Genomic DNA, 57,259 nt, shown 5'->3' with positions numbered 1-57,259 from the left:
ACAAACTCGACCCCGGAAAGTCCCGCCAGTAGACTGTGCTCCCCCTTGCCGATAATCCAGGTAATACGCGCACGGGGCCACTGGCGTTGCAATGCGCGTACCGTTGGCACGAGATTGCACACATCTCCCAGAGCGGAGAGGCGCAAAATGGCAATGTGGTTGGGTTCAGCAGGCAACGAGGGCTTCATGCGCTTAACGGCACTCCGGCAAAAAAATAGTCTGATGTTACATGATGCAGACAGTTTAAGTGACGCACCGGGATCACACAAAATCCAGCCGCGTCTATTTACGGCCGATTACTGGCGCCAGCAAGCCTTGGTGGTAGGCGAAGCGCCTGGCCGGGGAAGCAGCCTTTTTCTACAGGCAACGCCTAGCCAACAGTGGGTACTGCGCCCCTACCGGCGCGGCGGCATGGTAGCCAAGCTCAGTGAAAAGCGTTACCTATGGACAGGTGCCGAGCGTACCCGTGCGTTTCAGGAGCTAAGATTAACCGCGTCGCTTTTTGAGCAGGGCCTGCCAGTGCCCGCACCGATCGCCTGCTGCGTAACGCGCCACGCTCTTACTTACGAGGCGGCGCTGATAACGGTGAGAATCCCAGGGGCCCAAGCATTTGCCGCCCTACTCGCTGACGATAAAGCCGATAACGCACTGCTTACGCGAGTAGGCGCAATGATTAAGCGCTTTCACGCTGCAGGGCTTGATCATGTCGATCTTAACGCACGCAACATACTGGTTGACCCAGGCAACACACCCTGGCTAATTGATCTGGACCGCTGCCGCCTGCGCCCGCCGGGCAAGTGGCAAGCCGCTAACCTGGCACGCCTTTCCCGCTCGGTGGCTAAATTCAGCCACCCGTCCCAAGTAGCTGACGTGATGGCCTGCATTCATGAAGGCTATGTTAATAGTTAATAAAAACGGTGCTAATAAAAACGACGTTCATACAAACGATGTTCCTAAAAACAATGCTCATAAAAACTAGGCAGAAGCACTGTAAGCCTCAATTAAGCGCTTCACATGCTGTTTGTTGCTGAAGTGCTGCTCGACGCGCTGCCGGGCGGCTTTGCCCATACTTTGACGCGTGGCGTCATTACGCACCATGGCATCCATCGCAGCGCACCATGCGCTAATGTCGTGAGGACCTACTAAGACGCCTGAGGCGCTATCGACCAACTCTGGCAGCGAGCCGGTATTTGACCCAATAATCGGCATGCCACATGCCATTGACTCAATAATCGTCAGGCCAAAGGCTTCGTTTTCTGAGGGAATACACACTAGATCGAGCACCGGCAGTATGTCGGTTAAATCGTTACGGTGACCCAGGAACGTAATCTTGTCTTCCAGCGCGGCATCCACAATCAGCGCCTGTAAACCCTGATAAAAGCTTTCCACACCGCCTGAATCGTAATCGGTGCCACCGATAGAGAGCGCATAGAAATTCAGCTCAGGATCAAGCTCAAGCAGCGCTTTCACCCAGATATCCTGGCCCTTCCCCGGCGTTACGCGCCCAGGCAACCCAATCACGACCGCGTCACGAGGAATGCCCAGCGCATCGCGCTTGATGCGAATGGCGTCCAGGTCATACCAAGGCCGGTACTTATTGGTATCGACACCATGGGGCAGGCAGATAACCTGTTCACGGGCGACGGGCAGATTGCTGACATTACGCTGGTAAGTCGCCTGGCTAATGGATAAAACACGATCCACTTTGCCGTAAGCAAACCGGTGATAAGGGTTCTTCTTGGGCCGCTGCCCACCGACATGATCGGTATAAAGCACTCTCAAGCCAGGCATCAAACACTTTAATAACGAGCTTAATCTTAAGTCACTCGACTTATGGCAATGAACAACGCGGACGCCTTCCTGTATTAGCCAACGACGAAGGCTGATGACACGCGCCAGCGCGCTTGCATTACTTTTAAAGGCTTTATATGGCACGTTATTCTGCTGCATATACGCTTCCACCTTAGTGTTTTCAAGGCAGATGCCGATGACCTCCCAGCCCTCGTCTTTCAGGTCACCCATTACGCGATCGACATATAGCTCCATCCCGCCTTTGCCGTCGGACATACATAGTTGCAGCACTTTATTTGCCATCACCTCACCTACCCAGCTACGCACCGTTAAACAATGAATACAATCTCTTGTAGTATACAGGCTGCAATTAACGGGGCTTAAACCATGGCGAAGAAATTGCTCGTTGTTCGCAACGACAAAATCGGTGACTTTATGCTGGCATGGCCGGCGCTGGCATGCTTAAAAAGTGCATCGCCTACCCCGCATATCACGGTATTGGTGCCCGCTTACACTGCGCCATTGGCCAGCGCGTGCCCGTGGGTCGACGAGGTCATTATTGACCCTGGCCGCCAGGCTGACGCTGCGGCTCAAAAAGCCTTGCTTGCCGAGGTCAAAGCCGCCCAATTTGATGCTCTGCTAACGCTTTTCTCAACCCCGCGTATTGGCCTGTTGGGCTGGCGAGCGGGAATACCGCTGCGCGTCGCACCGGCGACCAAGTGGGCACAGCTGTTTTATAACGCTCGAATACGCCAGCGCCGCTCTCAATCGGCAAAGCCTGAGTACCAGTACAACGTGGATCTGGCCTGCGAGCTGTTGGCAAGGCTTTCGCTTAAGCTTACAGCACTCCCTTCGCCGCCCTTCTGGCCGCTAAGCGATACGCAGCGCCAACGGCAAGTGTTGCTCGAGACTACGCGGGAAACTAACCCAGAAGCTGACAGCCCCATCGTTGTCGTGCATCCGGGTAGCGGTGGCTCGGCGGTTAATCTCTCACTTGATCAGTACGCGGCGCTTATTGCGCTCATCAATCAGACGACCGACAACGTTAGCTGGCTAATCAGCGCAGGGCCTAGTGAAGACGCCCATGCCGAGGCGCTGGTCGATCAGCTAGCTCAGACAGGCATTACTGCCAGACGCCTGCCCGCTAGCCAAAATGTGGCTGATTTTGCTCTTCAGCTTGCCGGCGCCGATATGTTGATCGCGGGCTCAACCGGCCCGCTGCATATTGCTGGCTGCCTGAATATTGCCACTGCAGGATTTTACCCCGCCAAACGCTCGGCCACGCCGCTGCGCTGGCAAACCTGCAATAGCGCCGAAAAACGCCTGGCGTTCAGCCCACCGGCCGTGGCCAACCAGCAGGATATGGCGGCGATTGATATAGCAACCGCCGCCCAAGAGATATCAGCGCTTCTCAGGCGCGGACGTGCGGGTGCGAATCCATAGGTCGGCATATTTATTAAACGTTGAGTGCGCTGAGAGTAGCGCCAGTAAAAAGCCCTGCTTACCGTCTTTAAAGCCGGCCTTTAGCAGATACATTTTGATAAAGCAGGCAAGCCCATGGATGAAGCCGCTACCCAGCGTCGCGGTTTTGCCCTGCGCGGCACGCTGCTCTGACCACGCTTGGGCATAGTGGGCAGATTTTTCTAAGTAGTGGCGCAAATCACGATAGGTGTAGTGAAGCAGATCCCCCGTAAGTCGCTGAACGCTCAGGTCCCCCGGCACCACGAGTTTTTCATGCACAAGCGCTGCGTTATAGGAAGCCTGTGCTTTGGGGTAGAGGCGCAGCACCCGGTCCGGGTACCAGCCGGAATGGCGGATAAAGCGTCCAAAGCACCATGAGAGGCGGCAAGCACTGTAAACGGCGGGCGGCTGTTGAACCGCCTTGAGAATGCTGTCGCGCAGTTGTGGCGTCACACGCTCATCGGCATCGACCATCAATATCCACTCATGGCGGGCCAACGCCTCTGCCCGTTGACGCTGTATGCCAAACCCCTGCCAGTCGGTGTTAACGCTGACGTTATCCGTATACTCACGCGCAATCGCGCAGGTTTCATCCTGGCTGCCCGCGTCCAGCACGACAATCTCATCGGCCCAGGTCAGCGTATCCAGACACTCACGTAAATGATGTGCTTCATTTTTAACAATTAAAACGGCAGAAATTGGCACAGATCACCTTCGCCAGTCAGGGTTAGTAAGCGCGTAGAGCCGCGCATTTTGCCAGGGTGCCTCAATATAAATGCTAGCACGCCCATAACAATATGAATTGCGCATTACGATAACAACATTTGGTAAGCTTAGAGGCTTACTTTGGGATATCGAAGGGATACGGCATGCCCACCTTGACATCATTTAAGCTTACCCCTTGGCTGCCATTGGCTATGATTGGCCTCAGCCTGGGTTATGCCGCAACCGTATTAACCCGCCTACCTTGGTGGACACTGCTTCTGATCGCGGCGGTCTGGATTGGCATTGGCCTCAAGCTTGCCTGGGGCAAGCCGCTAAATGCCCGTTATCGCAGAATATGGCCGTGGTCATTGGTACCGCTCAGCTTGATGGGCGTGTATGTCTATTTAGCCGACAGCTTTGGCAGTGTTGATTTAGGCGCGGTGTTCTTCCATTTGCAGGCTGGCATCGCCGAACACGGTGGCGCTGGCAAAATGATCTCCGCCATTATGTATATTGTCGTTATGGCGGGTGTCTTATGGTCGGTGGCCTGGCTTGCACGCCACGACCAGCGTTGGCGCCTTGCCGAGCGGTACTTTGCTATTGTTTTGTTGGCCGCCAACCCGCTGCTATATGGCTTGGGTCAACGCAGCGTGGCGATTGTGGCAGATGACGGTGAGTGGCTTAATCGACGCTATATGCCGCCGCCCACGGACGAACAGCAGCATAAGCCGAACCTGCTAATTATGTACCTGGAAAGCCTTGAGCGTACTTACGGCAACGATATTTTTGATGACGCCTATGCGGATCTAAACACTCTGGGTGAACAAGGGCTGGTATTTGAAGGCATCCGCCAGATGGAAAACACCGGTTGGACCATGGCAGGCATGATTGCCAGCCAGTGTGGCGTGCCGCTAATGCCCGCAGGGCTTTTACACGATACCCAGTTTGAACCGCTCACGCACGTGGTACCCGGCGTTGACTGCCTAGGCGATATTTTAGCCGCCCACGGCTACCGGCTGAGCTATTTAGGCGGTGCTAGCACTCAGTTCGCAGGTAAAGGGCTTTTCTATCGCGGCCATCAGTTTAATACCGTCAAAGGTAAAGAGGAGTTCGCGCCTGACCTTGAAGATCCTGAGTATATAAATAGCTGGGGTATTTATGACGATACCCTTTACGATTTCACCGCTGATGAAATACGCCGTTTGGATGAAGAGGATAGTGGGCCCTGGGCAGTGGTTAATCTTAACCTTGCCGGCCATGCGCCAAGCGGCTTCCCGTCCCAAACATGCCTTGACCGGCAGGGCGAGTTTGACGGCCAGAATATCCTTTATTCGGTAGAGTGCTCGGCTTATGAGGCGCGGGTATTCATTGAAGAGCTACAGCAGGAAGGTTTATTGGATAATACGCTGGTCGTCGTTCTTAGCGACCACCTCACCATGCGGGTTTCCGTCTGGGATCAACTGACGGCACTCGATCGTGACAATACGCTGATTATGCTGGGCGATCATATCGAGCCTCAGCGCATTCGCCGTGACGCCACCATGCTGGATGTTTTCCCCACTATATTGGAGAAAATGGGCTTTGAGCTTAACGAACACCGGGCCGGGCTTGGGGCCTCACTAATTAGTGAAAAGCCGACGCTGGTTGAAGTGCACGGTATTGAAATACTCAACGAGCGTCTGCGCCAGGAAACGGCCCTGCAGCACCGCTTATGGGAAGGGCTGGCCCCTCAGCGCCGCGAGGAAGAGCCGCAACCGACAGTGCAGGTCACCGAAACGCCAGCCGATCAGGCCGGCGAGATCGAAATTATTTATTAATGATGCCGTTTTTGCGCTGCTGGTCAGCGTGCATTGCCTGATACACCTGCTCCACCGTCAGTTGGTTCAAGCAGTTGGTATGCCCCAAGGGGCAGGTGCGCTCAAAACACGGTGAGCAATAAAGCCCCAGATAATGAATCACCGCGTTATCGGTAAGCGGTGGCGTATAGGCCGGTGACGAGGAGCCGTAAAGCGCATGAATGCGCACGCCTACCGCCGCCGCCACATGCATCAGCCCTGAATCATTGGTCACCACCTGCGAGCAGTCAGCCAGCAGATCGACGGCGTCGGCCAGCTGGGTTTTGCCACACAGGTTATGTGCGTGGGAGAGCCCGGCAACGATCGTCTCACCGGCATCATGATCTTTCGGCCCACCCAGCACCCGCACTTCAAAACCGTCGCCAATAAGCCGCTTGGCCAGGTCGTGAAAATAGGCCAACGGCCACTGTTTGGCAGGGCCGTACTCGGCCCCCGGCATCATGCCAATGGCCGGGCGCGACGACAATGTATGCGCCAAGCGCAGATTAACCAGGTTATCCCGGTCAATGTTCAAGTGCGGTCTGGGAATAGCGAAGTCGCCGTTGAGCGTTTCTTCAAGGGGTAAGCCCAGCGATACAAACCGCTTCACGGTCTGATCCAACACCTGCTTATCGAGCTTGCGGCGCTCCTTTAAAAGCCCATAGCGGTGCTCGCCTAGAAACCCCACCCGCTCTGGAATCCGCGCCATAAACGGCACCAGCGCGGCCTTCCAGGAACGCGGCAGCACAATGGCGCAATCAAAACGCCCGCGCAACTGATTCGCCAATTCGCGCCGGTTGGCCAGGCCGAACTCGCCATGGCCCACGCTCAACGGCAAGACTTTATCGACCTCGGGCATGCGCTCTAAAATGGGCTGCGACCACGCTGGCGCAACAACGCCTAGCATGGCCCCAGGATGGCGTGCCTTAAGCGTCATAAACAGGCTTTGCGCCATGACCATATCGCCCACCCACGAGGGGCCGACCACCAGCAGACGCTTGGCGGAATTAGCCATTCAGCCACTCCAGGTAGGCTTTAACACCCTGGGCGACGGTTTTGAACTCCACATCGCAGCCTGAATCACGCAGATGGCTAATATCAGCGCGGGTATAGCTCTGGTAGCGGCCTTTCAGCTCTTCAGGGAAGTCGACGTAATCAATCTGGCCCTTGCCATAAAAGTCGATGACCGCTTCACCAATTGCTTTAAACGGCTCTGCCCGGCCGGTACCCAGGTTAAAAATACCCGATGCCTGGGGGTTATCCAGAAACCATAAGTTTACGTCTACCACATCGCCCACGTAGACGAAATCACGGCTCTGCATACCCGCATCAAAGCCGCCGTAAGCGCCAAACAGCTTCAGATTCTCGCCGTTACCGATTTGCAGGTGGTTGTGGTAGGCAACGCTTGCCATCTTACCCTTGTGCTGTTCACGCGGCCCGTACACGTTGAAATAACGAAATCCAACAACTTGTGTCGTCAGCTCGTTCCACCGCGAACGCACATGCTGATCAAACAGCAGTTTGGAGTAACCGTACACGTTGAGCGGTTTTTCATGCTCGGGGGCTTCTTTAAATATTTCGCTCCCGCCATAGGTGGCCGCCGACGACGCGTATAGAAAAGGGATGCCGAACTTCTCGCAGTAGTTGAGCAGCACCTTGGAATACTCGAAGTTGTTTTCCATCATGTAGTGGCCATCCCACTCTGTGGTATCAGAGCAGGCGCCTTCATGGAAAATTGCATCAATCCTAGGTAGGTCGGTTAACTCACCGCGTAATGCCGTCTTAACCCTGGCAAGAAAGTCGTCTTTATCCAAATAGTCGGCTAGCGTACAGTCGGCCAGATTGACAAATTTAGTGCCGTCACGCAGGTCATCCACCACCATGACATCGTCACGGCCCCGCGCATTCAGTGCTTTGACAATGTTGGCACCGATAAAACCGGCTCCGCCTGTTACAACGATCATCTCGCTCTCCTTACCTAAAGCGGTTGTGTTGGCTTACGTGCCTATTAGCATACGTGCCTATAACCCATCTGCTTGGGATTGTATACTTGACGGCTTATGAATTCATGGCCAACGGTGCTTTCTGCGATGAGTGTCTCGACAAACCAATCGACGCCTGATGTGTCGACCTTCCAAGGCTTGATCCTTGCTCTGCAACAGTACTGGGCAGAACAGGGCTGCGTCATCCTCCAACCCCTCGATATGGAAGTTGGCGCGGGTACGTTCCACCCTGCCACATTCCTGCGAGCCATTGGTCCGGAATCCTGGAATGCGGCTTATGTTCAGCCTTCCCGCCGCCCGACTGACGGCCGTTACGGGGAAAACCCCAACCGCCTGCAGCACTACTACCAGTTTCAGGTGGTAATGAAACCCTCGCCGAGCAACCTGCAGGACCTGTACCTTGGCTCGCTCAAGCGTTTAGGCCTGGACCCGCTGATCCACGATGTGCGGTTTGTGGAAGATAACTGGGAGTCCCCTACTTTGGGCGCCTGGGGTCTTGGTTGGGAAGTATGGCTCAACGGCATGGAAGTTACCCAGTTCACCTACTTCCAACAGGCGGGCGGCATCGAGTGCTACCCCGTGACCGGCGAGCTCACCTATGGCCTTGAGCGCATTGCCATGTACCTGCAAAACGTCGACAGCGTCTACGACCTTGTTTGGGCCATTGCCCCAGACGGCAGCCAAGTGACTTACGGCGATGTGTATCTGCAAAACGAGCGTGAGCAGTCCGCCTACAACTTTGAACACGCTGACGTTGACCATCTTTTTGCCGCCTTCGATCATCAGGAAGGTGAGTGCAGCAAACTGCTGGATGCCCGCCTACCGCTGCCTGCCTATGAGCAGGTATTGAAAGCCTCGCATACGTTTAACCTGCTGGACGCCCGCCACGCGATTTCCGTGACCGAACGCCAGCGTTTTATCTTACGCGTGCGCACCATGGCGCGAGACGTCGCCGCTGCTTACTTTGAGTCGCGCAAAGCCGAAGGCTTCCCCATGGCCCCGGAGGCCCTTCGCCGCGAACTACTCGCCGACCAGGGAGACATATAAATGGCTGTTGATACGCTTTTATTAGAACTAGGTGCCGAAGAATTACCGCCAACGGCGTTGGATGCGCTCTCCGATGCGTTTGCCGCAGGGATTGAAAAAGGCCTTCAGGAAGCTGAAATTCCTTTTCAGAGCGTTAAAGCCTATGCAACCCCCCGCCGTCTGGCAGTACAGGTCAGCGAGCTTGCCGACAAGCAGCCCGACCGTGAAGTAGAGCGCCGTGGCCCGGCACTGGCTGCCGCCGTTAAAGACGGCGTACCTACCAAAGCCGCCGAAGGTTTCGCGCGCTCATGTGGCGTTAGCGTGGACGAACTGATCCATCTGGAAACCGACAAGGGCACCTGGCTTGGCTTCCGTGAACAGCAGCAAGGCGAAAGCATTCAGACGCTTTTACCCGAAATTCTGCGTAAAGCCATTCAGGGCCTGCCGGTGCCCAAAAACATGCGTTGGGGTGCGTCTCGTATTGAGTTCTCCCGCCCGGTGCATTGGCTGGTTGCCCTGTATGGCAGCGACGTCATCGCCGCCGAAGCGTTAGGCCTTCAGGCGAGCTGCACGACTTACGGTCACCGCTTCCATGCCCCGAACGCGATTCAGCTCAAGCATGCCGATGAGTACCTTGCCACGCTAGAGAATGCCTATGTACTGGCAGATCGTGAGCAGCGTCGTGAGCGTATTCGCGAACAGGTGCTGTCCGAAGCCGAAGTGCAGGAAGCCAATGCGGTAATCGACGAAGCCCTTCTGATTGAAGTCAGCGGCTTGGTGGAGTGGCCGGTAGCGCTTACCGGTAGCTTTGATGAGCGCTTTTTGGACGTGCCGGCGGAGTGTCTGATCTCCTCCATGAAGGCCAACCAGAAGTACTTCCACCTGCTGGATGATCAGGGCAAGCTCAAGCCGCTGTTTATCACTATCTCCAACATTGATAGTGCCGACCCGCAGCAGGTGATTTCGGGTAACGAGAAAGTCATTCGCCCACGCTTGGCCGACGCCGCCTTCTTCTACGATACCGATCGCAAACAGAGCCTTGCCTCGCGTATTCCACAGCTTGAAAGCGTAGTGTTTCAGCAGCAGTTAGGCACTCTGGCCGACAAGGCGCGCCGCACCACCGCGATTGCTACCTTTATCGCACAAAAGATTAATGGCGATGTGGCTAACGCTCAGCGTGCTGTGGCGCTTGCCAAGTGTGACCTGGTCACTGAGATGGTGCTCGAATTTCCTGAGCTGCAGGGCATTATGGGTCGCTACTACGCCGAGCAGGACGGTGAGCCTGCCGAAGTCGCTCAAGCCATTGAAGAGCAATACCTGCCGCGCTTTGCCACCGACGCCATCCCGCAAAGCCTTACCGGGCAGACGCTGGCGCTGGCGGACCGCCTAGATACGCTGGTGGGCATCTTCGGTATTGGCCAGCGCCCAACCGGTGCCAAAGACCCCTTCGCACTGCGTCGCGCCGCCATTGGCGTACTCAACATTCTGATTAAAGGCGAACTGGCTCTTGATCTGCGTGAGCTGCTAGACGCGGCTGTTCAGCAGCACCAGGGCCTGCCCAAGGCTGAAGGCCTGGCCGATGACGTGCTGACCTACATGCTTGACCGCTTCCGCGCCTGGGGACAGGAAGAAGGCATTAGCGCAGAGATGTATCTGGCCGTACGTGCGCGCCCGGTTACCAACCCGCTCGACTTCGCCCGCCGCCTGCGTGCCGTGAAAGCCTTCGCTCAGCGTGATGAGGCCGCTGCATTAGCCGCCGCCAATAAGCGCGTGTCTAATATTTTGAGTAAACAGGAACACAACGGCAGCTTAGAGGTTGATGCAAGACTTTTGCAGGAAGACGCCGAGCAGGTGCTGTTTAAAGCCGTTACCAGCCGTCAGGAGCAGGTAGCACCACTGTTTGGTACAGGCGATTACCATCAGGCGCTGGACGTTCTAGCAACCCTACGTGAGCCTGTAGATGCCTTCTTTGATCAGGTAATGGTCATGGCAGACGATGAGGCCGTGCGCAACAATCGTTTAGCACTCCTGGCTAGCCTTCAAGCGCTCTTCCTGGCCGTTGCTGATATCTCCTTGCTCCCTCAATAATCTCCTTCCCTTCTACCTTTTGCCGGTGGCTTTAAGCCGCCGGTAAAAGGCATTTCTTATTTACCTCTCTATTTATCTTGTCAGCGTTTATAGCTGTGGCATTGATTTCGCTGTAAGCACACCTGCATCAGCGTGAAACTAGCAAGATGGCTCATAGACAGTCACCGCTGAGTTGGCTGACTGTATTTTCGAAAAATCCATCGTATTGCCTCACTTTGTTTCACGTGAAACATCGTGAAAAATAATCGATTTTTGGTAAAATAAAATACTTAATATATTAAAGTCGTCTTTTTGCTTAGTAGATAAGCCTAGTAAGGCTGGAGCCTAAGCTCCTTGGAGATGCCCTGTGTACGATCTCTTTTTATTGGACTCGCTTCCCCAGCAGCAAGCGAACATGGCGTCCCATACGCTTAACGGCCAAAAAGTATGGCTAAAACGTGCCGCCAAGCGTAATTCGAAGCTTGCTTATGCGCCGCTAAAGCTGTTGGCTGCCTGGTGTAATATTGACGTGTTAAAACCAGTGCCTAATTTAGGTGGCGAGCAAAGCATTCTGGTGGAGTCGGCGCGGATCAAAACGTTAAGTAGCGCAGGTATTGCGGTTCCCACGATACTGGCAGAGCACCCTCGCGCCCTTCTGTTGGCGGATGCTGGGTCTTCAGATCAGCCTGCCATAACACTGCTCGATAAGCTTAAAAAAGCACGCAGTGTCGATGAAGTCGACAGTACACTTACGCAAAGCATTCAGGCGTTGAACGCCGTGCATGCGCGTGGCTGTTATCTTAGCGAAGCATTTGCCCGCAATATTTTGGTTACCCAGGATAAGACGGTTTTTATCGACTTTGAGACTGACCCCGGGAAGGTACATAGTCCAGTCAACTGTATGGTGCGTGATTGGTTTTGCTTTATTTTTTCTCTGTATGGCAAACTACACAAATCGCCAATGCAGGTTGAACGCTTGTCGCCTGCATTAATTGATGGGTTACATAACGCCCGCCAGTAAGTCCAAGACCAGTTTAAAAACACGCTGTCTAGACTTCTTCGTCTGCAAAAAATCCCCTTTAAGTACCTGGGTAGCGATGGGCGTAAAATTAGCGCTACTTTGCAGGCGCTGGCGGTGCTTAATCAGCGTCTCTAGTTGGAAACATAATGCCTACTTCCCCTCAGCAGCTGGTTATTCTTGATCGCGATGGCGTCATCAATCAGGATTCAGATGCGTATATTAAGTCGCTTGAAGAGTGGTTGCCCTACCCTTCAGCGATCAGCGCTATCGGCAAACTGTCCCAAGCTGGATTTACTGTGGCGGTGGCAACCAATCAATCCGGTATTGCCCGAGGCTACTATGATGAAAGCGTGCTCTCGGCAATGCATGCTCGGTTGAATCAGCTCGTCGAAGCCGCCGGTGGACACATTGCGCATATTGCTTACTGCCCACACGGGCCCGAGGATGACTGCCAATGCCGCAAACCCCTGCCCGGCTTACTGCATGATATTCAGCGCGAACTTGATCTTCAAAGCTTGGCGGGTAGCTGGATGGTGGGTGATAGCCTGCGTGATTTACAGGCGGGCAAGGCATGCGGCTGTCGGCCGGTATTGGTAAAAACGGGTAAGGGTGAGAAAACGTTAGCCAAGGCGATTGGCCTGGAAGGCGCACGAATTCATGCTGATCTTGCAGAGTTTGTCGATTGGCTTTTAGTTAACCATTCTCCGCTGCAGAAGTAATCATTTTATCAACAGCCTAGTTATCAGCAGCTTACTTATCCCCAACCTGTTTTTATAAAGCTTCTATTTATACTATAAAAATTTTTTCATAAAAAAATGCCGCAGGTTTAAAACCGGCGGCATTTTCATTTTTAGCTATATTTTCAGTACTGCGCTAACTTTTTCGTACTGTCATACAATCCGCAGATAAAGGCCTGCAAGTTAAAAGCATGTTTCACGTGAAACATTTAAACCGAGGCCCACATCCTATTTCCAGCACCGTGACTTATACGTCAAGGTTAGCAACCAGCGCGTTAGTCTCGATAAAGTCACGGCGTGGCTCTACGTCATCGCCCATCAATGTATTAAACATCTTATCGGCCGCGACAGCATCTTCAATCGTAACGCGTAGCATGCGGCGGCTATCTGGATCCATGGTGGTTTCCCACAGCTGGTCGGGGTTCATTTCCCCTAGCCCTTTGTAGCGCTGTACTGACAAGCCACGCTGGCCTTCCTGCATTAGCCATTCAAGCACTTCGGAGAAATGCGCAACCGGCTTCTGGCGCTCGCCACGCGAAATAAACGCGCCCTCTTCAAGCAACCCGTCAAGCGTGTCGCCCAGCGCTGAAATCGCCCGATAATCGGCGCTCTCAAAGAAATCTAGGCCCCAGTCGTACTCGGTCGTTACGCCGTGGGCAACCAATGATACAGTGGGTAGCAGTAAGCCGCGCTCTTCATCCTGTTTCAGGTAGAAGGTATAGCGCGGGCCACCTTCATAGGCCACCATGTCATCCATGGTTTTCTGCAGCTCGGCAATCCAGTTTTCCATCGTCACGCGGTCTTTCAGGCTTGTTTCACCCTGTAAGCCGGTGGCATGGATAATCTGTTTTAGCACTTCGATCGGATATACCCGCGCCAAGCGATCAATCCGCTTCATAACATTGCGGTATTGATTAACCAGTGTTTCCAGCTGCGACCCGGCGATTCCCGGTGCCTCGGCATTGACGTATAAACCTGCGCCATCCAATGCTGTGGTGGTCAGGTAATCAATCATGGCCTGCTCATCTTTCAAGTAAAGCTCTTGCTTACCCCGCTTGATCTTGTAAAGCGGCGGCTGAGCAATAAAGATGTGGCCACGCTCAATCAGCTCCGGCATCTGACGGAAGAAGAACGTCAGCAGCAGTGTACGGATGTGCGAACCATCCACATCCGCATCGGTCATGATGATGACAGAGTGGTAACGCAGTTTGTCTGGGTTAAATTCTTCTCGACCGATGCCACAGCCTAAGGCTGTGATTAGCGTGCCTACCTCTGCAGATGAAAGCATCTTGTCAAAGCGTGCTTTCTCGACGTTAAGAATTTTACCTTTCAGCGGCAAAATGGCCTGCGTACGCCGATCGCGGCCTTGCTTGGCACTGCCGCCGGCCGAGTCACCCTCCACCAGGTAAAGCTCAGATTGACTGGGATCTTTTTCCTGGCAATCGGCAAGCTTACCCGGCAGCCCTGCGATATCCAACGCGCCTTTACGCCGCGTCATATCCCGCGCTTTACGCGCTGCTTCACGCGCACGCGCCGCATCCAGCATTTTATTAACGATGGCTTTGGCTTCGCTGGGCTTCTCGATCAGGTACTCAGAAAACAGGCGACCCATTTCCTGCTCAACCGCCGTTTTCACTTCACTGGAGACCAGCTTGTCTTTGGTCTGCGAAGAGAATTTCGGATCCGGCACTTTAACCGAAATAATTGCCGTCAGGCCTTCACGTGCATCGTCGCCTGCAGTATTAACCTTGGCTTTTTTGAGCAGGCCTTCCGCTTCGATGTAGTTATTCATCGTACGCGTCAGTGCCGCCCGGAAGCCGGCCAAGTGAGTACCGCCATCCCGCTGAGGAATATTATTGGTATAGCAGAAAATGCTTTCGGTGAAGACGTCGCTCCACTGCATGGCCACTTCTACTTCTACGCCATCTTCTCGCGAGGCGTTGAAATGGAAAACAGGATTCAGCACCGTCTTGTTAGAATTCAGGTGATCAACAAATGCTTTCAAGCCGCCTTCATAATGAAACAGCTCTTCTTTTCCGCTGCGGTCATCCAGCAAGCGGATAGCGACGCCGGAATTCAAAAACGACAGCTCGCGCAGACGTTTAGCCAGAATATCGTAATGGAATTCGATATTGGCAAAGGTGTTAGGCGAAGGACGGAAATGAACACGTGAGCCGGTTTTTTCCGTTTTACCTACGACGCTAAGCGGTGCCTGAGGCACGCCGTGGTGATAAATCTGCTCAAATACTTCGCCCTGGCGCCAAATCGTCAGGCGCAGCTCTTCAGACAGCGCGTTAACGACGGAAACACCTACGCCGTGAAGGCCGCCGGATACTTTATATGAGTTATCATCAAATTTGCCGCCAGCGTGTAGCACGGTCATGATAACTTCAGCGGCAGAAACCCCCTCGCCTTCATGCAGTTCGGTGGGTATACCGCGTCCATTATCACTAACGGTTACCGACTCATCGGCATGAATGACCACGCGAATCTCACTACAGTGGCCTGCCAACGCTTCGTCGATGGAGTTATCCACCAACTCGAAGACCATATGGTGCAATCCGGTGCCGTCATCGGTATCGCCGATGTACATACCTGGACGTTTGCGTACTGCATCCAGCCCTTTGAGCACCTTGATGCTTGATGAATCGTAAGCCTGCTCGCTCATTGACCACTCCGTCGTGAAGTCTGTCTCGTTCCGTGTCGTTTACCCGCCCTGCAACTGGCTAAGCCCCTGTTCATTATGTTTCACGTGAAACATGCTAACCGGGGTTTCTAATTGCCACATATTCTGCAATGCGGCGGGGTCAACGCTGGTAATAAAAGCCTGACACTGCATCTCTTCAAGCAACTGACAGAAACGCTGTCGATGCTGTTCATCCAGCTCCGCTGGCAAATCATCAATTAAATAGATGCAGTGCCGCTGTGCTGTTCTTTCCAGAAACCGCCCTTGGGCAAGCTTGAGTGCGCTTACCACCAGCTTTTGCTGGCCTCTGGAAAGTACTTCTACAGCGGGCTGTTTGTTAAGCCTGATACGTAAATCGGCGCGCTGAGGGCCCTGCTGGGTAAACCCCATCTGCTGGTCGGTTAACCGATTATCCTGAAGCACTTCAGCAAGCGTTTTTTGCTTATCCCATCCACGAGCGTAATTAAGCTTTAAGCCAGGTAACGGAAGCAGTACATTAAGCGTCTCTTCAAAGACTGGAAGAAACTCGCTAAACCACTCAAATCGTAACCTATCAACTACCTCGCCCCATAGCACCAGTTCCTGTTCCCAAGCCGTCATTTCCTGAGGATCTATTCTACCACGCCTGAGTAGCGCGTTCCGATGTTTCACTGCTCGACGCGTGCGCTTCCACGCTTCAAGAAAGTGTTGTTTCACGTGAAACACTCCCCAGTCGAAAAACTCCCTGCGTCCGACGGGCGACCCTTCCAGCAGCCTGAAGGCATCAGGGTTAATTAACTGAAGCGGCATGGCCTCCACTAACTCAGCTAAACGCACCCCTTTATCGCCCCTTAGGCGCAGCTCAAGCTCTCTCTGAGCCCTTAACCGACGAACCCCTACCGAAACCTCAGGCTCACCTTGAAGGCGCCCGTAGAGCGTCATATGCGGCTGATCCGCCTGAATGGCATTTTTTAACTGCCGGGTACGAAAAGACCGTCCCATACCTAGAATATGAATGCCTTCCAATAGGCTGGTTTTACCACTGCCGTTTGGACCGCTAATGATATTAATTCTGGATGAGGGACGCATCTCAAGCGGGATCAAATTCCGCAGGCCCTGGAAGTTAAGCTGTATCAGGCTCATTCAAGCTCGCTGGTTAAAGTCCCACAACAATGAGTAGCCAGGCAAAAAAGTGAAAACGGCGCTGCTGCTGTCAGAAGCGCCGCTCTCCCTGCATAGGCTACTTTACACACCTTACTCGGCATTAAGGCAGCCTGGCGGTTATTTACAGCCGCATGGGCATAACGACGTAAAGCGCGTCGCCACCACCCGGCTCTTCAAGCAATGCACTGCTATTAGGATCCGCCAGCGTCACCTGGACTCTGTCTACGCTCAATACAGACAGTACATCCACTAGATAGCCTACGTTGAAGCCAACTTCCATTGCCGTGCCGTTATATTCAACCGCCACGTTCTCTTCGGCTTCTTCCTGCTCAGGGTTATTGGCCATTACCTTGAGATTGTTCTCCTCAAGATACAGACGCACACCGCGATACTTTTCATTGGAGAGAATCGCGGTACGCGACAACACCTGACGCAGCTCGGCTCGCTCGGCGATCAGTACTTTATCACCATTGCGCGGTACAACTCGTTCGTAATCGGGGAACTTGCCGTCGATCAGTTTCGAGGTGAACGTAAAGTCACCGGTATGGGCACGCACATGGGTTGAGCCCAGCGTTAAGCTGACCGGCTCGTCACTGTCATCAAGTAGGCGCGAAAGCTCAAGAATACCCTTGCGCGGTACAATCAGTTTTTGCGACTGGCTAACGGCAACCTCAACCGGGCGTGAGCACATCGCCAGGCGGTGGCCATCGGTTGCAACCGTACGTAATAGATTACTCTGAATCTCAATCAGCATACCGTTGAGGTAGTAGCGAACATCCTGCTGAGCCATGGCAAACGATGTGGCTTCGATAAGATGTTTTAACGTGCCCCGCGGAACGCTCAGCTCTTGGCTACCGTCAGCATCTTCAATATTGGGGAATTCGGCGACCGGCAGTGTCGAGAGTGTAAAACGTGAACGACCGCTGCGCAGTACCGCACGGCCATCCTCTACCGCCAGATGAATCTCTGATTGATCAGGCAGCGATTTACAAATATCCATCAGCTTGCGAGCTGGCACTGTGGCAGCGCCAGGCTGGTCTACCTGGCTTGCTACCGTACGCCCGATAAGCTCGACTTCTAAATCCGTACCGGTCAAGGAGACCTGGTCGCCTTCGACCTGAATCAATACGTTAGAGAGTACAGGCAGCGTTTGACGACGTTCTACCACGCCTGCCACCAGCGTCAGCGGACGCAGCAATGCCTCTCGGGAAATGGAAAATTTCATCAACACTCCGGTTTATATCCTGAAAACCTGCAGACGACAGGCTGATTAGCTGGTTAATAGGCGCAGCAGATTTTTATAATCCTCGCGAATATCCGCGCTTTCCTCTTGCAAGGATTTCACCTTGCGGCAGGCGTGAAGCACCGTTGTATGATCACGGCCTCCAAACGCATCGCCAATTTCCGGCAGACTATGATTGGTAAGCTCTTTGGCTAACGCCATGGCTACCTGCCGGGGGCGAGCCACCGAACGCGAGCGTCGCTTGGATAATAAATCCGCCACCTTAATCTTGTAGTACTCGGCTACCGTGCGCTGGATGTTATCCACACCCACCTGCTTATCCTGAAGCGCGAGCAAATCTTTTAACGACTCACGAATAAAGTCCTGGGTAATCGGTTTACCCATAAAGTGTGAGTCAGCAATGACTTTTTTCAGCGCGCCTTCCAGCTCACGAACGTTAGAGCGGATTTTTTGAGCAATAAAGAAAGCGGCATCATGGGGTAAATCGACCTTAGCCTGGTCGGCTTTTTTCATCAAGATAGCGACTCGGGTCTCAAGTTCAGGCGGCTCAATTGCCACCGTTAAGCCCCAGCCAAACCGGGATTTCAAGCGCTCTTCCACGCCGCTTATCTCTTTGGGATAGCGGTCAGAGGTAAGAATCATTTGCTGGCCACCTTCTAATAGTGCATTAAAGGTGTGGAAAAACTCTTCTTGAGAGCGCTCTTTGCCAGCGAAAAACTGAATATCGTCAATTAACAGCGCATCAACGCTGCGGTAAAACCGCTTGAAGTCGTTAATCGCATTAAGCTGAAGCGCTTTAACCATGTCCGCGACAAAACGCTCTGAATGCAGGTAAACCACTCGGGCATTATCCCGACGGCCGGCTAATGCGTTACCTACAGCATGCATCAAGTGCGTTTTACCTAAGCCTACCCCGCCGTATAGAAATAGTGGGTTATAGGCACCGCCCGGATTTTCCGACACTTGTCGGGAGGCGGCTCGGGCCAGCTGGTTCGACTTACCTTCAACAAAGGTATCAAAAGTAAAATTAGGATTAAGTCCACTGCCGTGCTTAAGGCTTCCCTCCACCTGAACCTGGCGCTCGTTGTTGCGCCGACGCGGCGCTTCTTCGCGTTCGCGCATCTGGTCGATTTCACGCTCATCGGCAATATCTCCGCGCGGCGGCGTATGTACAGCAGGCGCCGACGAACGGTCAGTGGCCGCTGAAACAGGGTTGCCCAAATCGCGAGGTTGAGGAGCCGGGGCCGCTGGGCGGCGGCTACCCACCGTAAGGCTTACCTTAGGCGGTTTAGAGGGCGCAAGCTCACGAATCAGCTCGCTGATCCGCTTAGCATACTTGTCACTCACCCAATCGCGCACAAAGCGATTAGGCGCCAGTAAGCGCAGCTCGTTGGACTCTCCTTCTTCTGCCTGGAGTGGACGTATCCAGGTATTGAATTGCTGTGAATTCAATTCGTCCTGCAGGTAGTCCAGGCACTGCTGCCAAAGCGCGAGTGACACTCATCTCACCATCGGTTGAAAACGGCCGACCATTGTAGCGCCCAAAGGCGCGGTTATCCACACGGGTTTAGCCTTCAATTTCGCCTGTGGACAACTTTCTTTAAGGTCTCGGGACAACCCCCCTAACGGCGTGGGGATAGATTGGATTTTCCGGTTTTCCAAAGGGTTTAATCACACCAAGCCAACAGCTTATTTGCCGGTTATACGATACTTATGCACATTGTTTTTATGATTTTAAAATAATGATAAATAGAAAGATTAATCACTTATCCACAAATTGTATCCCCACTATTAATAACAATGGGTTTTAAAATACTTAACTAGTAATAGTAGTTGCCAAGGTAATGGGTGAAGATAACCCACAGAGCAAATGCCCATTGCCTTTTTGTCGCTTTTTGTGCAAGGAAAAATTGCACCCGGCGCGGGAAGTCTCTACAATTTCCGGTCTTGATTTGAAACTCCCCGGCTAGTTTCCTCACTGGACCGGGTCTTTTGGATTCACATCCGTCCTAAACCACGTGGGAATAACGAGTTATGAAACGCACTTTTCAACCCAGCGTTCTCAAGCGCAAGCGCGCGCATGGCTTCCGTGCTCGTATGGCAACCAAAAACGGCCGTGCCGTACTCGCACGCCGCCGCGCCAAAGGCCGCAAGCGTCTGAGCGCCTGATCTCGGATTGCGTGTGCCGCATCAAGGCTATCCCCGGTGTTTACGTCTGCTAAATGCCGGGGATTTTAGTCACGTGTTTGAACAGGCCGACCTCAAAGTTCATGGCAAAGGTATGATGGCGTTAGCGCGCATGAGTACCCGGGGACATCCCCGCGTCGGACTGGTGGTCAGCAAAAAAAATGTAAAACGTGCTGTCGATCGCAACCGCTTTAAGCGTCTTGTTCGAGAATCCGCCCGCCTTCGCCAGGATCACCTACCCTCAATGGATATCGTGATACTTGCTAAGCGCGGCGTACAGGACATCGATAACGAAACGCTTTTTCGCCAGTTACATGGCATGTGGAAACGGCTTCAGCGTGACGCCCAAACGGTATCAGTAGCACCACCGTCTGATGGCGTAACACGTGACTCTTGACGACGCATCTCGCCGCTCGACCTTGGCCTGCCGCTTGGCAGGCTTTCGTGTGTCATGGGTCGAGTAAATGATACTGCGCCATTAGCATGTTCATCACCCAGCGGGCAGAACCCTCATGGACGTAAAAAGACTTCTATTACTGATTCCACTGGCAGTACTTGCCTATCTACTGGTCATTCAGTGGAATCAGGATTATGGGCCGACAGATTACGACTCGACGCCTGAGATTACACAAAGCACGAGCAATGCGCCCTTAAGCAATAGCGAAGACGAAAACGGTTTAGCCGTTCCATCTACGTCGGCGCCCAATACGGCGATTGACGAAGGCATGCCTGGCGACGCGGAAAGCGAAACGTCCAGCCGTGACCTGATCGCAGTGGCCACCGACGTACTCGACGTGCGTATTGATCCGCATGGCGGCGATATCGTGTACGCCGCACTGCCGCAACACAAGATGACGTTGGATACTGAGCGCAACTACGTGTTGCTTTCAGACAATGCAACGCGCAGCTACGTTGCGCGCTCAGGCTTGCAGCTGGACGGTCAGGCAAGCCGTATTGCCTTTACCCCGGAAAGCAGCGCCTATCGCATGAGCGATGACGAAGACCAGCTGAATGTCGATCTACGCGCTGAGATTAATGGCGTTGAGATCACCAAGCGGCTTACCTTCGAACGCGGAAATTATGCGGTTAACGTCAATTACTATGTTGCCAATAATACCGATGCGCCGGTTAGCGCTCGCTTTATCGGCCAACTGGCACGTGATAACAGCCCGGACCCGTCAAGCGGCGTTGCCTTGGGCATGAAGTCCTATATTGGTGCAGCCTACTCCACGCCTGATGCGCGGTATGAAAAGGTTGATTTCGAAGATATTCGAAACCGCAACTTTGAGAACCGTGAAGCACAAGGCGGCTGGATCGCGATTATTCAGCACTACTTCGTGTCCGCCTGGGCGCCGGCACAAGATCAGCAAAACCTTTACTACGTTACGACCGATTCAAGCGATCGCAATGTAGTTGCCTTTGCAGGCCCGACCAGCAATGTCGCGGCTAATAGCGAAGCAACACTCGGCGCAACGCTGTATATGGGTCCTAAGGTTCAGGATTATCTTGAGCAAGTGGCACCTAATCTGCGCTTAACCGTCGACTACGGCTGGCTGTGGTTTATTGCCAACCCGCTGTTCTGGCTGCTGGACAAGATCCACGACATCGTGGGCAACTGGGGCTGGTCGATTGTTCTGCTGACGGTTGTGGTTAAGCTGGTGCTCTTCCCGCTGTCTGCCAAGGCTTACAAGTCCATGGCACGCATGCGTAAGCTGGGCCCGGAAATGCAGCGTCTTAAAGAGATGTATGGCGATGATCGCCAGAAAATGTCTCAAGAGATGATGAAGTTCTACCAAAAGGAGAAGATCAATCCTTTAGGTGGCTGTTTACCCATCGTGATCCAGATGCCGGTATTTATCGCGCTTTACTGGATGTTGCTGGAATCCGTTGAGCTGCGTCACGCGCCGTTTATCTTCTGGATTCAGGATCTGTCGATTAAGGATCCGTACTTCATTCTGCCGATCTTGATGGGTGCGTCTATGTTTGTTCAGCAGATGCTGAACCCGACACCGCCGGATCCGATGCAGGCGAAGATCATGAAGATGCTGCCGATTATCTTCACCTTCTTCTTCCTGTGGTTCCCGGCTGGCCTGGTAATTTACTGGGTAGTCAACAACATCATTTCGGTCGCGCAGCAGTACTTCATAACGCGCAGCATCGAGAAAGACCCAAGCGTGGGTAAAGGGATGCGAACCAAGTAATCCCCCAACGCTTTGCTAACAGACCCCCGCCCTAGTGCGGGGGTCTGGCGTTTTAAAGACGACAAATTCACAATGTAGGCATCTATTAAAGAGGCGCGCCATGGTTGAACGACTTTACACCCAGGATACGATTACTGCGCTGGCCACTCCGCCTGGCCGCGGTGGTGTAGGCATTATCCGCGTCTCCGGGCCTGCCTGCCGGGATATCGCCAAGGCCATACTCGGTGATTGCCCCACGCCCCGAAACGCTTACTTCGGCCCATTTAAAGGCCCTGAAAGCGTTATTGACGAAGGCATCGCGCTACTGTTTAACGGCCCGCACTCGTTTACCGGTGAAGACGTGCTGGAGCTGCAGGGGCACGGTGGCCCGATCATCATGGACATGCTGCTCGAACGCTGTGTGGCCTTGGGTGCGCGGTTAGCCCGGCCCGGCGAATTTTCCGAGCGCGCTTTTCTAAACGATAAGCTCGACCTCGCCCAGGCCGAAGCCATCGCCGATCTAATTGACGCGACGTCACGCTCGGCCGCAGAGAATGCTGTGCGCTCGCTGCAAGGGGAGTTCTCAAAGCGGGTTGGCGATCTAGTCGGGCAGCTTATCGAGCTGCGTGTCTATGTAGAAGCCGCCATCGACTTCCCTGAAGAAGAGATCGACTTCCTGGCTGACGGACATGTCGCCAAGCGTCTGGAAGGCGTCCAGCAAGGGCTCAGCGATGTACGCAAGGCAGCCGGGCAAGGCGCGCTCTTGCGCGAAGGAATGAGCGTGGTGATTGCCGGGCGCCCTAATGCTGGCAAATCCAGCCTGCTTAACGCGTTGACTGAGCAAGACACCGCCATTGTTACCGATATTGCCGGCACCACGCGGGATGTTCTACGCGAATATATTCATATCGATGGTATGCCGCTGCACATCATTGATACCGCCGGGTTGCGCGATACACCGGATGCCGTCGAAAAAATCGGCGTTGCCCGCGCCTGGACCGAAATTGAAAAAGCCGACCGCGTACTGCTACTGGTCGATGCGTCCACTACCGCAGCAACGGACCCCATGGTCATCTGGCCGGAGTTTGTGGCAAGGCTGCCTGATCAGAGCCGTCTGACCCTGGTGCGTAACAAAATCGATACCAGTGCCGAACCAGCAGGCATTGATTTATCCACAGCCACACCGACGTTACGCCTATCGGCCAAAACCGGTGCCGGTGTGGATAACTTAAAAACCCACCTTAAGGACGTAATGGGCTTTGCCGCCACCACCGAAGGACGTTTCTCCGCACGCCGACGCCACCTGGACGCCCTCGACCGGGCAATGGCAGCGCTCGACACAGGGCGTGCTCAGCTAGACGGCTATGGGGCAGGCGAACTGCTTGCCGAAGACCTGCGCGACGCGCAGCAGGCACTCGGTGAAATTACCGGCGACTTTAGCGCTGATGATTTGCTGGGCGAGATTTTCGGCAGCTTCTGTATCGGCAAGTAAAAACAAAAGCGCCCATCAGGTCGTCCTGATGGGCGCAAAGCGCTATCACCGGTCGGCTCAAGCCGATCCGGTGGCGCCACTCGGATAGGCAGCGCCCTGAGTTTTAAGCCTTGCCATCCAGCACAGCACCAACGCCAACACCCCACATACAGCGATGGTGGCCGGCAGCTGAGAAGGGCTGACGGTGGTCAGGCTGACCGCAAAGCCGACCACGGCGAAGAGCAGGTACTGAAGTACGCCCATCAGCGCCGAAGCCACGCCGGCGGGGGAATCCGCCGCATTCATGATCAACGCCATCACGTTACCGAACACCATGCCGAGCGAGGCGATCGCGAGCCCCAGAATGAGGCCGTAGGTCAGAAGCGTCGGCGCGCCGAGGACGTTGACGCACCAGAGCGCCGCGCCGGCCAGGGTGTAAATCGCCGTACCCGCCATCATGACGCGAAACGTCGACCACTCGCGCTTGATGAGCGCGTTGCTAACCGCCCCGCCGACCACCAGACCCACGGAGTTGGCGGCGAAGAGCTGGCTGTACTGGGTCGAATTCAGTCCGAAGTGCTCCATGAACACGAACGACGAGCCGCTGATATAAGAGAAAAACGCCCCAAGCACCAACCCGCTTGCCACGCTGTAGAGCATGAACACCGGCTGTACAAAAAGCCGCGCGTAGCCTTTCACGATGCTCGCCCCGCTGAGTGCCACGCGCTGCTCAGTTGCCAGCGTATCCGGCACGCTGACGAGCCCCCACACCAGCGTGATCAGGGCCAGCGCCGCCATGACCCAGAAGATCATGTGCCACTCGGCATAGAGCAGCACCAGTCCGCCCAGTACCGGGGCCACGATCGGGGCCACCATCATCACCTGCATGAGAATGGAGAGCTTCTGCGCCGATTCTTTGAGCTCGTAGACGTCGTCGATGATCGCGCGCGGCGCCACCAGCCCCGCCGATGCGCCGAGCGCCTGCAGAAAGCGGGCGGCCATCAGCATCTCGAAGGAGTGGGCCAGGGCAGCGAGAATCGAGCCCCCGATAAACACCACAAGCCCGGCCAAAAGCGGCCAGCGGCGGCCAAAGCGGTCCAGCAGCGGTCCGTAGATGGCCTGCCCGACTGCCAGTCCGATTAGAAAGACCGCCAGGGTCTGCTGAATATGGCCGGCAGACACCCCGAGATCCTCGGCAATGTTCGGCATGCCCGGCAGGTACATGTCGATGGCCATGGCGTCCAGCGCGGTGATCAGCGCCAGTAAAATGAGAAGCCCGGTCCCGATGGACTGGATGCGATGTGTCGCTTGCTGGGTCATGACGTTTTATCCGTATCGAGATGGTGGATCAGTGAGTCTTCGAACACGCTCAAAAGCGCCGCCAAGCGGCTTTCGGCGAGCTCGGCAGTGGTGTAGATCAATTTAACCTGGAGGCTGTCGACGATGCCGAGGTAGGCTTCGCCAAATCGCGATACCTGGGTCGATGTCGGCGTGATGGTCGCCTTTTCCCAGCGCGACAGCTTGTCCAGAAAATGGGCCTTCAACTGCGCAAGATACGTTTCGTGCAGTGCGTCGACCGGCTCGGTGAGCGTGACCGGCGATATGTAGCTTGCGCGCAGGAAAAAGCGCAGATGCGCGACCTCACCGAAGCGGCGCACCAGCGCCTGGCAGTAGTGAGAGCCGGGGAGCGCCTCGCTGCCTTCGTCGGCAAAGCAGTCGTCGGCGAAGGCGCGCTCTTTGGTGAGAGCCTCCTCGAAGGCCGCCATGAAGAGCGCCTCCTTGGACGCAAAGTGAGCGTAGAGCGACGCCTTGCGGATTCCCACTGCCTCGGCGATAGCGGATAGCGAGGCGCCGTCGTAACTCGCCGCGGCAAAGTGCGTCACCGCCGCCTCGACGATACGCTGGGTCGCCTTTGAACGTGCCATTTGCACACACCTCATAAAGCGCTGATGAAAGGAGCTGCGCAATATACTACCTACCGATAGGTAGGTAAGTACTTTCACGCCATTTAAATCAAAAAAACCCCGCCAACGCATCGGCGCCGGCGGGGTTTGAAAGGTGCGAATGTGAACGTGTTCGGCGCTACTCGCCCCAGACCTCTCGGGCGACCTGCACGACCAGCGCGAGCTTGGCCTGCTGCTCGGCCTCGGTGATCGTGTTGCCCTCTTCCGTGGAGGCGAAACCACACTGGGTGCTCAGACAAAGCTGCTCGAGCGGTACGAAACGCGCCGCTTCATGAATGCGCGCCTTGATCGTTTCCGGGTCTTCGAGTTCGCCGGTTTTGGTAGTAACGAGCCCCAGTACCACTTTCTGATGGCCAGGCTTGATGAAACGCAGGGGTTCGAAGTCACCGGCGCGGTCGGAGTCGTACTCCAGGAAGAAAGCGTCAATATTGACCGAGCCAAACAGCAGCTCGGCAACCGGCTCGTAGCCGCCTTCGGATATCCAGGTAGAGCGGAAGTTGCCGCGGCACACGTGCATGCCCACCACCAGATCATGCGGCTTGTCCTCAAGCGCTTGGTTGATAACCTCGGCATACACTTGGGCCAGATGGTCCGGATCCTCTCCGCGCTCGATCACCAAGGCGCGCTGCTCTTGCGAGCACAGGTACGCCCAGACGGTATCGTCAAGCTGAAGGTAGCGACAGCCAGCGGCATAAAACGCGCTGATCGCATCTTTATAGAGGTTCGCCAAGTCGATGAAGAAGTCGTCGATATTCGGATAAGCCTCTTCACTGACCACGCCACGTCCACCCCGAAAATGCAGTACGCTGGGGCTCGGAATGGTCATCTTGGGCACCGTGCCCTCAGCAATGCTGGCAAGAAATGTAAAGTCTTCAAGCATTGGATGACGACCAAATTCCAATTTGCTCGTCACGCGCACGTTGCGCGACTTGGTCTGCACACCGGCAAATTGGATACCCTGCTCGGCATCGTAGCCTTCAATGCCTTCAAGACCTTCAAAAAAATCGAAATGCCACCAGGCGCGACGAAACTCACCATCGGTCACCACTTTCAAGCCACACTGGCACTGGCTTTTCACCGCATGGGCAATGGCCTCATCCTCGACGCGACGCAGATCACGGGCATCCAGTTCACCGGCTTGATGCGCCTGGCGAGCATTTTTAATAGCGGTGGGTCGCAGAAGACTGCCGACCACATCGGCGGAAAAAGGGGTAGGGTTAAGGCTCATTTAGCATCTCCACCGGTAGATTGGACGTATCGTGTATCGCCCTATCCTCCCCCATCCTCAAGACGCATTAAAATGATCATTTCTTGAGTATGCATGAACGACTTTAATGCAGAGTAGCCACTTGATATTGCTAGTGATTAACAATTTATTGCTGGGCACGCTTGTTTAAACGGTGGGTAATATCGCCCTCGATTTTTTGAAATGCTGCCAACCTTCTAGTGCAAGTACCATCACGGCTAACCAAATCGCGATATACGTTGGCCACTCGTGAGGAACAATCACCTCGCCTAAAAGCAGCGCCACGCCCAACAGCAGTATGGGTTCAACATACACCAAAAGGCCAAACAGGCTCAGATTGAGCAGCGGAGCAGAAAGCGCCTGAAAACCCAGAGCGAGCGCACTGAGCAAACCCAGCCCAGCTACCAACCCCAACGCTTCGATACTAAACGCGGGCGTCGCCGCTATGTGGCCGCCATCAAGAATAAAGTAAACACATACCGGCAGGCTGAGCAGCATATCCCACCAGAGCCCGCCAATATGATTGGTATCGGTTTTACGCCTAAGCCAGAAGTAGCCCGGATAGCCGAAACACACCGCCAGGGTAGTCCAGGCCAGCGTTTGTGATATGACTAACTGATTAGCGATGCCCGCCACCGCCAGCAGACAAGCAATCTTCTGAAAGCCTGACAGCCGATCGCCGAACGCGATACGTCCGATAATCACCATGGTGATCGGCATTATAAAATAGCCCAACGAGACCGCCAGCCCGTGGCCATTGCCCGGCGCCCACATGAATAGCCACAGCTGAATGCCCAGCATAAACGCTGATATCAGCCGTGTAGCCCAGAAGTAACGCTCTGTGAGCAGGCGCCGACCAATGGCGACTATTTGCGTTCCATAGCCCCGCCATAGAATAAACAGGCTCAAGCAGGGAAATGTCAGCAGAATACGCCATCCGTACAGTTCGCCCCCCTCCATGGAAGGAAGCAGAGCGGTATAGGCAAACAGTAAAGCAAACAAGGCCGAGGCTATCACATTCAGCGTGACGCCCAGCGGCGTATTGGGGTTAGCGTGCATAAGCCATTTCTGGTTAGTTAAATTTGGCGTTATTTTATTGCAACACACTTGATAAAGGCGCTTGTATTACCTACTGTCAGCGAGAAAATTTCTCACTTGGCTGGCTTTATTATGCTTGATGACTTTGACCGAACCCTGCTAGAACTTTTACAGAAGGATTGCCAGACGCCGCTTCGCGAGCTGGCTGAAACCGTCCATCTCTCCACGGCTTCCGTCCAGCGACGTATACAAAAGCTTAAAAACGGTGGCTTTATCCAGGCGAGCGTGGCGGTGCTTGACCCCGATAGGTTGGGCCAGGTCATTACCTTACTGGTCGAAGTACAGGCGGTTAAAACGCATGCTGCTGACTTGGCGCTGCTCAAGGCCCAATTTTCCGGGCCTGAGATTCAGCAGTGTTACTACGTTACCGGTGAGGCGGACTTCATGCTGGTATTACTGGTGCCCAGCATGAGCCGGTTTCAGGAGCTCTGCGACACCCTGTTTCACAACAACCCCAACGTCAAATGGTTTAAAACCACCGTGGTGCTGGACCGGGTCAAAACTACGCTGGAAGTTATATAACCCTAGCTACTCCTCGACCCACCACTGTGCTTCATAGCGGCTTTCATCCCCAAGGTAGGGAGTAAGCTGGGCCATTGCTGCCTCCAGGCGCTCATCCAGCCCCCAGGGCGGGTTAATCACCAGCATACCGCTGCCGTACATACCATGGGTCTGTTCGCCCAGCTCACGCAGCAAAAGCTCGCTACGCCATATCTTACGCACGCCACTCGTCTTCAGCGCGTCTAGCAGTACGTGATGATGACCCGCTGGCAGCAGCGGATACCAGACTAACACTACGCCATGGCGCGCCTTTTCAAACGTATAAGCGACGGCATCGGCTACCTCCTGATACTCCGCTTTACGCTCAAAACTTGGGTCAATTAATACGCAAAGTCGTGGCGTGGCTACCGGTAGCATAGTGCTTAACCCATCAAGCCCATCGCCATAAATGCGTCGCGCCTGGGTAGCTAGCTCTTGAGCGGCCAAGTGCTGGTGCTCGCCGGGATGCAGCTCAAAAAGGCGCAGTTGATCCTGAGTGCGTAACGACTTTCCAAACCACCAAGGCGATCCCGGATAGTGGGTAAGCTCGCTAGGCGCTGGCTGTGCGCCTGTTAAGACATCCATCCAATCCGTTAACAGAGGGTCTGTTAGCTGATCGCGCTTCTGCCATAAAGGCCAAATGCCCTCGCGGTACTCTTGGAGCCGCTGTGTCTCTTTAGTGGCAAGTGGATAAAGTCCACGCCCCGCGTGCGTATCTACATATGTAATGGCTGTTTTTTTACGTAATAAATAATTATTAACGCTGTAAAGGGTTAGATGCTTGTGTACATCGGCAAAGTTACCGGCATGATAAGCGTGTTGATAAGACAGCATGGTCGCTCGACATCAAGTGAACAAAAAAGCCCGCTATGGGAGCATAGCGGGCTTTGAAGGACAATGCGCGGGTTACACGGGTCGCTTATCTTTGGCCGTTGCCCGTTGGCGTCAAGGTAATTTCTACCCGACGGTTTTGCGCTCGGCCCTGATCGGTATTATTGCTGGCAACGGGCTGGTTAGCCCCGTATCCCATAGTGTTAAGACGTGAAGACGAAACGCCATTTTGACTCAGGTAATTGCCGACGGCTTGAGCACGACGCTCAGACAGGCGCTGATTGTAACTGGCGTCGCCCGTGCTATCAGTATGCCCGGCAATATTCACGCGGGTATCGGTGTATTGAGAAACCACGTTTGCGACTTCATTGAGTGCGCTGCGCGCATCGCTGGTCAGGTCAGAAGAATCAAAACCGAACGTAACGCTGCTGGGCATATTCAGCACGATATCGTCGCCACGACGGTCGATTTCGATGCGCGAACCCTGCAGATTCTGACGTAATTGCTGCTCCTGGCGGTCCATATAAGCACCTACACCCGCGCCCGCAGCGGCACCAACGGCTGCACCAATCAAGGCACGGTCGCGGCGGCTGGTGCTGCCATCGCCAGAAAGGGCGCCCGCTGCTGCGCCTACCGCGGCGCCAATCCCGGTACCGATACCAGTAGAAGAACGTTGTGTCTGGCCACCGTAAGGATCAGACGTTGCACAGCCCGCCACTAAAATTGCGGCAGCCAATGGGGTCAGTAGTCGAGAAATACGCATCGCTCACTCCTTGTTTGTCTTTGCGCTTAAGTCATTCGTCGCTGATACACTCCAGCAACTCATTCAAGAATAATAGACCTTGAGGCGATGCACGCAGCTTTTCAGGCATTTCCATCAAAAGTCCTTTTTTGTGGGCCCTTTGTAAACGTGTCAGGAGCACCGCATCGACCTGCCCGGTATGCCGTGACCAGGCTTGCATGCTAACGCCTTCGGTTAAACGCAGCGCATTCATGGCGAATTCCAGCGGCAGCTCGTCAATGGTAATCGGCTGTTTGCCCGCTAAAAAGCCCCGAGGATCGCTAGCCCGCCGTAAATAAGCCTCGGGCTGACGCGTTTTCCAGCGTCGCTCAATATGCCACTGCCCATCTGTATCGATAGTTGTCAGCTTGCCGTGGGCACCGGCGCCAATACCCAGGTAATCACCAAACTGCCAATAGTTGAGATTATGCCTGCTCTGCCTTCCAGGCTGGGAATAGGCTGAAATTTCGTAGCGCGCAAAACCTGCCTGCTCTAACCGCTGGTGGCCTAGCTCCTGAATATCCCAAAGTGCTTCTTCTTCAGGCAGCACGGGGGGCTGTGAATGAAACGCCGTATTGGGTTCAAGCGTGAGCTGATACCAAGAGAGATGATCCGGCGAAAGGTCTAGCGCCTGATCAATATCCGCAAGTGCCAAGGAAGGCGTCTGGTCGGGCAATCCATGCATTAAATCGATATTGATATTATCAAAGCCCGCCGCGCGCGCCTGCCCTACCGCGCTGATAGCTTCTTCGCCACCATGAATACGCCCCAGCGCCTTGAGCTGGGCTGGCTGAAAGCTCTGCGTACCCAGCGAGAGGCGGTTAATACCGGCCTCGCGATAGCCAATAAAGCGCGTCTGCTCGGTGGTGCCGGGATTCGCCTCCATGGTGATTTCAATACCCGGCGCAAATGCTAGACGCGCGCGTATTTCACTGAAAAGACGTTCATAAAACGCAGGTGACATAAGGCTTGGCGTACCGCCACCGATAAAAATGGTGTGGATCTGTCGCTCAGCGGCTAACGCTAAATCGCCGTCCAAATCGCTTAGTAGCGCTTTTAAATAATCGACTTCAGGCAACTCACCGTTAGGCTCATGAGAGTTAAAATCGCAATACGGACACTTACGCACACACCAGGGCGTATGGATATAGAGCGATAGCGGTGGCAGTGGATTAGCCATGCGCCACCTTAAGCATATCGACCAACCCTGTGAGCGCCCGTCCTCGATGGCTCAAACGATTTTTCATTTCGCTGGGTAGTTCAGCCACACTCATGGCCTGATCAGGAAGCCAGAACAGCGGGTCATAGCCAAAGCCGCCTTCCCCGCGAGGGTGGGCAAGCAACTCTCCTTCCCAGCTACGTTGGACAATTACCGGCACCGGGTCCAACGGGTGACGCAAATACACCAGTACGCACCAGTAGCGTCCCGTACGCTGACCCTCAGCATAGTCACTTAATGCTGCTAAGAGCTTTTCATTATTACGCTGGTCACTTTTAGGCTCGCCGGCATAGCGCGCGGAATAAATTCCCGGCTCGCCGGAAAGGGCATCGACTTCTAATCCAGAATCATCGGCGAGTGCCGGAAAGCCGCTGATACGGCTCGCTTCACGGGCTTTCAGCAGTGCGTTTTCGACAAAAGTCAGCCCCGTTTCTTCAACATCATGTACGCCAAAGTCTGCTTGGGGGCGTACATCAAACCCCAATGGTGAAAGTAACTGATTGAATTCTTTTAGTTTTCCTGCATTACTGCTGGCTAGAACAAGGGTATTTACCGTGGCCATTACTTTTCTCCAAACGTCAGTAGGTCAGTGTACGCCCAACAAAATCGTTCTATATCTAACAAAATGTTACCAAATGTACATAATAATTTAGTTAAAAATATCCTAAATATTAATAAAAGATATTTACTAACAATAAGTTATTAAAAATAATTCGATTTATAGCTTGGTTGACATAGGTTATTTTTAAAATAATCTAGTAACAAAACTTTACGAAAACACACTTATAGTCGACACTGATTTTGTTGCCAGCTCACTCCTTCTTACCAGAGGCGTTATCATGAAAAAGGAACAGTCACCCGACTCGGTATATATCCTTACAGAGCAAAGCCCTCAATCTCAGCTATTTGCAGAATATCTAAATAAGCATACCGGCTACCAAGTAAGTGTTTACTCACGTCATTCTTCGCTTCCTGCAGGTACATCAGAAAAGCTTCTGCTGCTTATTGATAGCGATCATATCAGTATCGATGCCTTACCCGAATGGCAAGATCAGTTACCTGAAGCATTATCAAAAGCAACGCTTGCCGCGTTTAATATCCGCAATATGAATCATGCTTTAGAAGCGCTTTCCTGTGCCCATTTAACAGGTGTTTTTTATCGCGAACAGAGTTTGGATATTATTTGTAAAGGCGTACATGCCTTATTAGATGGTGAGCTTTGGATGTCGCGCGAGTTAATGGCTCGGCTAATCCTTTTTTATCGCAAATCACAAAACAATGCGTTTAGACCAACCTGCGGCCTAACCAACCGTGAAATTGAAATTATTTCGTTGCTAAAAGCAGGTTCTTCTAATCAACAAATTGCTGAGCGGTTATTTGTTAGCGAGCATACGGTTAAGTCACATCTTTATAATATATTCCGAAAAATAAATGTACATAACCGTATACAAGCTTTGAACTGGATCCATCAAAATCTCGGGCCTATTCTTCCGGCTATCGATAAACCCCGTGGACTAAAAAACTAATAACAACACTGGCGTGAGGTTATATCGTGATGTCTTTTCTTCGTTATTTAACTCCACACTGTGTGCTTTTCCTATTCCTATTATCACCATTAATGGCCAGTGAGACGCAATCACCGATTGATGTATCACCCTCAAGTGAACAAGAGGAAATCGATTCTATTAATCAGCTATCAAGTCCCGATGGCCCTGAAGTGGAAAGTGTTAAAAGGGCTAGTAGCGAACTGACCGGGGTAATGGTAGACCGCACCATTACCATGGCGGGTAAGACATTTTATCGCGCGTTTAGTCAACGTGCCATGGACAACCTGATTATTGGTAATGCCACCATCACGATACAAGAACGCCCCGATGCTCGCTGGGGCAGCCAAATATGGGTGATGGATGGAAACCGTATGTATTTTCGCACACAGCTTTCTCCAAGGATTAGTGAAGCTGATCGCGCCGCAGGAGAAGCGGTACAAATCGTCGAAGAAGCGCTGCTACGCCAACAAATAGCCTCGGCGCTGACCTCCGACAAAGACTTGGGAAGAGAGGAGATACGTTAATGAATGCTATAAAAAGGTCCGCCCGACACACACTGCTAGCCGTAACGCTGGGCACATTGATAGCGTCAACCGCATCCGCCGGCGAGTTGATTTATCGTCCCCTAAACCCCTCTTTTGGTGGCGACCCTTTTATGGGTACCTACCTATTGGGTAAAGCGCAATCGCAAGATACCAATACAGACCCTAATTCGAGAGGTATTGAGACAATATCCTCCACTGAAAGGCTAGTTCAAAGTCTGGAAAGCCGCTTGATTTCCCAACTTATTTCAGATGTTGGCGCAGGTAATGTCGGCCAGGGTTCCTTTGATAGCGGTGACTTTAGTGTGGTGGTCCGCGACGAAGGCGGGCAATTGATTGTACGTGTCATCGATAAAGTAACCGGCGATGTAACGAATATCAGCGTTGGCGGATTATTTAATCCTTAGCAATCGAGCCTGACTTTCAATCCTGAAAGATTAATAACGAAAAACCAATAAGGCTTAAAAAGCCTCGCCACTATCCTAGATGCTGTCAGGGGAACATCATGAAATTCATTGCTTCTCTTATAATGCTCGCGCTGCTTAGCGGTTGTGCGGGTATGGTTGCGAACTCTGAAAATTTAGAAGGCGCTCAAGCAACGCTTACGCCGCGTGGGGCAACTTACCAGGACCTTGTTTCATTGCCGCCGCCTGCCGGAAAAATTTTTGTATCGGTTTATGATTTTAGAGATCAAACCGGCCAATATCGACCCGCGCCGGCCAGTACATTTTCGACCGCCGTTACCCAGGGGGCGGCGGCAATGCTAACCGGTGCACTAGCCGACTCAGGCTGGTTTATTCCTCTTGAACGGGTGGGATTACAAAACCTGCTTACGGAGCGACGCATTATACGCGCAGAGTTTGAGCGCTTTGGCCAGCCAGATACGCTTCCTTCACTACGCGCGGCCTCGGTAATGTTAGAAGGCGGCATTATTGCGTATGAATCCAATGTACGTACTGGGGGGGCGGGTGCTGAGTATTTCGGTATTGGAGCCTCAGGGCAGTATCAGGTCGACCAAGTAACGGTTAACTTACGCGCCGTTGAGATATCCACAGGTGAAGTACTGGCTAACGTCACCACAACGAAAACTATCTACTCTAAAGAAGTAAGAGCAGGCGTCTATCGCTTTATTGATTTCCGGCGCTTATTGGAAGCCGAGGTGGGGATTACTACTAATGAGCCTGTTCAAATGGCGGTTATGTCGGCCATTGAATCCGCCGTTATTCATTTAGTAGCCCGTGGTGTTGAAAACAATCTTTGGAATCTTTCCAATGGCGTTAACTTTCAAGAGACTATTTTGTCAGAATATTTAAGCGCGCCTACGCCCATGCTATAAGCACCCTCTCTTTTATAATTATTATTCTCCATCAAGTAATTTTTTTAAAATCAAGCGGCTTTGCCTTAGGCTAAGCCGCTTTTTTAATATTGGTCATACTCATTATTTATAAAGTATGAAATGGCTCATCAATAAGGCGTATAAAAACATTAGAAAATGCGCCATTAAAATAACAAAATTACTGATAGCGTAAAACTTTAAATAGTCCACACTCAACACATGAATTAAATTTACATTAGCATCTAAGAGTAAAGAAAATGAATCGTAGATTAGCAGACGTTCAGCACTCAACAGTGCTACTCAAACAAAAATTAATGAACACTTTGCTATTAATGGCGGTACTCTTAGCGTTTACCAGTAATGCCAATGCAGATAAAAATCGTATTGAGCAGTACTTTAATCAGGTTGACACACAAACCTATCAAGGAAATTACAGCGTTATTTCTCAAATAGGTAATAACAATCAGGCAACCGTTAAGCAGTCTTATTCTGCCGCTTATCAAATAGGTAATTTTTCACACATCGGTCAACGCGGTAATGAGAATACTGCTTCAATTACTCAGGTTGGCGGTAAGAATTATGGCGTCATTCTTCAAGCCGGCAATCATCATAATGCAATTATTAATCAGTCTGGAAACCAGCAAGAATTAGCAACCTATGTTTCTCAGACTGGCTTAAGAAGCGACATACAAGTTTCACAATCGGGGAGTGGCTATCGCAACATAGGCATAGAGCAACAAGCATCCTCTGGCTATACACGACCAGTCACCGTCGAAACCTACTGAGCAATACTTCTTTTGTCTCAGTAACAACCAAAGCAAGCATAAAAGGATGGGGAAACAACATGAAAACACAAATCACCGCTATCGCCGCTGCTGTTACTTTCGCTATGAGCACTGGTGCTTTCGCACAGTTCGCAGGAAGTGACTCGACTATCTATCAAAGTGGCAATAACAATACTAACGATGTAACTCAGTGGGGAACACAAACGTCGCGTGTTTATCAAGAAGGCGGCTTTAACTCCACTACCGTATCACAGGATGATATTGCAGGTGTTGCAACAACCCTGCCTGGCCGTAACAACTCAGGTATCGACCAAATTGGTCAAGGGAACTCAGCGGAAGTAACTCAGTTAGGCGCATGGAACAGCTCTACTGTGTATCAGGAAGGTAGTAACAATGATGCTAGCGTTGATCAAGACGGTTCAAAAAACCTGTCTGTAGCAACGCAAGTGGGTAGCTTCAATAACGCCAACGTGACTCAGGATGGCCGGTTCAACGACAGCTATACCTACCAGGAAGGCGGCAATAATACTGCGACCGTTAATCAGGAAGGGTTTGCCAACAAATCTGTCGTTGAAGAAATCGGCACCTTCAATAATGCCGCTATTACCCAGAACGGTTCTTACAACGATAGCTATGCATACCTGGATGGAAACAATAACGTTGCCACCGTTAACCAAGATGGTTATTCGCTGGAAAGCACTATTTTAGCCAGTGGCAACCACAATACTCATAACGTTATGCAGTCTGGCTATGGCCATGACTCCTATATCAATACTGTTGGCAGCTTTAACGAGCATAACGTTTCTCAAAGCGGTTCTTTCTGGGGCGGTCAGCATACCTCCAGCATCGTGACTTATGGCAATGGCAACATCAACACAGTAAGCCAAGGCCAATAAGCAGACGGCTTAAGGTTTATTCAAACCGCCCCTCTCGGGGCGGTTTTTTGCTTGCGACAATTTATATCTACAATAAAAAGCGCCCTAACGAACCCCCACGGTTAACGTTCCACCAGCGCCCTGGGTGGATGAACGCGAACGATTACCCCCTTTTTGAATATCTACTTCCAGGCGCTGATTCTCGCTTAACAGTTTAACCGTGCCCTCAAGTGCTGACCCGGTAAATGAATACTCAGTGGGAACCGTACCACGCTCCTCGATATGCTCAATGGTTTGGCCGTTCTGGGTGATACGCCAGTGGGCAGAAAATACCGCACCCGGGGTGCCTTCCATCATGATATGAATGTTATCCATTTCCTGCTCCTCGAACGCATGGGCGCTAAAAGGGAAGCCAATGGCAAGTGCGGCAATCAAGGCCATCGGAATAGGCGTTATTATCGACATAGTGGCGACCTCGCTAACCACAAAAGCCGCTCGGTATGAGCGGCTTTTTGAAGTTTAGCAGGCGTTACGTTCGGTTACATTATGTTAAAGGCTTTTTCGGCGGCATTCAGCGTGTACTGAATATCTTCTGGCGTATGCGCACTCGACATAAATCCGGCTTCAAACGCGGAAGGGGCCAGATACACGCCGTGATCCAGCATCGCACCGAAGAAACGGCGGAAAGCTTCAGGGTCACAGGCGGTTGCCTGGGCAAAGTTATCTACTCGGCTTTGTGAGGTGAAGAAAATGCCGAACATCCCACCGGCCGACTGCGTCATCATGGGTACGCCAGCCGCGTTGGCACGCTCCTGCAAACCGTTGCACAGCGTTTCCACTCGCTGAGTGAGCGCATCATGAAAGCCGGGTACCTGAAGCTTGGTCAGAAGCGCAACCCCTGCCGCCATGGCTAGTGGGTTTCCTGACAGTGTACCCGCCTGGTAGATCGGTCCCATCGGCGAGATGTTTTGCATGATGTCGCGCTTGCCGCCAAAGGCGCCTACCGGCATACCGCCACCCACGATTTTACCCAGGCAGGTTAAATCGGGAACAATTGAGTAATGTGCCTGCGCGCCACCCAAGGCAACTCGAAACCCGGTCATCACTTCGTCAAAAATCAGGATGCTGCCGTGCTCGTTACACACCCGACGCAGGGTTTCCAGAAAGCCCGGCTGGGGGGGAATACAGTTCATGTTGCCGGCGACAGGCTCAACGATGATGCAGGCAATCTGATCACCGATTTCTGCAAAGCACTCTTCAACGCCTTCAATATCGTTATAAGACAGCGTAATGGTATGTTCGGCAAGCGATGCCGGAACGCCTGGCGAACTGGGTTCACCGTGGGTAAGCGCGCCTGAACCGGCTTTCACCAGCAGCGAATCTGAATGGCCGTGATAATTGCCTTCAAACTTGACGATTTTATCGCGCCCGGTAGTGCCACGCGCCAGCCGAATGGCCGACATGGTCGCCTCGGTACCAGAACTCGTCATACGCACCATTTCCATGGAGGGGATCATCTCGCAGATCAGATCCGCCATGGTGGTTTCAACCGCCGTGGGCGTACCAAACGAAAGACCGTTATCCAGGCGGGCGCGTACGGCAGCCAAAACGTCCTGATCAGCGTGACCGGTAATCATTGGCCCCCAGGAACCCACGTAATCCACGTAGCGATTACCTTCCACATCAAACAGGTAGGCGCCTTGAGCGCGCTCCATAAACACCGGCGGACGATGCAGGCCTTTAAACGCGCGTACCGGTGAATTTACGCCACCTGGAATATGGCGGCTAGCAAGCTCAAACAGTTCAGCAGATGTGGTCATGACGTCCTCAATATTCGTGGCTTTGCGCTAATGAGATCAAAAGCGAACCGGTCGTGGCAAGCGGTTAGGCAAACACTGGCCACTGGGTGGCTGGTACCCATGAGACAAACTCTCCCAGGTAAAGTGCTGGGCCTGCTCACAGGCAGTCGGTAAGCGCTCACCAACTGCCAGGCGTGCCGCAATCGCCGATGCCAACGTGCAGCCTGAGCCGTGAAACTGTTCGGGTAAACGCGGCCACTGCCATTGACGTGTGGTATCGGGTGAATGCAGCGTATGTACCACCTGCTGCTCGTTACCTGGAATAGGCGCGTCGGTGGCGGTAACTAATACCGCCTGGCAGCCTTGCGATAAAAGCGCAACGGCGCGCGCCGTATCATCTAATGGGTCAGTAATTTCTGGTGCTAACTGCGCCAGCTCATAACGATTGGGCGTTAAAATATCCACAAGTGGTAGTAAGCGCTCACTATAGAGCTTTACTAATTGGGGTGTGGATAACTCAGTTCCGCCCCCCGCTTTAAGCACCGGGTCGGCGACCACTGGAATACCCGGAAAACGGCGAATAATCTGCTCGGCTGCTCTCAGCGTCGCTTCATCCGCCAATAAGCCTAGCTTAATAGCAGCTATTTGCATGCCGCTTAACGCTTCCGCCATGTGCCGCATCAATGCAGGGTCGGTGGGTACAACCTGGGTAACGTTGTGACAGTTTTGCACCGTTAAGGCTGTTGGAATGGTAACGGCCCAACCGCCGCAGGCGGCAACGGTTTCACTGTCTGCCACTAGGCCCGCCCCTCCCGTGGGATCATGACCTGCCAGCACTAAAACAACTGGAGAAAGAGGCTGGCGCATCAAAAAGGTTTCACAACGGCGAGTAAAATAATCGCGACTAACGCAATCACTGGCGCTTCATTAAACCAGCGAAAGAACGTGTGGCTTTTCGTGCAACGATCCTGGGCGAACTGCTTTAAATAAATCAAGCAGACATGGTGATAAGCAATCAACAGGACAATAAACGTAAGCTTGACGTGCATCCATCCCTGGCTCATCCAGAAGGGGTTTAGATAGAGCATCCATCCGCCAAAAATCAGGACCATTATCATCGAAGGCGTCATGATGCCGCGATACAGCTTGCGCTCCATGGTCTTGAAATACGCCATGGACTGCTCATCGCCTTTATCGCGTGCCGTTGCGTGATAGACATAAAGCCGCGGTAAATAAAATAGTGCGGCAAACCAGGTCACCATGGCCATCAAGTGCAAGGCCTTTACCCATAGGTACATTGTCTCTCCTTATACGGGTGAATCATTATCTTTCGGGTCGGCGTAGTAATAGTAACGCTCAATGGCGCCGCGGGTGATGATACCTGAAATCCGTTGCTGCTTTGGTCGATAACCATGCACAACATAAAGTGCTCCCAAGGCATCATCCTGAAGTTTTAAAAACGCCTCAGAAAGCGTCGCCTGCAGGCCAATCGGCGCAAGCTCCAATCGCTGACCAGGGATTTCCAGCAAATCTATCAGCTCATCATCAGGGGGCGCTTTCCCGTCTAACGCTTCATCGTGTTCCAGCAGCCAGCGCGCCAATGTGGCGGCTTTTAAGGCGAGCACGGTTTTTTCGTCACTTGAGCGCTCAATGATAAGCCAGACAGGATTGTTTTCCAGAAGCTTTCGCGCCTGGTCGGGCGTTATCATACGTTCTGTGCGCACCAGGCTGCGCTCCATCACTGCCGGTACCGATACGCGTGACAGCGCTTGCATCAGAGGCTGTTGAAGTGGGTGTAATCCATAACGCACGGCGCTGATAAAAAAGCCTTCGCAGCCAGTAAGCTGGCGCGACGTCAAGCAGGCAACGACAACCACCAGCATGCCCGGCAGTATAATATTGGAAGTATGGGTAAGTTCTAGCAGGGCCATTAGCGCAGCCAACGGCGCTTGCAAAACGGCCCCCATCATAGCGGCCATTCCTAACATGGCGTAAATGCCCGGGTCCGCCGCTTTGTCGGGCCAGAGAAATCCTCCTAGCATGCCGCCCAAGGCACCGGTCGCGGCCCCTATCACCAGCGTAGGCCCAATAATCCCGATGGGTACCCCGCCAGCGACAGTGAGTGCCGTAATCAATAGCTTGGCAATTATGAGCGCTATCAGTACGTTGATTTCCAACTGGTTATTCAGGGCAGCAGCCACGCTGTCATAGCCGATTCCCTGAATTTGCGGAAACCACCACGCCACTACCGCAGTCGACACCCCAACGGCGCCCAGACGCAGCCATAAAGGCAACGCTTGTATGCGCTGATTACGCGCAATATGGATAAACAGCCCGGCCAGCAGGCCCACGACCAGCCCGAGGATGATCACCCAGGGCAAATTCATCAATGAACCTAGCGCCATTTCAGGAATACGGAAAGCCGGTTCATTGCCGTAAACCACTTGAGCAACCAGCGCGCCCATGGTGGAGGCTAGTATCACCGGCATAAAGCTCATCAAGGTGTATTCCATCATCACCACTTCCATGGCAAAGATGACACCGGCAATCGGCGTATTGAATGAGGCAGATATCCCCGCGGCGGTACCACAGGCGACCAGTACACGCAGGCTGTTATTGGGTAAGCGAAGCTTGACCCCTAACCCGCTTGAGGCCGCTGCCCCCAGATGAATGGCCGGGCCCTCCCGACCTGCTGAAAGCCCCCCCAGGACCGATACCACGCCCACCCACCACTGATTTAACCAGTTGCGAAGCGGAAAACGCCCCTGATGGTAAGAAAGGCGTTCAATAACGTGGCCTACCCCCATTTTCTGGGCGGTAGCTTTTTGTCGGTAAAGCAGCACGCCAATCAAGCCGACTGCCACAAGCGGCAGCAAGGAACGTAACCAGGGGGGCAGTCCCTCGAACGCTTCTGGATTGCCTCCCGGCATATAAAGTACGGCGCCCGCTTCGAGCAACAGTCGAAAGGCAACCATCACGGCGCCCGTAATCACCCCGGATGCTAACCCCAGTACGCACAGCTGCGGCAACGCATCGACATTGGCCAACTGGCGGCGAAAACTCTCTAGGGTAAAATCAGATCGGGAAAAACGCGCCACGACGACCTTCCTTTGCTCTTGTGTTGTAGTCCTCTTGTGTATCATAGCCGGATACACTTCGACAGCCTGCAGCAATCTGTTTAGGCTGTTAATTATTAACATGTCCCAAATGCGAAACTCGCAAGGAGCGATTTGTGATTAAGGTCGGCATTGTCGGTGGTACGGGTTACACCGGCGTTGAACTACTGCGGTTACTCGCCCAGCACCCTAACGTCAGCGTTGAAGCAATTACCTCGCGCTCAGAAGCAGGGGTAAAAGTGTGCGATATGTACCCCAACCTGCGCGGCCACTACGACACGTTGGCCTTTAGCGAGCCGGATGCTAAGCAGCTGGGCGCTCTGGATGCGGTATTTTTCGCTACTCCTCACGGCGTTGCCCACGCGTTAGCCGGTGAGCTTTTAGAAAAAGGCACTCGGATTATCGATTTATCCGCCGATTTCCGGCTGCGCGATGCTGACGTATGGAGCCAGTGGTACGGCCAGCCCCACGGCGCGCCTTCACTGCTTGAAGAGGCGGTTTACGGCTTGCCTGAAATGCACCGTGAACAAATCAAGACGGCGCGCTTGATTGCCGTTCCCGGCTGCTATCCAACCGCCGTACAGCTGGGCTACCTGCCACTGCTGGAAGCGGGCCTGATTGATTCTCAGCAGTTGATTGCCGACTGTAAATCCGGGGTTACAGGTGCAGGACGCGGAGCCAAAGTGCCTTCGCTACTTGCGGAAGCCAGCGAGTCATTCAAGGCTTACGGCGCTTCAGGGCATCGTCACTTGCCTGAGATTCGCCAGGGCCTTAGTGATATGCAGGCAAACCCAGTGGGCTTGACCTTCGTGCCGCATCTAACCCCCATGATTCGGGGCATTCATGCCACGCTTTATAGCCAACTCACGGCCACGACTGACGATCTTCAGGCGCTTTTTGAGCAGCGCTATGCAAACGAGCCCTTCGTTGACGTGATGCCTGCGGGTAGCCACCCCGAAACGCGCAGCGTAAAAGGCATCAATACCTGTCGCTTAGCCGTCCATCGCCCTGAAAACAGCAATACGGTGGTGGTACTGTCGGTTATCGATAACCTGGTGAAAGGCGCCTCAGGTCAGGCTATTCAAAACCTCAACCTGATGTTTGGTTTCGATGAAACCATGGGCCTCACGGCCCCAGCGCTGATGCCTTAAACGCAAGAGCTCATATGTTATGAGCTAGCGACCCTTGCAGAGGGCAACACCTGGTTGTCCTCTGTTGATATGCCAACACAATAGTTGACCATTTTGCTGGGAATTACCCATAATTACCCCCCAATGCCGATTATTCGTTCTTTAAGCTCGCGGGAGGTACCCATGAGCGGTGCAGAAGCTTTTGTTCCAACCCCTTTAATGCTGTCCGATAGTGCACGTAAGCGTATTAGTGCTCTGATGGATGAAGAAAAAAATCCCGCCCTGAAACTGCGTGTCTACGTAACTGGCGGCGGCTGCTCAGGTTTTCAGTACGGATTCGATTTCGCTGATAATGTCGCCGAAGACGACACGCTCATCGAGTTTGGTAAGGCCACCCTGGTGGTTGACCCCCTGTCTTACCAGTATCTGGTGGGCTCCACGGTGGATTACGAAGAAGGCCTCGCTGGCGCACGTTTTCGTATTCAAAATCCCAATGCCACGACAACTTGCGGGTGCGGCGCTTCGTTTATGGTCTAGCTATCGCCTGCTTGCGTTGGTAGTAAGGACTCCTCGTGACTTGACGCCTTGCCGGTTTCTCGCCAAGGTTGATAGGTCAATAACCGCTCATATGGCGCTACAAAGAGAGCTCAGCTTCTTTAAAACGCCTCACAAGAGCTATAAAACATGGGGAAATAAATGAAATCCATACTAACGAAAACAGCGATTGCTTCGGCCATAGCCTTGGGTTTAGGCAGTACTACTGTCGCCATGGCCCAAACGCCATCCGTCAATGTAGCCACCGATCCAAGCTTCGTTCCGTTTGAAATGATGGACCCCGAAACCGGTGAAATGGTCGGTTTCGATATGGATATCATCAACGAAATCGCCGACCGAGCCGGTTTTGAAGTTAATCTGACCACGATGGAATTCTCCGGCATTATTCCGGCTGTACAGACCGGCAGCCAGGAAGTCGCTATTGCCGGTATTACAATTACCGATGAACGCGCTCAAATTGTCGATTTTACCGACCCCTACTATGACTCCGGCCTGCAGATCATTGTCCGCGCTGATAACGAAGAGGTCTCTTCACTTGAAGACCTTCAAGATCTGACCATTGGCACTAAGATCGGCTCCACCAGCTATGACTTCCTGCAGCAGGAACTGGGTGAAGACGCCGATATCACGCCTTACCCTGGCACTGCCGACATGTACATGGCGCTACTGGGTCGCAACGTCGACGCCGTGCTCTATGACTCCCCCAACGTTGCTTACTTCTCGCAAACCCGTGGTGAAGGCCGCACCAAAGTCGTTGGCCCGCTTTACGAAGGCCAGCAGTACGGCATTGTTTTCCATAAGGGTAGCGAATGGGTAGCGCCGGCTAACGAAGCGCTTGCTGCCATGCGCGAAGACGGTACTTACGACGAAATCTACGCCAAGTGGTTCGGTGAAGCGCCCAGCGAAGACTAAGTGAGTCGCTAATCTCACTTTGCTATCCCTCATCACAGGGCCGGGCGGCCATTTCCCCGGCCCTGTGCCGTTGTAATGTCGCTTTTTCCTTTTTGGAGATAACGCGTGGACTTCGATTTTCAGTTTGACTGGTCGGCAGCGTTTGCGTCGATCCCCTACCTATTACCCGGCATCCCCTGGACGCTGCTGATTTCCTTTGGTGGCCTGGCGTTTGGCTTTTTTATCGGCATCTTTTTTGGCTTGCTGAGGATCAGCCCTATCCGCTGGTTACGCTGGCTTGCGATTTGCTATATAGAAATATTTCGCGGCACGCCGATCCTTGTGCAGGTGCTGTTTATCTTTTATGGCCTGCCCCAGCTGCTGGGTAGTCCCATCAATGCGCTGGTCGCAGGTATCGCGGCCATTGCGGTGAACTCAGGCGCGTATATTTCCGAAATCGTGCGCGGCGGCGTGCAGTCAATTGAGCGCGGCCAGCGTGAAGCCTCGCTGTCGCTCGGGCTTTCCCGCACCCAGGCGTTTCGCTACGTAATCTGGCCGCAGGCGTTTCGGCGTATGATTCCACCGCTGGGTAATCAGGGCATCATCAGTATCAAGGACACATCGCTATTCTCGGTGATAGGGGTAGGTGAGCTGGTGCGTCAAGGGCAGATCTATATTGCCACGACGTTTACCGCCCTCGAGGTCTATTTTATGGTCGCGCTGATGTATCTGGCGATCACCTGGACCCTTTCCATTATTCTGCGCCAGCTTGAGAGCCGCGGCATTGCCGGCCAATAAGGACACGTACAATGACCGATACAATGTCACCTACAGTGCAACCAATTGTGCGTATGCAGAAGCTGAACAAACACTTTGGCAGCCTGCATGTACTCAATGATATTGACCTTGAGATTGTTCCTGGCGAAGTCGTTGTGGTGATTGGCGCCAGCGGGTCAGGTAAATCAACGCTGATTCGCTGTATTAACGGTCTGGAAGAGTTTCAATCAGGCACCTTAAGCGTTGATGGCAATACGCTAAAACCCGACGGTAAAAGCAGTAAAGCACTGCAAACCATCCGTACGGAAGTCGGCATGGTGTTCCAGCAGTTCAATCTGTTTCCTCATCTAAGCGTTATCGACAATATCACTCTGGCGCCGATGAAAGTGCGTGGCTGGAGCCGAAGCGATGCGGTGGCTACCGCAAAACGCCTGCTTGATCGGGTGGGTATTGCCGATCAGGCCGATAAGTATCCCAGCCAGCTCTCAGGCGGCCAGCAACAGCGCGTAGCGCTTGCCCGAGCCCTGGCCATGGAACCCCGGCTAATGCTGTTTGACGAGCCTACCTCGGCGCTTGACCCCGAGATGATAGGGGAAGTACTCGATGCCATGCGCGAGCTTGCCAAAGAAGGTATGACCATGGTGATTGTTACCCATGAAATGGGCTTCGCACGCGAAGTGGCCGACCGGATTATCTTTATTCATAAAGGCGTTATTGCTGAGCAGGGAACGCCGGAACAGCTCTTTGATGCCCCTCAACATGAACGCACCCAATCGTTTCTAGCCCGGGTGCTCAAGCACTAAATCTGAATAAATTATCGACTCAAACGTACTTTTTAATGGCCTGTCATTGCGACAGGCCATTTTTTTGCCCTGTGGATAAACTTTTTATTTTAATTGTCTCTTTGACGCTGAAACGCTGATAAACAGCGTTTCTCATCGCTTTGCCATGTGGTTAAGTGACATGTTCACAGGTGCGGTAACAAGCCCGGTATGGGGAGGTGGATAACCCGTGTTTTTGGCAGGCTGTGGGTAAGTAGCTATTTCATCCACAGGTGAGACACCGCTTCTACGCAGGCAATACGCTGCTTAACCACGTAAAGGTCAACATTTTAAGTGAGTGATATTAATAAATATAAGTAAGTTATGCACAGAAACTGTCCACACCAGTAGTAACAACATTAACAGAACTTCTCTTATTTTATTTTTATGTTGTTATTAATAGAGGTCCGTTAATGAATCGAGGTGTGGAAAAACCTGACGGTTACCCACAGGGGGTTTATACTGCCCGGCTTATTGAACTACCGTGGCTATGTCGGAAAAACTGACGACATTGGTCACATCATTCGTGCCAACAGGCGCAAGACGAGGTGTCTCTTGAATTACCCCGACCGCTTTGACGTGATTGTCATCGGCGGTGGCCATGCGGGAACCGAAGCCGCATTGGCCTCTGCTCGTATGGGCTGTCAGACCCTACTGCTCACTCACAACATCGAGACCTTGGGTCAGATGTCGTGTAACCCTGCCATTGGCGGCATTGGCAAAAGCCATTTGGTTAAAGAAATCGATGCGCTAGGCGGGGCGATGGGGCTTGCCACGGATTTGGGCGGTATTCAGTTTCGGGTGCTTAACGCTCGAAAAGGGCCTGCAGTGCGTGCCACACGTGCTCAAGCGGATCGTGTACGCTACAAAGCAGCGATCCGCGGTATGTTGGAAAACCAGCCAAATTTAACGATTTTTCAGCAAGCGGCTGGCGATCTGGTTGTGGATAACGACACGGTACGTGGCGTGGTTACTGAAACCGGCATTCGTTTTTATGCAGAATCGGTAGTGCTATCCACGGGGACGTTTTTAGGCGGTGTGATTCATATTGGTTTGGATCAAAGCCGCGGTGGCCGGGCAGGTGATCCGCCCTCGAACGCTCTGGCCGAGCGTCTACGTGCTTTACCGTTTCGCGTTGACCGGTTGAAAACCGGCACGCCACCGCGAATTGACGCCAAGAGCGTGGATTTTGCCCAGCTTGAAGAGCAGCCAGGCGATACGCCAACGCCGATAATGTCGTATCTTGGTTCGCGGGACATGCATCCTCAGCAGGTCAGTTGCCATATTGCGCACACCAATGAGCGCACTCATGAAATCATTTTGGCGAACCTTGACCGCTCACCCATGTATTCCGGCGTGATCGCAGGGGTTGGGCCGCGCTACTGCCCGTCAATTGAAGACAAGGTTCATCGGTTTGCCGATAAATCGAGCCATCAGGTATTTATTGAACCGGAAGGCCTGGACACTCACGAGCTCTATCCCAACGGTATCTCGACCTCGCTGCCGTTTGATGTACAGCTGCAGGTGGTTCGCTCGATCAAAGGCTTGGAAAACGCGCACATTACGCGCCCTGGCTACGCCATTGAGTACGATTTCTTTGATCCGCGGGACTTAAAACACTCGCTGGAAACAAAATTTATCCACAACCTGTTTTTTGCCGGCCAGATTAACGGCACAACGGGTTACGAAGAAGCGGGCGCGCAAGGGCTTCTTGCCGGGCTAAACGCCGCACGCCGGGCCAAGCAGCTGGAAACCTGGTACCCACGCCGCGACGAAGCGTACCTTGGCGTGCTGGTTGATGATTTGATCACCATGGGTACCAAAGAGCCCTATCGCATGTTTACATCGCGGGCGGAATATCGCTTGTTGCTACGTGAAGATAATGCCGATTTACGTCTGACGGAAAAAGGCCGCGAACTCGGCTTGGTCGATGACCAGCGCTGGAGCGCGTTTAGTCAAAAGCGTGAAGCGATTGCGTTGGAAACGGCTCGTTTAGCCAGTACTTGGGTACAACCAAGTAGCCCGGCCGCGGCAAAAATAGCCGAAAAAACCGGCAAGCCGCTTTCGCGGGAATACCGTTTGAGCGATTTACTCAAACGCCCGGAGCTAAATTACGCGGACCTGGCCGATCTGCCGGGCCTGGAAAATGCGCTTATTCATGATGAAGCTGTGGCCGAGCAGGTGCAGATTCAGGCGAAGTACGATGGCTATATCGGACGCCAGCAGGATGAGATTGATAAGCTTAAGCGCCATGAAGCAATGCCGCTGCCAGCCGATCTGGATTATCAGCGGGTGGAAGGGCTTTCCAACGAGATTCGTCAGAAGCTGACCGACGTTCGGCCCGAGACGCTTGCCCAGGCGGCACGTATTTCCGGTGTAACGCCGGCTGCCGTCTCTATCCTGCTGGTGCATCTTAAAAAGCGTCGCCTCATAGCATCACCCGAGGTAGCTAACGGATGAGTGGGTTAACGGGATTGCTGAATAGCCTGCCAGCAAGTGCTGCCAAGCGGTTAGACGATGGGCTAGCGCAGCTTGGTTTAACCGTCACGACGCACCAGCGTGAGCAGCTGTTGGGGTTTGTCGCGCTATTGCACAAGTGGAACAAGGCTTATAACCTCACGGCAGTCCGTGAGGTTGACGAGATGGTTTCACGTCACGTGCTGGATAGCGCCGCCGTAGCACCCTATGTACAGGGCCCGACGCTGCTTGATGTTGGTGCTGGACCTGGCCTTCCAGGTATCGTATTGGCCATTCTTAACCCGGCCTTAGCGGTTACCCTGGTGGACAGCAATGGCAAAAAAGTCCGTTTTCAGCGTCAAGCCATAATGGAGCTTGGCCTGGAAAACGTGACCGCGAGCCAGGCACGCGTGGAGCAGTTTAAAGAGCAAGCGTTTGATCAAGTGATTTCCCGGGCGTTTGCAAGCTTAGTAGACTTTGTAACGTTGACCCGCGAGTTGCCTGCCGCCAATGGGCAGTGGCTGGCCATGAAAGGCCCCGGCGCTGACGACGAACTGCGAGAACTACCCAGCGGGATTAGGTTGCAAACGCGCCATCTGCTGAAAGTCCCTTTTGAAACGGCCAAGCGACAGCTGTTGATTCTGAACGTTGATTCTGAACCCCAGGAAGGAGTTGAGTAAGTGAGCCAGATCATTGCCCTGACCAACCAAAAAGGCGGCGTGGGCAAGACCACCTCAGCCGTTAACCTGGCTGCCAGTCTCGCCGCGCTTGACCGTCGGGTACTGCTGGTGGATCTTGATCCGCAAGGTCACGCCAGTATGGGCAGTGGGATCGACAAGCACGAACTCGATAAAAGCGTCCTGGATGTCCTGCTGGGTGAAGCGACGGCTGCCGATACTATCGTGCGGCAACTGCCGGTTCACTATGATGTTCTACCCGGAAACGGTGATCTGACCGCGGCTGAAGTCGAACTGCTGGATCTGGATAAGCGCGAAAGTTGCCTTACCACGGCTCTGGCTTCAGTGGCCGATAATTACGATGTGGTGCTGATCGACTGCCCACCTTCGCTGAACATGCTCACCGTCAATGCACTCACGGCGGCGGACAGCGTGCTTATTCCGCTCCAGTGCGAGTTCTATGCGTTGGAAGGCCTCTCGGCGCTGCTGGATACCGTTGAGCAGATTAAGCAAAGCGTGAACCCTGACTTGGCGGTCGCTGGCATATTGCGCACCATGTACGATAAGCGCACAAGCCTGACGCGGGAAGTGGATAAACAGCTGCGCGACTTTTTTGGCGATGCGCTGCTTAAAACGACGATCCCGCGCAATGTGAAGGTGGCAGAAGCGCCAAGTCACGGGGTGCCCGTCACGCAATATGCCCGCTTTTCACGAGGCAGCCAGGCGTACCGTGTACTGGCAAAAGAAATGATTCGTCGGTTATCGCTATAACGTATTGATAAGTACGAGGGAAAGCGAATGACGCGTAAACGCGCGCTAGGACGTGGCCTGGATGCCCTAATTGGTGCGGGCGCCCGTCGCCGTGACAGTTTAGAACTTACCGGAGGCTCCGCTTTAGAGGCTCACGACGATGTTACTGTTGTGGCTGCAGCCACAGAGGTGGCACCTGAGCGTTTGGAGCGGCTGCCGCTTGGCCAGCTAACGCGCGGCAAATACCAGCCGCGGCGGGATATTCAGCCAGAAGCGCTTGAAGAGCTCGCCGATTCTATTCGTGCCCAGGGCGTAATGCAGCCTATTGTGGTGCGTCCGGTCGGCGAAAACCGCTATGAGATTATTGCCGGTGAACGGCGTTGGCGCGCCGCCCAGCTAGCCGAACTTGATGTGATCCCTGCGGTTATTCGTGAGGTGAGCGATGAAGTTGCCCTGGCGCTGGCGCTTATTGAAAACATTCAGCGCGAAAACCTTAATGCGATTGAGGAAGCGCTGGCGCTTAAACGCCTGGGTGATGAGTTCGAGCTAACGCAACAGCAAATCGCGGACGCGGTAGGCAAGTCACGCACGCAGGTCGCGAACCTGTTACGTCTACTGGCGCTGGATGGCGAGGTGCAAACCCTGCTCGAGCGCGGCGATCTGGATATGGGCCATGCCCGTGCGCTGCTTTCCTTGACCAGTGCGCAGCAGCGTCAAGTCGCTCACGAAGTGGTGAATAACGACCTGACGGTAAGGGCGACCGAAGCGCTGGTTAAAAAAGTCCAAACCAGCCAAAGCGTTCCTAAAACGCCCAGCCGAGCCAACAAAACGTCTGACGTGGCGCGCCTGGAGACCCAGCTAGGCGAATTGCTCGGTGCGCCGGTTTCCATTGATCACGGCAACAAAGGCAAAGGCAAGGTGACCATTCGCTATACGAGCCTTGATGAGCTGGATGGAATTTTAGCCCATATTAAGTAGCAGGATAAATAGCAGGCTTATTAAAGAAAGCGTCTAAAATCGGCTATTTTTCACCCTTTGGTAGCAAGACTGTACCTAAACGCGTTAAATACGCGCAACTTCGGTTGAAGGTGTGATAGCGCTTCCCTATAATCGCGCAAGATTTGTGCAGGTTGCTTAGAACATTCTGGGCAATCGTTCGCTAGCAGGGTGCTGGGCAATGGTACAACGTGTTGAAACCCAGCGACGGAAGGCTTACGTCATTCGGCTTACTACCGCACAGCTTGTGGTAGCGCTTGCCGGAATATTGATGGCTTATCCAGTAGCGCGCATGCCGGGCGTCTTCTCCGTAGCAACAGGCGCTTTGGTGGCCTTGCTACCCCAGGCTTTTTTTATACAGCGAATGGGCATACTGAGCAGCAAGCGGACATCACGAAGCGGTGTTCATTTATTTCGTGCCGAAGCAGGCAAGTTCGGTTTGACGGTGGCACTGTTTAGCGCAGTGTTTGTGGTAGTGCCCCCCTCAAACCCCGCTTTCTTCTTTAGTGCTTATGTGGCGATTGTTCTGATGCACGGCCTTGCTCCATGGCTTATGCGACGACATCGCACAATTTGATTGAGGTGACATCTCTATGGCCGCAGGAAACGAAGTCTCGACGACTTATTATATCCAGCACCACTTGCAGAACCTGACGTTTGGGCATCACCCGGTGAATGGCTGGTCGTTGGCACATTCAGCAGAAGAAGCAAGCGATATGGGGTTCTGGGCAATTCACCTGGATACCATGGGCTGGTCAATTGCCATGGGGCTGCTGTTTATATGGCTGTTTCGTAAAGCAGGTAAAGCCGCGACAACCGGCGTACCGGGCGGCCTGCAAAATGCGGTTGAAATGGTGTTCGAGTTTGTTGAAGACATGGTAAAAGGGGCCTTTAAAGGACACAACCCGATTATTGCACCGCTGGCATTAACGCTGTTCGTGTGGATTCTGTTCATGAACACGCTCAAGATATTACCTGTCGACTATGGCCCGGTGCTGTTTAGCAAGCTTGGTGTGGATTACATGAAAATTGTACCGACCACCGATGTTAACGCCACGCTGGGTCTGGCATTGGGCGTATTCTGTCTAATCCTTTACTACAGCTTTAAGGTGAAGGGCGTTGGCGGTTTTGCCAAAGAGCTGTCTCTGACACCGTTTAATCACTGGGCTTTGATTCCCTTCAATCTACTGTTGGAAATTGTCGCCTTGCTGGTGAAGCCATTCAGTCTAGCAATGCGTCTTTTCGGTAACATGTTTGCCGGTGAAGTTATCTTTATCCTTATCGCCATGCTGCCGTTCTGGGCGATCTGGGTGCTGGATGTGCCGTGGGCGATTTTCCACATTCTGATCGTTACGCTGCAGGCATTCATCTTTACTGTGCTGTCCGTTGTGTACCTGAGTTCTGCGCACGAGCATCACTAAAGTAAGCCCTGTTTGTAAGACAACAACCCTTAACCCTCAACCTTAAACTTAAACTTGAAAAACTAGGAGCATTACCATGGAACTTATCTACATCGCTGCTTCGATCATGATCGGCATGGGTGCCTTGGGCACCGGCATCGGCTTTGCCATCCTGGGCGGCAAACTGATCGAATCTACCGCGCGTCAGCCGGAAATGAGCGATCAACTGCAAACCAAAACCTTCCTGATGGCAGGTCTGCTGGATGCTGTACCGATGATCGGTGTTGGTATTGCGATGTACCTGATTTTCGTTGTTGCCGGTTAATGACAGCACCACCGAGCGGGAATAAGCCGCTCGGTTTTGTTTGACTCCGGTCGCCACGAACTTGTCAGAGGTACATCCCTGTGAATATCAACATGACGCTTATCGGGCAGACGATCGCCTTCGCGATCTTTGTCTGGTTTTGCATAAAGTACGTGTGGCCTCCGATCAGCAACGCGCTCCACGAGCGTCAGAAAAAAATTGCTGATGGTTTAGATGCAGCCAGCCGTGCTACCCGTGATCTTGAGCTTGCTCAAGAACGGGCAGAACAAACGCTGCGTGAGAGCAAGGAGCAAGCTTCTCAGATTCTTGAACAGGCCAACAAACGTTCTGCTCAGATGATTGAAGAAGCCCGCGAGCAGGCCCGCGCTGAAGGCGAACGCCTAATGGCGAGCGCACGTTCTGAGATTGAGCTAGAAGTGAACCGCGCGAAAGAAGAGCTGCGTGCCCAGGTATCCCACCTGGCAATCGTAGGCGCTGAGCGTGTTCTAGAAGCCTCTGTCGACGAGAAAGCGCATCGCGAGCTGCTTGATAAGCTAGCCGCTGAACTGTAAGGAGGTGAATCATGGCGGAACTACATACCGTCGCTCGTCCTTACGCTAAGGCGGCGTTTGAACACGCACGTGATAATGACGCGCTTGATAGCTGGTCGCAGGCGCTGGGTTTTCTAGGCGCCGCCGTGACTGATAGCGACGTTCGTCGTCTGCTGAACAGTCCGAAAATTGAGAACGAAAAGAAAGTTGCCTTGCTGGTGGATCTATTTCCAGAACAGCAAAGCGACACGTTAACTCGCTTTTTGGACACTTTGGCCGACCAGGGTCGCTTGATGTCACTGGCCTCAATTGCTGAGCAGTTCGAGTACTTACGTGCCGAACATGAGCAGCGCACAGAGGTCATGGTAACGTCAGCTTATGAGCTGACGGCCGAAGAGCAGACCAAGCTCGCAAACGCGCTCAAGAAACGTCTGAATCGCGAAATCTCCATTACTACTCAGGTAGACAAGTCGCTTATTGGCGGTGTCATCCTGCGTGCCGGTGATACCGTCATTGACGGTTCGGTGCGTGGTCGATTGAACCGCCTTTCCGAAGCGCTGACCGCTTGAGTCTGAGGGACATGGCATGCAGCAACTGAATCCTTCCGAGATCAGCGACATCATCAAGCAGCGTATTGAAAAGCTTGACGTCGCATCTGAAGCCCGTAATCAGGGCACCATTGTTAGCGTTTCTGACGGTATCGTGAAAATTCACGGCCTTGAAGACGCAATGTTTGGTGAAATGATTGAATTTCCTAATAGCGTCTTTGGCATGGTACTTAACCTGGAGCGCGACTCCGTAGGTGCCGTTGTCCTGGGCGACTACCTGCTGCTTGAAGAAGGCATGACCGCGAAATGTACCGGTCGTATTCTTGAAGTACCGGTAGGTCCTGAGCTGATTGGCCGCGTTGTCGATGCGCTGGGTAACCCCATCGATGGCAAAGGCGACATCAATGCCAAGATGACCGACGCCGTAGAAAAAGTGGCGCCGGGCGTTATTACCCGTCAGTCGGTTGATGAACCGATTCAAACGGGTCTGAAATCTATCGATTCTATGGTGCCGATCGGTCGTGGTCAGCGTGAGTTGATCATCGGTGACCGTCAGATTGGTAAGTCGGCCATTGCTATCGATGCGATTATCAACCAGAAAGGCAAAGGTGTTACCTGTGTTTACGTGGCGATTGGTCAGAAACAGTCGACCATTGCCAACATAGTACGCAAGCTCGAAGAACATGGCGCGATGGAACATACCATCGTCGTTGCTGCTGGTGCTGCCGATCCGGCCCCCATGCAGTTCCTCTCTGCGTATTCCGGTTGCACCATGGGCGAGTACTTCCGTGACCGTGGCGAAGACGCGATGATCGTGTATGACGATCTCTCCAAGCAGGCTGTGGCTTACCGTCAGGTATCCCTGCTGCTGCGTCGTCCGCCGGGCCGTGAAGCTTACCCGGGTGACGTGTTCTATCTCCACTCGCGTCTTTTGGAGCGTGCTGCACGCGTCAACGTCGACTACGTTGAGAAGTTCACCAATGGTGAAGTGACAGGCAAAACCGGTTCCTTAACCGCGCTGCCGATCATCGAAACCCAGGGTGGCGACGTGTCTGCGTTCGTTCCGACCAACGTGATCTCGATCACCGATGGTCAGATCTTCCTGGAAACCAACCTGTTCAACTCCGGCATTCGTCCGGCGATCAACGCAGGCCTGTCGGTTTCTCGTGTAGGTGGTGCAGCGCAGACCAAGATCATCAAGAAGCTGGGTGGTAGCGTACGTCTGGCTCTGGCTCAGTATCGTGAACTGGCGGCGTTCTCGCAGTTTGCCTCTGACCTTGATGAAGCCACGCGCAAGCAGCTCGAGCACGGTGAGCGTGTTACCGAACTGATGAAGCAGAACCAGTACTCGCCGATGTCTGTGGCAGAAATGGCTCTCTCGCTGTATGCCGCCAATGAAGGCTACCTGGATGACGTGAGCGTCGATAAAGTGTTGGACTTCGAACGTGCCCTGCACGATTACATGAAGTCCGAGCACGGCGATCTGCTCGACAAGATCAACCAGACCGGCGACTACAACGACGAGATTAAAGACGGCATGAAGTCGGGTCTCGAGAAGTTCAAGGCGACTCAGAGCTGGTAATGTCTGGCCCGCCTGCGGGCGGGCTTGCCTACTTTCTGAGAGCCACGAACGAAGGGTAGATCGCTATGGCAGCTGCAAAAGAGATACGCACCCAGATTGGGAGCATCAAAAATACGCAGAAGATCACCAGCGCCATGGAAATGGTAGCTGCATCGAAAATGCGTAAAGCACAAGATCTAATGAAGGCCAGCCAGCCTTACGCCAAGCAGATCCGTAACGTGGTAGGCCACCTGGCTAACGCCAATCCTGAGTACACGCACGACTATATGGTCGAGCGTAACGAGGTGAAGCGCGTTGGTTATATTGTGGTTTCTACTGATCGTGGGTTGTGTGGCGGGTTAAACGTCAACCTGTTCAAAGCCGTGGTGAAAGACGCCGTGGCCTGGAAACAGGAAGGCGCTGAACTGGACTTCTGTGCCCTCGGCTCCAAGGCCGGTGCTTTCTTCCGTAACTATGGCGGCAACCTGATTGCAGCCAAAAGTGGTATGGGAGAGAAGCCGACCGTCGAGGGTTTGATCGGAAGTATCAAGGTCATGCTCGAAGCGTACGACGAAGGACGACTCGATCGCCTGTTCGTGGTGTATAACGAATTCGTTAACACCATGACCCAGAGGCCGGTGGTTCGTCAGCTTCTTCCGCTGTCGCCCGATATGGGTGTCGGTGAGCACGACGAAGAAGACGCCCGTCCCGGAAGTTGGGACTACCTGTATGAACCGGATGCCAAGGCGTTGCTTGATAGCCTGCTGGTTCGTTTCGTCGAATCACAGGTGTATCAGGCGGTAGTCGAAAACGGTGCCTGCGAACAGGCAGCCCGTATGATCGCTATGAAGAGTGCCACCGATAACGCAGGCAACCTGATTGATGATCTGGAGATGGTCTATAACAAGGCTCGCCAGGCTGCTATCACCCAGGAAATTTCCGAGATCGTCGGCGGCGCTTCAGCCGTATAACGCCTAGGAAGCCCGATATTCAAGTGGCTTCCGGCAGACAGGTTTCATTTGCAGGTTTTTGAGAGGAACCAAGATGAGCGGACGTATCGTACAGATCATCGGCGCGGTGATTGACGTAGAGTTTCCGCGGGACTCAGTGCCCAAGGTCTACGACGCGCTGAAGGTCTCCGAGAAAGAGACTATCTTAGAAGTCCAGCAGCAGCTGGGCGACGGCGTGGTTCGTGCTATTGCAATGGGCTCCACTGAGGGCTTGAAGCGTAGCATGGACGTGATCAATACCGGTGCCGCGATTTCCGTACCCGTGGGTAAGGAAACGCTGGGCCGTATCATGAACGTACTTGGCGAACCGATCGATGAAGCAGGACCGATCGGCGAGCAAGAGCGTATGCCTATTCACCGTAAAGCACCGAGCTATGCCGACCAGGCAGCTTCCAACGAGCTGCTGGAAACCGGTATCAAGGTTATCGACCTGGTCTGCCCGTTTGCCAAGGGTGGTAAAGTCGGCCTGTTCGGCGGCGCCGGTGTGGGTAAAACCGTTAACATGATGGAGCTTATCCGCAACATCGCCACCGAGCACAGCGGCTATTCCGTATTTGCCGGTGTGGGTGAGCGTACGCGTGAGGGTAACGACTTCTATCATGAAATGACCGAATCCAACGTTATCGACAAGGTATCGCTGGTTTATGGTCAGATGAACGAGCCGCCGGGAAACCGTCTGCGCGTGGCACTGACTGGTCTGACCATCGCTGAAAAATTCCGTGATGAAGGCCGTGACGTTCTACTGTTCGTCGATAACATTTACCGTTACACCCTGGCCGGCACCGAAGTATCGGCACTGCTTGGCCGTATGCCGTCAGCGGTAGGTTACCAGCCGACATTGGCCGAAGAGATGGGTGTTCTGCAGGAACGTATCACCTCGACCAAAACAGGCTCTATCACGTCTGTTCAGGCCGTATACGTACCGGCCGATGACTTGACGGATCCGTCGCCTGCGACCACCTTCGCGCACCTTGATGCGACCGTGGTACTGGCACGTTCTATCGCTGAACTAGGTATCTATCCGGCCATCGATCCGCTGGATTCTACCTCACGTCAGCTGGATCCGCTGGTTGTTGGTGAAGAGCACTATGCGACCGCTCGCGGTGTGCAGAACGTTCTTCAGCGCTACAAGGAACTCAAGGATATTATCGCCATTCTGGGCATGGACGAGCTGTCTGATGAAGACAAGCTGGCCGTTTCCCGGGCGCGTAAGATCCAGCGCTTCTTGTCGCAGCCGTTCTTCGTGGCTGAGGTATTCACCGGCTCGCCCGGCAAGTATGTTTCACTGAAAGACACGATTAGTGGCTTCCAGGGCATTCTCGCAGGTGAGTACGATGATTTGCCGGAACAGGCCTTCTACATGGTCGGCTCCATCGACGAAGCTGTCGAGAAAGCCAACCAGATGAAGAAGTAATCCCGTCCATTAGGGGGATTCGCTATGGCGAATAGCTTCACTTGCAATATCGTCAGCGCTGAAGAGTCCATCTTCTCGGGTACGATTGAGATGGTGGTTGCTGCCGGAAAAATGGGTGACCTGGGGATTTTGCCAGGTCACGCTCCATTGTTAACCGAGCTTCAGCCGGGTCCGGTACGGGT

At 53.3% G+C, this 57,259-nt stretch carries 58 protein-coding genes (2 of these 58 only partly in view); 36 read left to right on the top strand and 22 right to left on the bottom strand.

All coding sequences use genetic code 11. From position 1 onward, the window contains the following. Positions 1–188: the start of a glycosyltransferase family 9 protein gene (locus ACT3XD_RS05470; RefSeq protein ID WP_192536736.1), read on the bottom strand. It extends 910 nt beyond the left edge of the window; 188 of the gene's 1,098 nt are visible here — the first part of the coding sequence; its start codon is at positions 186–188; its stop codon lies off the left edge, out of view. Here ACT3XD_RS05470 and ACT3XD_RS05465 point away from each other — a divergent pair. Further along, positions 187–909 (top strand): 3-deoxy-D-manno-octulosonic acid kinase, encoded by a 723-nt coding sequence (locus ACT3XD_RS05465; RefSeq protein WP_192536737.1) that lies wholly within the window; start codon positions 187–189, stop codon positions 907–909. The genes ACT3XD_RS05470 and ACT3XD_RS05465 overlap by 2 nt on opposite strands. A gap of 66 nt (positions 910–975) precedes the next feature. On the opposite strand, the gene ACT3XD_RS05460 is transcribed toward ACT3XD_RS05465, so the two are convergent. Beyond that, entirely contained in the window at positions 976–2,094 is a 1,119-nt protein-coding gene (locus tag ACT3XD_RS05460; RefSeq protein WP_192536738.1) for a glycosyltransferase family 4 protein, read from the bottom strand. Between the two features lie 84 nt (positions 2,095–2,178). Between ACT3XD_RS05460 and ACT3XD_RS05455 the strand changes: the two genes are divergently transcribed. Next, the gene (locus ACT3XD_RS05455; protein WP_192536739.1) at positions 2,179–3,234 is read left to right on the top strand and encodes a glycosyltransferase family 9 protein; all 1,056 of its coding nucleotides are present in this window, start codon (positions 2,179–2,181) and stop codon (positions 3,232–3,234) included. Here ACT3XD_RS05455 and ACT3XD_RS05450 read toward each other — a convergent pair. Then, on the bottom strand, positions 3,193–3,957 hold the full coding sequence (locus ACT3XD_RS05450; protein WP_192536740.1) for a glycosyltransferase family 2 protein: 765 nt from the start codon (positions 3,955–3,957) through the stop codon (positions 3,193–3,195). The genes ACT3XD_RS05455 and ACT3XD_RS05450 overlap by 42 nt on opposite strands. A 164-nt stretch (positions 3,958–4,121) precedes the next feature. Here ACT3XD_RS05450 and ACT3XD_RS05445 point away from each other — a divergent pair, with 164 nt between their 5' ends. After that, entirely contained in the window at positions 4,122–5,774 is a 1,653-nt protein-coding gene (locus ACT3XD_RS05445; protein WP_192536741.1) for a sulfatase-like hydrolase/transferase, read from the top strand. On the opposite strand, the gene waaF is transcribed toward ACT3XD_RS05445, so the two are convergent. Both waaF and rfaD read right to left on the bottom strand, forming a co-directional pair. Further along, a complete protein-coding gene (gene waaF / locus ACT3XD_RS05440) occupies positions 5,764–6,807 on the bottom strand; it encodes a lipopolysaccharide heptosyltransferase II (protein WP_192536742.1) in 1,044 nt (347 codons plus the stop codon). The genes ACT3XD_RS05445 and waaF overlap by 11 nt on opposite strands. Beyond that, on the bottom strand, positions 6,800–7,756 hold the full coding sequence (gene rfaD, locus ACT3XD_RS05435; protein WP_192536743.1) for an ADP-glyceromanno-heptose 6-epimerase: 957 nt from the start codon (positions 7,754–7,756) through the stop codon (positions 6,800–6,802). The genes waaF and rfaD overlap by 8 nt, the downstream gene beginning before the upstream one ends. Positions 7,757–7,882: 126 nt before the next feature. Here rfaD and glyQ point away from each other — a divergent pair, with 126 nt between their 5' ends. From glyQ to gmhB, 4 genes are all read left to right on the top strand, one after another. Next, positions 7,883–8,842 (top strand): glycine--tRNA ligase subunit alpha, encoded by a 960-nt coding sequence (glyQ, locus tag ACT3XD_RS05430; RefSeq protein WP_192536744.1) that lies wholly within the window; start codon positions 7,883–7,885, stop codon positions 8,840–8,842. Continuing rightward, a complete protein-coding gene (gene glyS / locus ACT3XD_RS05425) occupies positions 8,843–10,909 on the top strand; it encodes a glycine--tRNA ligase subunit beta (protein WP_192536745.1) in 2,067 nt (688 codons plus the stop codon). Positions 10,910–11,255: 346 nt separating this feature from the next. Next, the gene (locus tag ACT3XD_RS05420) at positions 11,256–11,909 is read left to right on the top strand and encodes a hypothetical protein (protein WP_225736013.1); all 654 of its coding nucleotides are present in this window, start codon (positions 11,256–11,258) and stop codon (positions 11,907–11,909) included. A 146-nt stretch (positions 11,910–12,055) separates the two neighbouring features. Continuing rightward, positions 12,056–12,628: a D-glycero-beta-D-manno-heptose 1,7-bisphosphate 7-phosphatase gene (gmhB, locus tag ACT3XD_RS05415; protein WP_192536746.1), complete on the top strand. Its 573-nt coding sequence runs from the start codon at positions 12,056–12,058 to the stop codon at positions 12,626–12,628. Between the two features lie 265 nt (positions 12,629–12,893). On the opposite strand, the gene gyrB is transcribed toward gmhB, so the two are convergent. The 4 genes from gyrB to dnaA form a co-directional block, all read right to left on the bottom strand. Next, positions 12,894–15,314, bottom strand: coding sequence for a DNA topoisomerase (ATP-hydrolyzing) subunit B (gyrB, locus tag ACT3XD_RS05410; protein ID WP_192536747.1), 2,421 nt, complete (start codon positions 15,312–15,314; stop codon positions 12,894–12,896). A gap of 39 nt (positions 15,315–15,353) precedes the next feature. Continuing rightward, positions 15,354–16,454 (bottom strand): DNA replication/repair protein RecF, encoded by a 1,101-nt coding sequence (gene recF, locus ACT3XD_RS05405; protein ID WP_192536748.1) that lies wholly within the window; start codon positions 16,452–16,454, stop codon positions 15,354–15,356. Between the two features lie 142 nt (positions 16,455–16,596). Further along, on the bottom strand, positions 16,597–17,700 hold the full coding sequence (gene dnaN, locus ACT3XD_RS05400) for a DNA polymerase III subunit beta (RefSeq protein WP_018918394.1): 1,104 nt from the start codon (positions 17,698–17,700) through the stop codon (positions 16,597–16,599). A 45-nt stretch (positions 17,701–17,745) separates the two neighbouring features. Then, positions 17,746–19,218 carry a chromosomal replication initiator protein DnaA gene (dnaA, locus tag ACT3XD_RS05395; protein WP_018918395.1) on the bottom strand — a complete coding sequence of 491 codons (1,473 nt, stop codon included), beginning with the start codon at positions 19,216–19,218 and terminating at the stop codon, positions 17,746–17,748. 534 nt (positions 19,219–19,752) lie between these two features. On the opposite strand from dnaA, the gene rpmH reads away from it, so the two are divergent. From rpmH to mnmE, 4 genes are all read left to right on the top strand, one after another. Further along, complete coding sequence (gene rpmH, locus ACT3XD_RS05390) at positions 19,753–19,887, top strand: 50S ribosomal protein L34 (protein ID WP_008959105.1); 135 nt, start codon at positions 19,753–19,755, stop codon at positions 19,885–19,887. A gap of 13 nt (positions 19,888–19,900) precedes the next feature. Beyond that, a complete protein-coding gene (rnpA, locus tag ACT3XD_RS05385) occupies positions 19,901–20,302 on the top strand; it encodes a ribonuclease P protein component (protein ID WP_192536749.1) in 402 nt (133 codons plus the stop codon). A 115-nt stretch (positions 20,303–20,417) separates the two neighbouring features. Continuing rightward, a complete protein-coding gene (gene yidC, locus ACT3XD_RS05380) occupies positions 20,418–22,106 on the top strand; it encodes a membrane protein insertase YidC (RefSeq protein WP_192536750.1) in 1,689 nt (562 codons plus the stop codon). A gap of 100 nt (positions 22,107–22,206) precedes the next feature. Next, on the top strand, positions 22,207–23,577 hold the full coding sequence (gene mnmE, locus ACT3XD_RS05375) for a tRNA uridine-5-carboxymethylaminomethyl(34) synthesis GTPase MnmE (protein WP_192536751.1): 1,371 nt from the start codon (positions 22,207–22,209) through the stop codon (positions 23,575–23,577). A 57-nt stretch (positions 23,578–23,634) separates the two neighbouring features. On the opposite strand, the gene ACT3XD_RS05370 is transcribed toward mnmE, so the two are convergent. From ACT3XD_RS05370 to rarD, 4 genes are all read right to left on the bottom strand, one after another. Continuing rightward, complete coding sequence (locus ACT3XD_RS05370) at positions 23,635–24,876, bottom strand: multidrug effflux MFS transporter (RefSeq protein ID WP_192536752.1); 1,242 nt, start codon at positions 24,874–24,876, stop codon at positions 23,635–23,637. Continuing rightward, complete coding sequence (locus ACT3XD_RS05365; RefSeq protein WP_192536753.1) at positions 24,873–25,481, bottom strand: TetR/AcrR family transcriptional regulator; 609 nt, start codon at positions 25,479–25,481, stop codon at positions 24,873–24,875. Before ACT3XD_RS05365 ends, ACT3XD_RS05370 begins: the two co-directional genes overlap by 4 nt. 157 nt (positions 25,482–25,638) lie before the next feature. After that, positions 25,639–26,748, bottom strand: coding sequence for a cobalamin-independent methionine synthase II family protein (locus ACT3XD_RS05360; RefSeq protein WP_192536754.1), 1,110 nt, complete (start codon positions 26,746–26,748; stop codon positions 25,639–25,641). 165 nt (positions 26,749–26,913) lie between these two features. Next, positions 26,914–27,825 carry an EamA family transporter RarD gene (rarD, locus tag ACT3XD_RS05355; RefSeq protein ID WP_192536755.1) on the bottom strand — a complete coding sequence of 304 codons (912 nt, stop codon included), beginning with the start codon at positions 27,823–27,825 and terminating at the stop codon, positions 26,914–26,916. 111 nt (positions 27,826–27,936) lie between these two features. On the opposite strand from rarD, the gene ACT3XD_RS05350 reads away from it, so the two are divergent. After that, complete coding sequence (locus ACT3XD_RS05350; RefSeq protein WP_225736015.1) at positions 27,937–28,386, top strand: Lrp/AsnC family transcriptional regulator; 450 nt, start codon at positions 27,937–27,939, stop codon at positions 28,384–28,386. Positions 28,387–28,392: 6 nt separating this feature from the next. On the opposite strand, the gene ACT3XD_RS05345 is transcribed toward ACT3XD_RS05350, so the two are convergent. From ACT3XD_RS05345 to rdgB, 4 genes are all read right to left on the bottom strand, one after another. Beyond that, positions 28,393–29,238, bottom strand: a complete 846-nt coding sequence (locus ACT3XD_RS05345) for a 23S rRNA (adenine(2030)-N(6))-methyltransferase RlmJ (RefSeq protein WP_192536756.1) — start codon at positions 29,236–29,238, stop codon at positions 28,393–28,395. Between the two features lie 85 nt (positions 29,239–29,323). Continuing rightward, on the bottom strand, positions 29,324–29,998 hold the full coding sequence (locus ACT3XD_RS05340) for an OmpA family protein (RefSeq protein WP_192536757.1): 675 nt from the start codon (positions 29,996–29,998) through the stop codon (positions 29,324–29,326). A 31-nt stretch (positions 29,999–30,029) separates the two neighbouring features. Further along, positions 30,030–31,196: a radical SAM family heme chaperone HemW gene (gene hemW / locus ACT3XD_RS05335; RefSeq protein ID WP_192536758.1), complete on the bottom strand. Its 1,167-nt coding sequence runs from the start codon at positions 31,194–31,196 to the stop codon at positions 30,030–30,032. Beyond that, entirely contained in the window at positions 31,189–31,797 is a 609-nt protein-coding gene (gene rdgB / locus ACT3XD_RS05330; RefSeq protein ID WP_192536759.1) for an RdgB/HAM1 family non-canonical purine NTP pyrophosphatase, read from the bottom strand. The genes hemW and rdgB overlap by 8 nt, the downstream gene beginning before the upstream one ends. A gap of 277 nt (positions 31,798–32,074) precedes the next feature. Here rdgB and ACT3XD_RS05325 point away from each other — a divergent pair, with 277 nt between their 5' ends. The 6 genes from ACT3XD_RS05325 to ACT3XD_RS05300 all read left to right on the top strand — a co-directional run bounded on the left by ACT3XD_RS05325 (position 32,075) and on the right by ACT3XD_RS05300 (position 36,341). After that, positions 32,075–32,761, top strand: coding sequence for a LuxR C-terminal-related transcriptional regulator (locus ACT3XD_RS05325; protein WP_192536760.1), 687 nt, complete (start codon positions 32,075–32,077; stop codon positions 32,759–32,761). 29 nt (positions 32,762–32,790) lie between these two features. Further along, positions 32,791–33,306 carry a CsgE family curli-type amyloid fiber assembly protein gene (locus tag ACT3XD_RS05320; protein ID WP_192536761.1) on the top strand — a complete coding sequence of 172 codons (516 nt, stop codon included), beginning with the start codon at positions 32,791–32,793 and terminating at the stop codon, positions 33,304–33,306. Continuing rightward, positions 33,306–33,731: a curli assembly protein CsgF gene (locus tag ACT3XD_RS05315; protein ID WP_192536762.1), complete on the top strand. Its 426-nt coding sequence runs from the start codon at positions 33,306–33,308 to the stop codon at positions 33,729–33,731. The genes ACT3XD_RS05320 and ACT3XD_RS05315 overlap by 1 nt, the downstream gene beginning before the upstream one ends. Positions 33,732–33,829: 98 nt before the next feature. Further along, positions 33,830–34,660 carry a CsgG/HfaB family protein gene (locus ACT3XD_RS05310; protein WP_192536763.1) on the top strand — a complete coding sequence of 277 codons (831 nt, stop codon included), beginning with the start codon at positions 33,830–33,832 and terminating at the stop codon, positions 34,658–34,660. A 257-nt stretch (positions 34,661–34,917) separates the two neighbouring features. Beyond that, positions 34,918–35,445 carry a hypothetical protein gene (locus tag ACT3XD_RS05305; RefSeq protein WP_192536764.1) on the top strand — a complete coding sequence of 176 codons (528 nt, stop codon included), beginning with the start codon at positions 34,918–34,920 and terminating at the stop codon, positions 35,443–35,445. Positions 35,446–35,504: 59 nt separating this feature from the next. Further along, the gene (locus ACT3XD_RS05300; RefSeq protein ID WP_192536765.1) at positions 35,505–36,341 is read left to right on the top strand and encodes a curlin subunit CsgB; all 837 of its coding nucleotides are present in this window, start codon (positions 35,505–35,507) and stop codon (positions 36,339–36,341) included. A gap of 84 nt (positions 36,342–36,425) precedes the next feature. Here ACT3XD_RS05300 and ACT3XD_RS05295 read toward each other — a convergent pair whose 3' ends face one another. The 5 genes from ACT3XD_RS05295 to ACT3XD_RS05275 all read right to left on the bottom strand — a co-directional run bounded on the left by ACT3XD_RS05295 (position 36,426) and on the right by ACT3XD_RS05275 (position 41,217). Next, the gene (locus ACT3XD_RS05295; protein ID WP_225736016.1) at positions 36,426–36,785 is read right to left on the bottom strand and encodes a hypothetical protein; all 360 of its coding nucleotides are present in this window, start codon (positions 36,783–36,785) and stop codon (positions 36,426–36,428) included. 74 nt (positions 36,786–36,859) lie between these two features. Next, positions 36,860–38,140 (bottom strand): glutamate-1-semialdehyde 2,1-aminomutase, encoded by a 1,281-nt coding sequence (hemL, locus tag ACT3XD_RS05290; RefSeq protein ID WP_192536766.1) that lies wholly within the window; start codon positions 38,138–38,140, stop codon positions 36,860–36,862. 36 nt (positions 38,141–38,176) lie between these two features. Next, entirely contained in the window at positions 38,177–38,986 is an 810-nt protein-coding gene (gene thiD / locus ACT3XD_RS05285; protein ID WP_192536767.1) for a bifunctional hydroxymethylpyrimidine kinase/phosphomethylpyrimidine kinase, read from the bottom strand. Beyond that, the gene (gene hemJ, locus ACT3XD_RS05280; protein ID WP_192536768.1) at positions 38,986–39,417 is read right to left on the bottom strand and encodes a protoporphyrinogen oxidase HemJ; all 432 of its coding nucleotides are present in this window, start codon (positions 39,415–39,417) and stop codon (positions 38,986–38,988) included. Before hemJ ends, thiD begins: the two co-directional genes overlap by 1 nt. 9 nt (positions 39,418–39,426) lie before the next feature. Next, positions 39,427–41,217: a chloride channel protein gene (locus ACT3XD_RS05275; protein WP_192536769.1), complete on the bottom strand. Its 1,791-nt coding sequence runs from the start codon at positions 41,215–41,217 to the stop codon at positions 39,427–39,429. A 134-nt stretch (positions 41,218–41,351) separates the two neighbouring features. Here ACT3XD_RS05275 and argC point away from each other — a divergent pair, with 134 nt between their 5' ends. From argC to ACT3XD_RS05185, 18 genes are all read left to right on the top strand, one after another. Further along, a complete protein-coding gene (argC, locus tag ACT3XD_RS05270) occupies positions 41,352–42,386 on the top strand; it encodes an N-acetyl-gamma-glutamyl-phosphate reductase (RefSeq protein ID WP_192536770.1) in 1,035 nt (344 codons plus the stop codon). A 162-nt stretch (positions 42,387–42,548) separates the two neighbouring features. After that, positions 42,549–42,902, top strand: a complete 354-nt coding sequence (erpA, locus tag ACT3XD_RS05265) for an iron-sulfur cluster insertion protein ErpA (RefSeq protein ID WP_192536771.1) — start codon at positions 42,549–42,551, stop codon at positions 42,900–42,902. A gap of 159 nt (positions 42,903–43,061) precedes the next feature. Beyond that, positions 43,062–43,832 carry a transporter substrate-binding domain-containing protein gene (locus ACT3XD_RS05260; protein WP_192536772.1) on the top strand — a complete coding sequence of 257 codons (771 nt, stop codon included), beginning with the start codon at positions 43,062–43,064 and terminating at the stop codon, positions 43,830–43,832. Between the two features lie 105 nt (positions 43,833–43,937). Beyond that, positions 43,938–44,609, top strand: coding sequence for an amino acid ABC transporter permease (locus ACT3XD_RS05255; protein ID WP_018918424.1), 672 nt, complete (start codon positions 43,938–43,940; stop codon positions 44,607–44,609). Positions 44,610–44,632: 23 nt separating this feature from the next. Next, entirely contained in the window at positions 44,633–45,391 is a 759-nt protein-coding gene (locus tag ACT3XD_RS05250; protein ID WP_225736023.1) for an amino acid ABC transporter ATP-binding protein, read from the top strand. 573 nt (positions 45,392–45,964) lie between these two features. Then, the gene (gene mnmG / locus ACT3XD_RS05245) at positions 45,965–47,869 is read left to right on the top strand and encodes a tRNA uridine-5-carboxymethylaminomethyl(34) synthesis enzyme MnmG (protein ID WP_192536774.1); all 1,905 of its coding nucleotides are present in this window, start codon (positions 45,965–45,967) and stop codon (positions 47,867–47,869) included. After that, positions 47,866–48,546: a 16S rRNA (guanine(527)-N(7))-methyltransferase RsmG gene (gene rsmG, locus ACT3XD_RS05240; protein WP_192536775.1), complete on the top strand. Its 681-nt coding sequence runs from the start codon at positions 47,866–47,868 to the stop codon at positions 48,544–48,546. The genes mnmG and rsmG overlap by 4 nt, the downstream gene beginning before the upstream one ends. Continuing rightward, positions 48,547–49,314, top strand: coding sequence for a ParA family protein (locus tag ACT3XD_RS05235; protein WP_018918428.1), 768 nt, complete (start codon positions 48,547–48,549; stop codon positions 49,312–49,314). Between the two features lie 27 nt (positions 49,315–49,341). Next, complete coding sequence (locus ACT3XD_RS05230) at positions 49,342–50,271, top strand: ParB/RepB/Spo0J family partition protein (RefSeq protein ID WP_192536776.1); 930 nt, start codon at positions 49,342–49,344, stop codon at positions 50,269–50,271. 199 nt (positions 50,272–50,470) lie between these two features. Then, the gene (locus tag ACT3XD_RS05225) at positions 50,471–50,866 is read left to right on the top strand and encodes an ATP synthase subunit I (RefSeq protein WP_192536777.1); all 396 of its coding nucleotides are present in this window, start codon (positions 50,471–50,473) and stop codon (positions 50,864–50,866) included. A gap of 16 nt (positions 50,867–50,882) precedes the next feature. After that, the gene (gene atpB / locus ACT3XD_RS05220; RefSeq protein WP_192536778.1) at positions 50,883–51,710 is read left to right on the top strand and encodes a F0F1 ATP synthase subunit A; all 828 of its coding nucleotides are present in this window, start codon (positions 50,883–50,885) and stop codon (positions 51,708–51,710) included. A 76-nt stretch (positions 51,711–51,786) separates the two neighbouring features. After that, the gene (gene atpE / locus ACT3XD_RS05215; RefSeq protein ID WP_192536779.1) at positions 51,787–52,014 is read left to right on the top strand and encodes a F0F1 ATP synthase subunit C; all 228 of its coding nucleotides are present in this window, start codon (positions 51,787–51,789) and stop codon (positions 52,012–52,014) included. An 80-nt stretch (positions 52,015–52,094) separates the two neighbouring features. Beyond that, a complete protein-coding gene (locus ACT3XD_RS05210; protein ID WP_106374612.1) occupies positions 52,095–52,565 on the top strand; it encodes a F0F1 ATP synthase subunit B in 471 nt (156 codons plus the stop codon). An 11-nt stretch (positions 52,566–52,576) separates the two neighbouring features. Further along, positions 52,577–53,113, top strand: coding sequence for a F0F1 ATP synthase subunit delta (locus ACT3XD_RS05205; protein ID WP_192536780.1), 537 nt, complete (start codon positions 52,577–52,579; stop codon positions 53,111–53,113). Positions 53,114–53,129: 16 nt separating this feature from the next. Further along, entirely contained in the window at positions 53,130–54,674 is a 1,545-nt protein-coding gene (gene atpA / locus ACT3XD_RS05200; RefSeq protein ID WP_192536781.1) for a F0F1 ATP synthase subunit alpha, read from the top strand. Between the two features lie 65 nt (positions 54,675–54,739). Next, on the top strand, positions 54,740–55,624 hold the full coding sequence (gene atpG, locus ACT3XD_RS05195; protein WP_018918436.1) for a F0F1 ATP synthase subunit gamma: 885 nt from the start codon (positions 54,740–54,742) through the stop codon (positions 55,622–55,624). 73 nt (positions 55,625–55,697) lie between these two features. After that, positions 55,698–57,077 (top strand): F0F1 ATP synthase subunit beta, encoded by a 1,380-nt coding sequence (atpD, locus tag ACT3XD_RS05190; protein WP_192536782.1) that lies wholly within the window; start codon positions 55,698–55,700, stop codon positions 57,075–57,077. A 24-nt stretch (positions 57,078–57,101) separates the two neighbouring features. Then, positions 57,102–57,259, top strand: partial view of a F0F1 ATP synthase subunit epsilon gene (locus ACT3XD_RS05185; RefSeq protein WP_192536783.1) — the beginning only. The gene runs 271 nt beyond the window's last position; 158 of the gene's 429 nt are visible here — the first part of the coding sequence; its start codon is at positions 57,102–57,104; its stop codon lies off the right edge, out of view.

Origin of the sequence: Halomonas sp. AOP7-B1-5 (assembly GCF_052353045.1) — a bacterium.
Classification (GTDB): domain Bacteria; phylum Pseudomonadota; class Gammaproteobacteria; order Pseudomonadales; family Halomonadaceae; genus Vreelandella; species Vreelandella colorata.
The sequence above is the reverse complement of the archived record's forward strand: the minus strand, read 5'-3'. Positions and strand labels throughout refer to the sequence as shown.

Bases quoted from the DNA above. Each gene is read 5' to 3' on its own strand.
- ACT3XD_RS05340 (WP_192536757.1), bottom strand. From the start codon at position 29,998: ATGCGTATTTCTCGACTACTGACCCCATTGGCTGCCGCAATTTTAGTG.
- rdgB (WP_192536759.1), bottom strand. From the start codon at position 31,797: ATGGCCACGGTAAATACCCTTGTTCTAGCCAGCAGTAATGCAGGAAAA.
- ACT3XD_RS05345 (WP_192536756.1), bottom strand. From the start codon at position 29,238: ATGCTGTCTTATCAACACGCTTATCATGCCGGTAACTTTGCCGATGTA.
- erpA (WP_192536771.1), top strand. From the start codon at position 42,549: ATGAGCGGTGCAGAAGCTTTTGTTCCAACCCCTTTAATGCTGTCCGAT.
- hemW (WP_192536758.1), bottom strand. From the start codon at position 31,196: ATGGCTAATCCACTGCCACCGCTATCGCTCTATATCCATACGCCCTGG.
- ACT3XD_RS05305 (WP_192536764.1), top strand. From the start codon at position 34,918: ATGAATCGTAGATTAGCAGACGTTCAGCACTCAACAGTGCTACTCAAA.
- atpA (WP_192536781.1), top strand. From the start codon at position 53,130: ATGCAGCAACTGAATCCTTCCGAGATCAGCGACATCATCAAGCAGCGT.
- atpE (WP_192536779.1), top strand. From the start codon at position 51,787: ATGGAACTTATCTACATCGCTGCTTCGATCATGATCGGCATGGGTGCC.
- mnmE (WP_192536751.1), top strand. From the start codon at position 22,207: ATGGTTGAACGACTTTACACCCAGGATACGATTACTGCGCTGGCCACT.
- ACT3XD_RS05250 (WP_225736023.1), top strand. From the start codon at position 44,633: ATGTCACCTACAGTGCAACCAATTGTGCGTATGCAGAAGCTGAACAAA.
- rsmG (WP_192536775.1), top strand. From the start codon at position 47,866: ATGAGTGGGTTAACGGGATTGCTGAATAGCCTGCCAGCAAGTGCTGCC.
- hemL (WP_192536766.1), bottom strand. From the start codon at position 38,140: ATGACCACATCTGCTGAACTGTTTGAGCTTGCTAGCCGCCATATTCCA.
- ACT3XD_RS05260 (WP_192536772.1), top strand. From the start codon at position 43,062: ATGAAATCCATACTAACGAAAACAGCGATTGCTTCGGCCATAGCCTTG.
- atpG (WP_018918436.1), top strand. From the start codon at position 54,740: ATGGCAGCTGCAAAAGAGATACGCACCCAGATTGGGAGCATCAAAAAT.
- yidC (WP_192536750.1), top strand. From the start codon at position 20,418: ATGGACGTAAAAAGACTTCTATTACTGATTCCACTGGCAGTACTTGCC.
- recF (WP_192536748.1), bottom strand. From the start codon at position 16,454: ATGAGCCTGATACAGCTTAACTTCCAGGGCCTGCGGAATTTGATCCCG.
- ACT3XD_RS05455 (WP_192536739.1), top strand. From the start codon at position 2,179: ATGGCGAAGAAATTGCTCGTTGTTCGCAACGACAAAATCGGTGACTTT.
- ACT3XD_RS05225 (WP_192536777.1), top strand. From the start codon at position 50,471: ATGGTACAACGTGTTGAAACCCAGCGACGGAAGGCTTACGTCATTCGG.
- dnaN (WP_018918394.1), bottom strand. From the start codon at position 17,700: ATGAAATTTTCCATTTCCCGAGAGGCATTGCTGCGTCCGCTGACGCTG.
- rpmH (WP_008959105.1), top strand. From the start codon at position 19,753: ATGAAACGCACTTTTCAACCCAGCGTTCTCAAGCGCAAGCGCGCGCAT.
- hemJ (WP_192536768.1), bottom strand. From the start codon at position 39,417: ATGTACCTATGGGTAAAGGCCTTGCACTTGATGGCCATGGTGACCTGG.
- ACT3XD_RS05205 (WP_192536780.1), top strand. From the start codon at position 52,577: ATGGCGGAACTACATACCGTCGCTCGTCCTTACGCTAAGGCGGCGTTT.
- ACT3XD_RS05360 (WP_192536754.1), bottom strand. From the start codon at position 26,748: ATGAGCCTTAACCCTACCCCTTTTTCCGCCGATGTGGTCGGCAGTCTT.
- rarD (WP_192536755.1), bottom strand. From the start codon at position 27,825: ATGCACGCTAACCCCAATACGCCGCTGGGCGTCACGCTGAATGTGATA.
- glyS (WP_192536745.1), top strand. From the start codon at position 8,843: ATGGCTGTTGATACGCTTTTATTAGAACTAGGTGCCGAAGAATTACCG.
- ACT3XD_RS05325 (WP_192536760.1), top strand. From the start codon at position 32,075: ATGAAAAAGGAACAGTCACCCGACTCGGTATATATCCTTACAGAGCAA.
- rfaD (WP_192536743.1), bottom strand. From the start codon at position 7,756: ATGATCGTTGTAACAGGCGGAGCCGGTTTTATCGGTGCCAACATTGTC.
- ACT3XD_RS05300 (WP_192536765.1), top strand. From the start codon at position 35,505: ATGAAAACACAAATCACCGCTATCGCCGCTGCTGTTACTTTCGCTATG.
- ACT3XD_RS05370 (WP_192536752.1), bottom strand. From the start codon at position 24,876: ATGACCCAGCAAGCGACACATCGCATCCAGTCCATCGGGACCGGGCTT.
- ACT3XD_RS05365 (WP_192536753.1), bottom strand. From the start codon at position 25,481: ATGGCACGTTCAAAGGCGACCCAGCGTATCGTCGAGGCGGCGGTGACG.
- ACT3XD_RS05230 (WP_192536776.1), top strand. From the start codon at position 49,342: ATGACGCGTAAACGCGCGCTAGGACGTGGCCTGGATGCCCTAATTGGT.
- ACT3XD_RS05465 (WP_192536737.1), top strand. From the start codon at position 187: ATGCGCTTAACGGCACTCCGGCAAAAAAATAGTCTGATGTTACATGAT.
- ACT3XD_RS05320 (WP_192536761.1), top strand. From the start codon at position 32,791: ATGTCTTTTCTTCGTTATTTAACTCCACACTGTGTGCTTTTCCTATTC.
- ACT3XD_RS05445 (WP_192536741.1), top strand. From the start codon at position 4,122: ATGCCCACCTTGACATCATTTAAGCTTACCCCTTGGCTGCCATTGGCT.
- ACT3XD_RS05310 (WP_192536763.1), top strand. From the start codon at position 33,830: ATGAAATTCATTGCTTCTCTTATAATGCTCGCGCTGCTTAGCGGTTGT.
- glyQ (WP_192536744.1), top strand. From the start codon at position 7,883: ATGAGTGTCTCGACAAACCAATCGACGCCTGATGTGTCGACCTTCCAA.
- ACT3XD_RS05315 (WP_192536762.1), top strand. From the start codon at position 33,306: ATGAATGCTATAAAAAGGTCCGCCCGACACACACTGCTAGCCGTAACG.
- atpB (WP_192536778.1), top strand. From the start codon at position 50,883: ATGGCCGCAGGAAACGAAGTCTCGACGACTTATTATATCCAGCACCAC.
- gyrB (WP_192536747.1), bottom strand. From the start codon at position 15,314: ATGAGCGAGCAGGCTTACGATTCATCAAGCATCAAGGTGCTCAAAGGG.
- ACT3XD_RS05460 (WP_192536738.1), bottom strand. From the start codon at position 2,094: ATGGCAAATAAAGTGCTGCAACTATGTATGTCCGACGGCAAAGGCGGG.
- thiD (WP_192536767.1), bottom strand. From the start codon at position 38,986: ATGCGCCAGCCTCTTTCTCCAGTTGTTTTAGTGCTGGCAGGTCATGAT.
- atpD (WP_192536782.1), top strand. From the start codon at position 55,698: ATGAGCGGACGTATCGTACAGATCATCGGCGCGGTGATTGACGTAGAG.
- ACT3XD_RS05350 (WP_225736015.1), top strand. From the start codon at position 27,937: ATGCTTGATGACTTTGACCGAACCCTGCTAGAACTTTTACAGAAGGAT.
- gmhB (WP_192536746.1), top strand. From the start codon at position 12,056: ATGCCTACTTCCCCTCAGCAGCTGGTTATTCTTGATCGCGATGGCGTC.
- waaF (WP_192536742.1), bottom strand. From the start codon at position 6,807: ATGGCTAATTCCGCCAAGCGTCTGCTGGTGGTCGGCCCCTCGTGGGTG.
- ACT3XD_RS05295 (WP_225736016.1), bottom strand. From the start codon at position 36,785: ATGTCGATAATAACGCCTATTCCGATGGCCTTGATTGCCGCACTTGCC.